The organism is Clostridioides sp. ZZV14-6387 (assembly GCF_020657835.1).
Lineage (GTDB): Bacteria > Bacillota > Clostridia > Peptostreptococcales > Peptostreptococcaceae > Clostridioides > Clostridioides difficile_A.
Genome location: NZ_JAGWCW010000005.1, coordinates 115344 through 173014 on the forward strand (window position 1 = coordinate 115344; position 57671 = coordinate 173014).

General features: G+C 27.9%; 60 protein-coding genes (1 of these 60 only partly in view). 37 read left to right on the plus strand and 23 right to left on the minus strand.

What is annotated here, in order from left to right; all coding sequences use genetic code 11:
• The 4 genes from KGF38_RS04795 to KGF38_RS04810 form a co-directional block, all read left to right on the plus strand.
• Positions 1-827, plus strand: partial view of a DNA alkylation repair protein gene (locus KGF38_RS04795; protein WP_074179108.1) — the 3' portion only. The gene continues 253 nt to the left of window position 1, outside the view; only the last 827 of its 1080 coding nucleotides appear in the window; the start codon falls outside the window, past its left edge; the stop codon is at positions 825-827.
• A 144-nt stretch (positions 828-971) separates the two neighbouring features.
• A complete protein-coding gene (locus KGF38_RS04800; protein WP_227832239.1) occupies positions 972-1862 on the plus strand; it encodes a radical SAM protein in 891 nt (296 codons plus the stop codon).
• Between the two features lie 70 nt (positions 1863-1932).
• Positions 1933-2376, plus strand: a complete 444-nt coding sequence (locus KGF38_RS04805; RefSeq protein ID WP_227832240.1) for a GNAT family N-acetyltransferase — start codon at positions 1933-1935, stop codon at positions 2374-2376.
• A 486-nt stretch (positions 2377-2862) separates the two neighbouring features.
• The gene (locus tag KGF38_RS04810; protein ID WP_227832241.1) at positions 2863-3480 is read left to right on the plus strand and encodes a class I SAM-dependent methyltransferase; all 618 of its coding nucleotides are present in this window, start codon (positions 2863-2865) and stop codon (positions 3478-3480) included.
• Between the two features lie 445 nt (positions 3481-3925).
• On the opposite strand, the gene hcp is transcribed toward KGF38_RS04810, so the two are convergent.
• The 3 genes from hcp to ric form a co-directional block, all read right to left on the minus strand.
• Complete coding sequence (gene hcp, locus KGF38_RS04815) at positions 3926-5557, minus strand: hydroxylamine reductase (protein WP_054269157.1); 1632 nt, start codon at positions 5555-5557, stop codon at positions 3926-3928.
• Positions 5558-5620: 63 nt separating this feature from the next.
• Positions 5621-5932, minus strand: coding sequence for a cupin domain-containing protein (locus tag KGF38_RS04820; RefSeq protein WP_054269158.1), 312 nt, complete (start codon positions 5930-5932; stop codon positions 5621-5623).
• 367 nt (positions 5933-6299) lie between these two features.
• A complete protein-coding gene (gene ric, locus KGF38_RS04825) occupies positions 6300-6995 on the minus strand; it encodes an iron-sulfur cluster repair di-iron protein (RefSeq protein WP_227832242.1) in 696 nt (231 codons plus the stop codon).
• Positions 6996-7253: 258 nt separating this feature from the next.
• Here ric and KGF38_RS04830 point away from each other — a divergent pair, with 258 nt between their 5' ends.
• The 3 genes from KGF38_RS04830 to KGF38_RS04840 are packed head-to-tail and all read left to right on the plus strand — an operon-like array spanning position 7254 to position 8644.
• Positions 7254-7448 carry a DUF1858 domain-containing protein gene (locus KGF38_RS04830; RefSeq protein ID WP_054269160.1) on the plus strand — a complete coding sequence of 65 codons (195 nt, stop codon included), beginning with the start codon at positions 7254-7256 and terminating at the stop codon, positions 7446-7448.
• Positions 7449-7460: 12 nt separating this feature from the next.
• Positions 7461-8084, plus strand: coding sequence for a hypothetical protein (locus tag KGF38_RS04835; protein ID WP_054269161.1), 624 nt, complete (start codon positions 7461-7463; stop codon positions 8082-8084).
• Between the two features lie 23 nt (positions 8085-8107).
• A complete protein-coding gene (locus tag KGF38_RS04840; protein ID WP_413926747.1) occupies positions 8108-8644 on the plus strand; it encodes a hemerythrin domain-containing protein in 537 nt (178 codons plus the stop codon).
• A gap of 152 nt (positions 8645-8796) precedes the next feature.
• Here the strand turns inward: KGF38_RS04840 and KGF38_RS04845 are convergent, their stop codons facing one another.
• Positions 8797-9492: a Crp/Fnr family transcriptional regulator gene (locus KGF38_RS04845; RefSeq protein ID WP_074179113.1), complete on the minus strand. Its 696-nt coding sequence runs from the start codon at positions 9490-9492 to the stop codon at positions 8797-8799.
• Between the two features lie 635 nt (positions 9493-10127).
• Here KGF38_RS04845 and KGF38_RS04850 point away from each other — a divergent pair.
• The 8 genes from KGF38_RS04850 to KGF38_RS04885 all read left to right on the plus strand — a co-directional run bounded on the left by KGF38_RS04850 (position 10128) and on the right by KGF38_RS04885 (position 14536).
• Positions 10128-10310: a hypothetical protein gene (locus KGF38_RS04850; protein ID WP_054269164.1), complete on the plus strand. Its 183-nt coding sequence runs from the start codon at positions 10128-10130 to the stop codon at positions 10308-10310.
• A gap of 128 nt (positions 10311-10438) precedes the next feature.
• Complete coding sequence (locus KGF38_RS04855; protein ID WP_227832243.1) at positions 10439-10927, plus strand: DUF3841 domain-containing protein; 489 nt, start codon at positions 10439-10441, stop codon at positions 10925-10927.
• Between the two features lie 99 nt (positions 10928-11026).
• Entirely contained in the window at positions 11027-11434 is a 408-nt protein-coding gene (locus tag KGF38_RS04860; RefSeq protein WP_074179115.1) for a hypothetical protein, read from the plus strand.
• Positions 11435-11653, plus strand: coding sequence for a helix-turn-helix transcriptional regulator (locus KGF38_RS04865; protein WP_074179116.1), 219 nt, complete (start codon positions 11435-11437; stop codon positions 11651-11653). It begins immediately after the preceding gene.
• Positions 11654-11885: 232 nt separating this feature from the next.
• Positions 11886-12191: a hypothetical protein gene (locus tag KGF38_RS04870; RefSeq protein ID WP_074179117.1), complete on the plus strand. Its 306-nt coding sequence runs from the start codon at positions 11886-11888 to the stop codon at positions 12189-12191.
• A 304-nt stretch (positions 12192-12495) separates the two neighbouring features.
• Entirely contained in the window at positions 12496-13179 is a 684-nt protein-coding gene (locus KGF38_RS04875) for a TetR/AcrR family transcriptional regulator (protein ID WP_227832244.1), read from the plus strand.
• Between the two features lie 123 nt (positions 13180-13302).
• Complete coding sequence (locus tag KGF38_RS04880) at positions 13303-13761, plus strand: hypothetical protein (protein ID WP_074179118.1); 459 nt, start codon at positions 13303-13305, stop codon at positions 13759-13761.
• A 487-nt stretch (positions 13762-14248) separates the two neighbouring features.
• On the plus strand, positions 14249-14536 hold the full coding sequence (locus tag KGF38_RS04885) for a hypothetical protein (RefSeq protein ID WP_413926748.1): 288 nt from the start codon (positions 14249-14251) through the stop codon (positions 14534-14536).
• A 201-nt stretch (positions 14537-14737) separates the two neighbouring features.
• Here KGF38_RS04885 and KGF38_RS04890 read toward each other — a convergent pair whose 3' ends face one another.
• Complete coding sequence (locus KGF38_RS04890; protein WP_074179119.1) at positions 14738-15718, minus strand: CPBP family intramembrane glutamic endopeptidase; 981 nt, start codon at positions 15716-15718, stop codon at positions 14738-14740.
• Positions 15719-15863: 145 nt separating this feature from the next.
• Positions 15864-16328: a GNAT family N-acetyltransferase gene (locus KGF38_RS04895; RefSeq protein ID WP_074179120.1), complete on the minus strand. Its 465-nt coding sequence runs from the start codon at positions 16326-16328 to the stop codon at positions 15864-15866.
• 499 nt (positions 16329-16827) lie between these two features.
• Between KGF38_RS04895 and KGF38_RS04900 the strand changes: the two genes are divergently transcribed.
• The 4 genes from KGF38_RS04900 to KGF38_RS04915 all read left to right on the plus strand — a co-directional run bounded on the left by KGF38_RS04900 (position 16828) and on the right by KGF38_RS04915 (position 22950).
• Positions 16828-17478 carry a GntR family transcriptional regulator gene (locus KGF38_RS04900; protein WP_054269171.1) on the plus strand — a complete coding sequence of 217 codons (651 nt, stop codon included), beginning with the start codon at positions 16828-16830 and terminating at the stop codon, positions 17476-17478.
• 136 nt (positions 17479-17614) lie between these two features.
• Positions 17615-19645: an alpha/beta hydrolase family protein gene (locus KGF38_RS04905; RefSeq protein ID WP_227832245.1), complete on the plus strand. Its 2031-nt coding sequence runs from the start codon at positions 17615-17617 to the stop codon at positions 19643-19645.
• A gap of 146 nt (positions 19646-19791) precedes the next feature.
• Entirely contained in the window at positions 19792-21747 is a 1956-nt protein-coding gene (locus tag KGF38_RS04910) for an alpha/beta hydrolase family protein (protein ID WP_074179122.1), read from the plus strand.
• A gap of 12 nt (positions 21748-21759) precedes the next feature.
• Complete coding sequence (locus KGF38_RS04915; protein WP_054275892.1) at positions 21760-22950, plus strand: hypothetical protein; 1191 nt, start codon at positions 21760-21762, stop codon at positions 22948-22950.
• Positions 22951-23077: 127 nt separating this feature from the next.
• Here KGF38_RS04915 and KGF38_RS04920 read toward each other — a convergent pair whose 3' ends face one another.
• Together KGF38_RS04920 and KGF38_RS04925 are read right to left on the minus strand one after the other, a co-directional pair.
• A complete protein-coding gene (locus KGF38_RS04920; protein WP_074179123.1) occupies positions 23078-23590 on the minus strand; it encodes an adenylate kinase in 513 nt (170 codons plus the stop codon).
• A 3-nt stretch (positions 23591-23593) separates the two neighbouring features.
• Complete coding sequence (locus KGF38_RS04925) at positions 23594-24190, minus strand: GNAT family N-acetyltransferase (protein ID WP_074179124.1); 597 nt, start codon at positions 24188-24190, stop codon at positions 23594-23596.
• A gap of 460 nt (positions 24191-24650) precedes the next feature.
• Here KGF38_RS04925 and KGF38_RS04930 point away from each other — a divergent pair, with 460 nt between their 5' ends.
• From KGF38_RS04930 to KGF38_RS04955, 6 genes are all read left to right on the plus strand, one after another.
• Positions 24651-25829 carry an iron-containing alcohol dehydrogenase gene (locus tag KGF38_RS04930; RefSeq protein ID WP_074179125.1) on the plus strand — a complete coding sequence of 393 codons (1179 nt, stop codon included), beginning with the start codon at positions 24651-24653 and terminating at the stop codon, positions 25827-25829.
• Between the two features lie 14 nt (positions 25830-25843).
• A complete protein-coding gene (locus tag KGF38_RS04935) occupies positions 25844-26563 on the plus strand; it encodes a flavodoxin (RefSeq protein WP_054269178.1) in 720 nt (239 codons plus the stop codon).
• A gap of 35 nt (positions 26564-26598) precedes the next feature.
• Positions 26599-27141 carry a flavodoxin family protein gene (locus KGF38_RS04940; RefSeq protein ID WP_074179126.1) on the plus strand — a complete coding sequence of 181 codons (543 nt, stop codon included), beginning with the start codon at positions 26599-26601 and terminating at the stop codon, positions 27139-27141.
• Between the two features lie 93 nt (positions 27142-27234).
• Positions 27235-27828, plus strand: coding sequence for a cyclophilin-like fold protein (locus tag KGF38_RS04945; protein ID WP_079770267.1), 594 nt, complete (start codon positions 27235-27237; stop codon positions 27826-27828).
• 29 nt (positions 27829-27857) lie between these two features.
• The gene (locus KGF38_RS04950; RefSeq protein WP_074179127.1) at positions 27858-28559 is read left to right on the plus strand and encodes a DUF4405 domain-containing protein; all 702 of its coding nucleotides are present in this window, start codon (positions 27858-27860) and stop codon (positions 28557-28559) included.
• Positions 28560-28974: 415 nt separating this feature from the next.
• A complete protein-coding gene (locus KGF38_RS04955) occupies positions 28975-29709 on the plus strand; it encodes an MBL fold metallo-hydrolase (RefSeq protein WP_074179128.1) in 735 nt (244 codons plus the stop codon).
• 275 nt (positions 29710-29984) lie between these two features.
• Here the strand turns inward: KGF38_RS04955 and KGF38_RS04960 are convergent, their stop codons facing one another.
• The 4 genes from KGF38_RS04960 to KGF38_RS04975 form a co-directional block, all read right to left on the minus strand.
• Positions 29985-30320, minus strand: coding sequence for an arsenic resistance protein (locus KGF38_RS04960; RefSeq protein WP_074179129.1), 336 nt, complete (start codon positions 30318-30320; stop codon positions 29985-29987).
• 369 nt (positions 30321-30689) lie between these two features.
• A complete protein-coding gene (locus KGF38_RS04965; RefSeq protein WP_054269183.1) occupies positions 30690-30983 on the minus strand; it encodes a YciI family protein in 294 nt (97 codons plus the stop codon).
• Between the two features lie 351 nt (positions 30984-31334).
• Positions 31335-32012 carry an isochorismatase family cysteine hydrolase gene (locus tag KGF38_RS04970; RefSeq protein WP_054275901.1) on the minus strand — a complete coding sequence of 226 codons (678 nt, stop codon included), beginning with the start codon at positions 32010-32012 and terminating at the stop codon, positions 31335-31337.
• Between the two features lie 72 nt (positions 32013-32084).
• Entirely contained in the window at positions 32085-32663 is a 579-nt protein-coding gene (locus KGF38_RS04975; protein WP_054269185.1) for a WHG domain-containing protein, read from the minus strand.
• Positions 32664-33004: 341 nt separating this feature from the next.
• On the opposite strand from KGF38_RS04975, the gene KGF38_RS04980 reads away from it, so the two are divergent.
• Both KGF38_RS04980 and KGF38_RS04985 read left to right on the plus strand, forming a co-directional pair.
• Positions 33005-33385: a BlaI/MecI/CopY family transcriptional regulator gene (locus KGF38_RS04980; RefSeq protein WP_227832246.1), complete on the plus strand. Its 381-nt coding sequence runs from the start codon at positions 33005-33007 to the stop codon at positions 33383-33385.
• 117 nt (positions 33386-33502) lie between these two features.
• A complete protein-coding gene (locus KGF38_RS04985) occupies positions 33503-35392 on the plus strand; it encodes a sigma-54-dependent Fis family transcriptional regulator (protein ID WP_227832247.1) in 1890 nt (629 codons plus the stop codon).
• A gap of 130 nt (positions 35393-35522) precedes the next feature.
• On the opposite strand, the gene KGF38_RS04990 is transcribed toward KGF38_RS04985, so the two are convergent.
• Genes KGF38_RS04990 through KGF38_RS05005 form a run of 4 tightly spaced genes read right to left on the minus strand, consistent with a single transcriptional unit; the run spans position 35523 to position 39841 of the window.
• On the minus strand, positions 35523-36221 hold the full coding sequence (locus KGF38_RS04990; RefSeq protein WP_054275904.1) for an RraA family protein: 699 nt from the start codon (positions 36219-36221) through the stop codon (positions 35523-35525).
• A gap of 33 nt (positions 36222-36254) precedes the next feature.
• Complete coding sequence (locus tag KGF38_RS04995) at positions 36255-37238, minus strand: hydroxyacid dehydrogenase (RefSeq protein ID WP_167640582.1); 984 nt, start codon at positions 37236-37238, stop codon at positions 36255-36257.
• 14 nt (positions 37239-37252) lie between these two features.
• Positions 37253-38392 (minus strand): amidohydrolase family protein, encoded by a 1140-nt coding sequence (locus KGF38_RS05000; RefSeq protein WP_054269190.1) that lies wholly within the window; start codon positions 38390-38392, stop codon positions 37253-37255.
• Positions 38393-38428: 36 nt separating this feature from the next.
• The gene (locus KGF38_RS05005) at positions 38429-39841 is read right to left on the minus strand and encodes a DASS family sodium-coupled anion symporter (protein WP_054269191.1); all 1413 of its coding nucleotides are present in this window, start codon (positions 39839-39841) and stop codon (positions 38429-38431) included.
• Positions 39842-40590: 749 nt separating this feature from the next.
• Here KGF38_RS05005 and KGF38_RS05010 point away from each other — a divergent pair.
• Positions 40591-40836, plus strand: a complete 246-nt coding sequence (locus KGF38_RS05010) for a helix-hairpin-helix domain-containing protein (protein ID WP_054269192.1) — start codon at positions 40591-40593, stop codon at positions 40834-40836.
• 169 nt (positions 40837-41005) lie between these two features.
• Here KGF38_RS05010 and KGF38_RS05015 read toward each other — a convergent pair whose 3' ends face one another.
• The 7 genes from KGF38_RS05015 to KGF38_RS05045 all read right to left on the minus strand — a co-directional run bounded on the left by KGF38_RS05015 (position 41006) and on the right by KGF38_RS05045 (position 46032).
• Positions 41006-41275, minus strand: coding sequence for a DUF3795 domain-containing protein (locus KGF38_RS05015; protein ID WP_074179136.1), 270 nt, complete (start codon positions 41273-41275; stop codon positions 41006-41008).
• 131 nt (positions 41276-41406) lie between these two features.
• Positions 41407-41919, minus strand: coding sequence for a GNAT family N-acetyltransferase (locus tag KGF38_RS05020; RefSeq protein WP_207644668.1), 513 nt, complete (start codon positions 41917-41919; stop codon positions 41407-41409).
• 396 nt (positions 41920-42315) lie between these two features.
• Entirely contained in the window at positions 42316-43023 is a 708-nt protein-coding gene (locus KGF38_RS05025; protein ID WP_074179137.1) for a hypothetical protein, read from the minus strand.
• Positions 43024-43101: 78 nt separating this feature from the next.
• Positions 43102-43278: a hypothetical protein gene (locus KGF38_RS05030; RefSeq protein WP_153885125.1), complete on the minus strand. Its 177-nt coding sequence runs from the start codon at positions 43276-43278 to the stop codon at positions 43102-43104.
• Positions 43279-43598: 320 nt separating this feature from the next.
• Positions 43599-44336 carry an ABC transporter permease gene (locus tag KGF38_RS05035; RefSeq protein ID WP_074179138.1) on the minus strand — a complete coding sequence of 246 codons (738 nt, stop codon included), beginning with the start codon at positions 44334-44336 and terminating at the stop codon, positions 43599-43601.
• Positions 44337-44347: 11 nt separating this feature from the next.
• Positions 44348-45109, minus strand: coding sequence for an ABC transporter permease (locus KGF38_RS05040; RefSeq protein ID WP_054275910.1), 762 nt, complete (start codon positions 45107-45109; stop codon positions 44348-44350).
• Positions 45109-46032, minus strand: coding sequence for an ABC transporter ATP-binding protein (locus KGF38_RS05045; protein WP_407811868.1), 924 nt, complete (start codon positions 46030-46032; stop codon positions 45109-45111). The genes KGF38_RS05040 and KGF38_RS05045 overlap by 1 nt, the downstream gene beginning before the upstream one ends.
• A 162-nt stretch (positions 46033-46194) precedes the next feature.
• On the opposite strand from KGF38_RS05045, the gene KGF38_RS05050 reads away from it, so the two are divergent.
• The 9 genes from KGF38_RS05050 (at position 46195) to helD (ending at position 57335) form a co-directional block, all read left to right on the plus strand.
• On the plus strand, positions 46195-46902 hold the full coding sequence (locus KGF38_RS05050) for a response regulator transcription factor (RefSeq protein WP_054275911.1): 708 nt from the start codon (positions 46195-46197) through the stop codon (positions 46900-46902).
• A gap of 42 nt (positions 46903-46944) precedes the next feature.
• Entirely contained in the window at positions 46945-48351 is a 1407-nt protein-coding gene (locus KGF38_RS05055; RefSeq protein ID WP_074179140.1) for a sensor histidine kinase, read from the plus strand.
• Positions 48352-49405: 1054 nt separating this feature from the next.
• Positions 49406-49795, plus strand: a complete 390-nt coding sequence (locus KGF38_RS05060; RefSeq protein ID WP_054269201.1) for a BlaI/MecI/CopY family transcriptional regulator — start codon at positions 49406-49408, stop codon at positions 49793-49795.
• Between the two features lie 351 nt (positions 49796-50146).
• Entirely contained in the window at positions 50147-50614 is a 468-nt protein-coding gene (locus KGF38_RS05065) for a VOC family protein (RefSeq protein WP_074179141.1), read from the plus strand.
• Between the two features lie 99 nt (positions 50615-50713).
• Positions 50714-51583 carry a Nif3-like dinuclear metal center hexameric protein gene (locus KGF38_RS05070; protein WP_227832248.1) on the plus strand — a complete coding sequence of 290 codons (870 nt, stop codon included), beginning with the start codon at positions 50714-50716 and terminating at the stop codon, positions 51581-51583.
• Positions 51584-52271: 688 nt separating this feature from the next.
• Positions 52272-52991 (plus strand): SAM-dependent methyltransferase, encoded by a 720-nt coding sequence (locus KGF38_RS05075; RefSeq protein WP_074179142.1) that lies wholly within the window; start codon positions 52272-52274, stop codon positions 52989-52991.
• 356 nt (positions 52992-53347) lie between these two features.
• Positions 53348-54085 carry a MarR family winged helix-turn-helix transcriptional regulator gene (locus KGF38_RS05080; RefSeq protein ID WP_074179143.1) on the plus strand — a complete coding sequence of 246 codons (738 nt, stop codon included), beginning with the start codon at positions 53348-53350 and terminating at the stop codon, positions 54083-54085.
• Between the two features lie 276 nt (positions 54086-54361).
• Positions 54362-54859, plus strand: coding sequence for a GNAT family N-acetyltransferase (locus tag KGF38_RS05085; protein ID WP_227832249.1), 498 nt, complete (start codon positions 54362-54364; stop codon positions 54857-54859).
• Positions 54860-55097: 238 nt separating this feature from the next.
• Positions 55098-57335, plus strand: a complete 2238-nt coding sequence (helD, locus tag KGF38_RS05090; RefSeq protein WP_227832250.1) for an RNA polymerase recycling motor HelD — start codon at positions 55098-55100, stop codon at positions 57333-57335.
• The last annotated feature ends 336 nt before the right edge of the window (positions 57336-57671 follow it).

Below are 57671 nucleotides of genomic sequence, written 5' to 3' on the forward strand. Positions count from 1 at the left end.
TCCTTCCAGATTTTGTTGAGGTTTATGGACAGAACGATGCAGATTGGGATTTATCTATAAGTGTGTTAGAACGAAATACTGAGTACTGGTCTTCGGAGTTTGCTGTAAGGGTATTTATCATCAAGGATGAAAAGCGTATGATGGAACAGATGTATAAATGGTCTAAACATGAAAATGAACATATTAGAAGACTCGCAAGTGAGGGTTGTCGTCCTCAATTGCCTTGGGCACAAGCAATAACGAGCTTTAAAAAAGACCCTACACCTATTCTACCTATCTTGGAACAGCTCAAGACTGATACATCACTATATGTACGAAAGAGTGTGGCTAATAATCTAAACGATATATCCAAAACACATCCAGATTTAGTTATCAATCTCGCACAGGATTGGTATGGAAAAAATGAACACACTAACTGGATTTTAAAACATGGTTGCAGAACTCTACTAAAAAAGGGGAATCGTGATGTATTAGCCCTTTTTGGGTACGATGATACTACTTCAATAGATGTTCAGGACTTTGCATTAGACACAACACCTATTTCTATTGGAGAAAATTTGATTTTTTCATTTACTATTTTAGCGAAAAAAGCTACGAAAACAAGACTTGAATATGGGATTGATTATGTGAAATCCAATGGAAAGAGGAACCGGAAGATATTTAAAATATCAGAAGTTTCATTAAAAGAAAATGAGAAGAAGTTGTACAAGAAAAAGCATTCATTTGCAGATGTAAGTGTAAGGAAACATTACCCAGGGGTACATTCGATTACACTTATTGTTAATGGTGTCGAACAAGGTAAACTGGATTTTGACCTAGGTGTATAATTTTATTTTAGTAAGACATAGCAGTCATTGCAAAAAATTAGCAGGAAATTATAAGTGTGTGTTTAATAACTTATAAAAAGATAATCTGAAAACTACTATGGTTTTTATATTAAAAAATTATATAAAGGAATCAGGTATAAGAGAATGATTGAGAGTATACCAGCAAAACAAATTTTACAGAAAGTTAAATTTGAAAATACAAGATGGTTTGGAATAGATTATAATATGAATCTCTATCGTGGTTGTCCTCATGGGTGTATATACTGTGATAGCCGTAGCACAATATACAACATAGAAAACTTTGACCAAGTTAGATATAAGGAAAATGTGATAGAAATTTTAAGTAAGGAATTGCGTTCAAAAAGAAAAAAAGGGGTGGTAGGTATTGGTGCCATGTCTGATACATATAATCCTTTTGAAAAGGAGCTTTGTATTACTAAGCAAGCATTGAATTTACTTTCAGAAAATCACTTTGGAGTGTCCATTGATACCAAAAGTAGCTTGGTAGTTAGAGATATACCAATTTTACAGAAAATCAAAACAAATAACTCTGCTATTGTAAAGCTAACTATAACCACTGCAAATGATGAATTATCAAAGAAAATAGAACCCAATGTAAATCCAAGTTCTGAGCGATTTGAAGCAGTAAAAGAACTTAATGATGCTGGAATTTTCTGTGGTATATTATTGACTCCTATGTTACCATTTTTGACTGATAATAAAGATGAAATACGAGCAATTGTAGAAAAAGCACATAAGGCTAATGCAAAATTTATTTATTGTATGTATGGAGTGACAATGCGTAGTGGTCAGAGAGAGTTTTTTTATAAGCATTTAAAAAATATATCTCCAGAACTAGTGCTTAAATATCAAAGGTTATATGGTTTAAACTATTTATGTAGTATTCCTAATAAAGATTATTGTGAGACGCTATTCAAAGAAGAATGTAGACGTTATGGTATTTTGACAGATATGAAAGATATTGTAAAAGCTTACAAGAGGTCGGAATCATATACTCAAATGAAATTTTTCTAAGATGAGTTCTAGGTATGATATTATAGAAGCATATTAAAATAAAATCTACATAAAACGAGGTGAAGAACTTATGATAGAAATAAAAACTATAAAAGAAAATAAAAAAAGTCAAATTGACCTTCTGTTGTTAGCTGACCCATATGAGGAAATGATTGATAAATATCTTGAAAAAGGTACTATGTATGCTTTGTATGATAATGAAGAGATTACTTGTATAGCAGTTGTAAATGAGGTTTCTAAAGAAATCTGTGAGCTAAAAAATATTGCCACATATGAGTGTTTTCAGAATAAGGGCTATGCATCAAAGATGATAAATCATATTTTAGATGTGTATAGTAAAAAATATTCATCAATAATCGTTGGTACAGCTGAAAGTGGGATACCATTTTATGAGAGATTTGGCTTTGTTTATTCACATAAAATCAAAAACTTTTTTGTAGATAATTATCCAGAGCCAATCTTTGAAGGGGAATTACAGTGTGTTGATATGTTGTATTTATCATATAGCTTTTAGATAAACAGTATTTTTAGATAGTTATAATGGTTTTATGATGTAAGTGTATTGGTTTTAATTTAGTTTAATTTAAGTATGTAGAAGGTTAGAGGCTATTTTGTAGATTTGTATATTAGTCTTGATTAGATAGTAAAAGAAGGCATTGTGATAGATGTGAGTATTTATCATGATACTTTCTTTTTTTGTGGAGATTTAAAGTTGTAGAGTGGAGATTTAAAGTTGTAGATAAGGTAAATAAATTTTCTAAAAAGGTCAAATTGACATTAAAAATATAAATATGTCATTTTAATATAAAACTAAAACAAAGTTAAAATAAGGCTAGAATAAAACAAAGATAAAACTAGAACAAGACCAAAACAAAACAAAGATAAAACTAAAATAAAACTAGCATTAAAACATATTGGAATTAAATTATGAATGAATATCATTCATTGACATGCAAAATACCTTGTGCTATACTATGGGCAAGAAGAAGGGGGATTGAATATGAAAGATATAAAATCAAAATCAAAACAGGCATTTAATAATCAAGCAAATACTTATGACCAAGATATAAAAGGACAACATGCTAGAAATCTCTATCCAGTATTAATTGAAGAACTTTCAAAAATTTCATATGACACTATTTTAGATTTAGGGTGTGGAACAGGAGCCGTATTACAAGCTATTTTAAATGAGGACTGTAAAAAGAAGGCATATGGAATTGATATTTCTGAAAACATGTTGAAAGTGGCAAGAGGTAAGTTAAAGGAAAGTGCTACTTTAGTTTTAGGAGATTCTGAGTATCTTCCTTTTGAAAATGATTTTTTTGATGTTGTGTACTGTAATGATTCTTTTCATCATTATCCTAGACCAGATAGAGTATTATCAGAACTAAGTAGAGTACTGAAATCAAAAGGGAATTTAATAATTTGTGATTGTTGGCAACCATTTTTGTTTAGAGATATAATGAATGTCTTTATGAAATACAGTAAAAATGGAGATGTAAAAATGTACTCAGAGAAAGAAATCTGTGGATTGTTATCTGTAGATTTTAATGATATTGTGTGGAAGAATGTAAATAATACTTCATATATTGTAACAGCTAAAAATAAAAAGCATTAATGTAATTAATATAGAGAGGGATAGATATTAGAAAAATATATAGATATATTGGTATATAGAGAAGGATAGATATTAGAAAAGTAGATATATAGATGAGTATACATATCAGAAAAATAGAAATAGGGATGAGGTAAATAGTAGAGAAATATATATAGATAGGTGTAGAGAAGTGGGAGATAGTAGAGATATAATAAATTAAATGAGTAATATTTTTTTAAATAGTAAATGAATGATATTCATTCATAAAAAGAAACTATACATATCTCTTTATTAAAATATATATTCTGCTAAGTAATTTATACATAGATTAATTTAACAAAATTCATAAGGAACATAATTAATTTAAATAATTTACAAATAGTAGATTATAATTGTTTATAAAATGAGCGAAGTATCTCAATTAAAATTGAATAGAAACTTCGCTCTTATATATGATTAATATAATTTATCTTTCCATAAATAATTTGATGTCATCATCAACTTGACCAATACCTGATATACCAAAATTATCAACTAAAATATTTGCAACATTAGGTGATAAAAATCCTGGTAATGTTGGTCCAAGATGGATGTTTTTAACTCCTAAGTAAAGTAGTGCAAGCAATACAATTACTGCTTTTTGTTCATACCAAGCAATATTAAATGCAATTGGAAGTTCATTAACATCTTCAAGTCCAAATATTTCTTTAAGTTTTAAAGCTATTACAACAAGAGAATATGAGTCATTACATTGACCTGCATCAAGTACTCTTGGTATACCACCAATATCTCCAAGATTAAGTTTATTGTAACGATATTTTGCACAACCTGCAGTAAGAATAACTGTATCTTTTGGAAGTTTTTCAGCAAATTCAGTATAATATTCACGAGACTTCATTCTACCATCGCATCCAGCCATAACAAAGAATTTTTTTATTGCACCTGATTTTACTGCATCAACAACTTTATCTGCCAATTCAAATACTTGATTATGTGCGAATCCACCAATAATATTACCAGTTTCAATTTCTACTGGTGGTTTGCATTTTTTTGCCATCTCAATTATTGATGAAAAATCTTTTTTACCATTTTTATCAGCTTTAATATGTGTACAACCAGGATATCCTGTTGCGCCTGATGTAAATATTCTTTCTTTTACTTCTTCACTTCTTGGTGGTACAATACAATTTGTAGTGAATAATATTGGACCATTGAATGTTTCAAATTCTGTAACTTGTTTCCACCAAGCTCCACCATAATTTCCTACAAAATTATCATATTTCTTAAATTTAGGATAATAGTGAGCTGGTAACATTTCACTATGAGTATATACATCAACACCTGTGCCTTTTGTTTGCTCTAATAATTGTTCTAGGTCTGTAAGGTCATGTCCTGATATTAATATTGCAGGATTGTTTCTTACTCCAATATCAACAGTTGTTATCTCTGGATTTCCATATCTTGAAGTATTAGCTTCGTCTAAAAGAGCCATCGCTTTTACCCCAAATTCACCTGTCTTAAGTGTTAATGCCACAAGAGCATCTGCTGTTAAGGAATCATCAATAGTGCCAGCAAGAGCTTCATATATAAATTCATATATACTAAAATCTTCTCTACCAATATTTAGAGCATGATGAGCATATGCAGCCATTCCCTTAATTCCATAAGTTATCAGCTCTCTAAGAGAACGAATATCTTCATTTTCAGTTGAAAGAATACCCACTTTTGATGCCTGTTCTAACATTGAAACCCTATCATTTATTTCAAAGTTTATTTTATTATCTAATATAATATCAGATACTTGTTTATTTAATTCAGTTCTTAAATCAATCATTTTGTAAATCTGTTTTTCAATTGCATTATCATCAAAATTAGCATTTGTGATAGTAATAAAAAGACTTTTTATTACTTGGTGGTTTATTTCATTTATAGAGTTTACGTCTATTTTTCCTTTAACTACTATTTCAGAGATGTTTTTTGTAACATAAACGAGTAAATCTTGCAATTTTGCAACTTCCTCACTTTTACCACATACACCTCTTATTTCACAACCTGTACCTTTAGCTGTTTCTTGACATTGATAACAAAACATACTCATATATTTTCCTCCTAATTATTTTATAATTGTTTTAAATTTCAAAAAAATAATGCACTATCATTACTACGATACTGGAACCTTTATAACAATTAATTCTAATACATCATCGTGTAAATTTTTCACATCTATTTTTGTATTAATTGGAATTTTTAAAAGAATACCAGCATTATATTGATGAATCTCTTGTTTTCCTAAACCTATAGAAAGTGTTCCTCTTACAACTGTAATATAAGTATTTGCATTAGATAGATATTTTGCCAACTTATCACCTTTATTAAGAACTATTTGAAGGTAACTAAAATCTTCATGAGAAATAACCTTTTTTACAACTCTTTCATTGTTAGGAACAGATAACTTAAATATTTGTTCAACCATAATGAGTACCTCCTAAAATAAGTTCATAATATCTTGCCAAAATAAGTTAATAATATCTTATTAAATTTGAAGTTGTAACTATAGTGTTATTATAATATGGATAACTATATTTAGTATGTTGCAATTGCAACAATAGGGAAATTTTCTTAAAATATCTTTTTAGATTTTGTATGACAATGATGAATTATTTATTTTATCACACTATTTTTATATAAAATCATTTATGGGTTTATTCTAATGATGTATTTAAGTATATAGTTAAATTTTTTATGTATATTGTTTATACTAAAAAGCTATATTACTATATATTTGATTCATATTACCTGACAATAATTTAGTATAATAAGTTATGTTTTTTAATTTATGTCTATATTAATTTAAATAATATACTATTCTCTTTATGAATATGGATGAATAAATCTTTTTCTAAATTATCCAATTTGTCATATACTAATTTGTAAGTAGTGCATCCCCAATTAGGGATATTATATCCATTGGTTTCCCTATATAGAGACTGTAATATTTCGCCTGCTACTGTGTGTTCATATTCGATTACACCTATCATTTTCATTATTTCATCCCTTAAGTACACTGAAGGTTCTTCTAAATATTCTTTAATCATGGGAAATAACTCTTCTTCTTCTTTTATTAAATGTCCTTCTAATTCAGCTTTAAGGTTACAAAATAATTTATAGACAGATTTTAATTCTGTACTACTGTGTTGATAATGTACACTAAAAACTTTAAGCAACAATTGGTCAATTTCATCAAGTTCTTTAAAGGTAAAATGGTGATGTTGTTTGATTATATTGTCAATTAATTTTAATGGATTTTCATTTTTCCAATCTATGTATGTCTCTTTTGAATTTAAAAATTCTTTGTATTTGTTATTCAAATTTTCTAGAAACTCAAAAACATTAATTCCTTTTTCTTTCAATACTTTTTCAAGATATTGGTCACCATGACAACAATAATCTATTTTTAGATTGTTGAATATCCTTGCAGATTCTGGATATTGTGTTACTATGTCACCTATTCTTTGTTCTTTAGTTAAAGTCTTCATGTAAGTCTTACCTCCTTTTTATTTATAGGAAACTTTGTGCATTATTTTTTAGTGGATATAAAGTGTTTATTGTTATAATCTATCATAGATACTGTAAATATTATGTAACCTGAATTACAAATTGAAGTTTTAGATACAAATAACTAATATAATGCTTTTCATAATAATTTAAATTTGTAACTTTGGATACCGAATGTAAAAAAAGATAATAATATAATAAATTTAGAAAATACAAATTATGTTTGGAGGTAAATAAAAATGAAAATTTCAAAACAAATGGTTATAGGAGAATTAATTAGAGAATATCCTAATAGCATAGATATTCTAGCAGGTTTCGGATTTGGGTGTGTAGGATGCCCTTCTGCACAAGCAGAAACAATAGAAGAGGCTTGTAAAGTACATGATATAGATGTAGATAAAGTTATTAAATCATTAAATGAAAATCTTATTTAAGGAGTTATAAATATGAGTGCTTTTTTAGGAAAAATTCATTTTTGGTTATACAATAAAATTCAATTGCATGAAAAACTCTTAAAAGAAATTCTAAGTCTAGCAGAAAAAAAGGGCTTTGATTGTAATTTGCTTGTAGAAGAGTCTTACTTGAAATTTGGACATCCTATAGTGGGTTCTCTAGAAAATGAAATAGATAATTCAAATATTCATGGATGGCTTCAAGAAAGGATAATAAGTGTTGAAAAACGTTTGGCATATATTATTACTAAATTATTACATCAAAATGTTATTAACATGGATGAGATATCAGAAATATTCTATAAAAATGCAGTAACTTTAGCTGAAGATGTTGATATAGAAGGATATTCACCACAAGAAATTTTCAAATTGATATTTGACTACATGCTTGAAGGTATGCCATGTGATAGAATAAATGAAGTGATTGAAAGTGATGATAATTTAGTCAAATGGAGAAGTTCGATTGACATTCATGAAGAATATTGGAAGGCTGTAGATGGTGATATAAACAACTTCCACCTTCTTAGAGATGCATGGATTAATGGGTTGTTAAGTAAAAAAGATGTAAATTATGTTTATGTTAGAAATAAAAATCTAAGTATAATAAAGAGGGTGTAAATACATTGGATGCAATCACATTAATGATTGAAGAACATAAAAACATAGAAAGAATGTTAAAAGTTATAAGACGCATATGTTTAAATATTTTAGATGGAAACAGTGTTGATTACAATGATTTCTACAAAATTATTGATTTTGTAAAACATTATGCAGATAAACACCATCATGAAAAGGAAGAAAAATTTTTGTTTACAAGAATGGTTGATGAAATTGGTGGTCCAGCTGAAAAACTAGTTAAATTTGGTATGCTTGTTGAACATGACCTTGGAAGATTATATATAAAAGAACTTGATGAATCACTTAAAAAATTTTTAGATGGAAATAAGGATGCAAGGCTCGATATATTAGCTAATTCTATGTCATATGCAAATTTATTATCAAGACACATAGATAGAGAAAATAATGTTGCATATTCATTTGCAAGAAGGGAACTTTGTGAAGAAACTTTATGCAAAATCAACTCTGAATGTGAAACTTTTGAAAAGGATATGGAAAATGTTGGACTTCAAAATAAATATATTCAGATGTTAGAATTACTTGAACATAAATATATGTAAACTTACAAGAAAGAGGCTATCTCAAAATAGAGATAAGCCTCTTTTTCATTGAACAAAACTAAAACAAGTTTATTATCAAATATAATTAAAATTATCCAATTAATAAGACTTGTATATCTGAAATATTATCCAATTAAATGATTTTATATTTATTAGAAAAGGATATCTTTTTTTAAAGCTTCCATATTTTTTATTTTAAACGTTGATAGATGGAAATCAATTGTTCCTTCATCTCTCATTCGGCATATTTCTCTTGATAGAGAAGGTCTAGATATATTTAAAAAATCAGCAAGTTCGTTACGATTTAATGCTAAGTCTATGTTATTGTTTTTTTTGTAACTATATTGCTCTAGTATGTATGTTGCAATTTTACTACGCACACTCTTTATTGACAAATATTCAATTCTTTTATTCAGTACAAGTGTCTTGTTTGATAGTATTTTTATAAAATTTTCTAACATTTTTGTGTGACAAGAACATGATTTTGTACATCTAGGTATTACATTAAAACCTTCAAAAAATAAAATTGTACAATTTTTTTGTGATTTGACAGTGACAGGCCATAAATCAAGAGCAGAAAATATAAATGTTCCTCCAAATATGTCACCCGATTTGATTATAGATATGATTGCACTGTTTCCCTCAATACTTTCCTTTAGAACAATTACTTCACCTTCTACAACCAAGCCAATTTTACTAATTTTATCTCCAAGGTTTATAATATGTTCATCTTTTTTGTATTTATGAATACTTGGATTTAAACATTTTAAAACATTCACAATATCAACTTCATTCATATCTTTAAATAATTCCGCTTTTTTAATTAAATCAATATACAAGTTAATCATATTGTTATTTTCTCCTTTGTATCTGTGGTTACGCAATCGCTATAATAAATATAGTATAATTGATAAAGAATAACAAGTAGTTTATAAAAATTATTTTTTGTAGAAATAATATATTTTAAATAAATATACAATACTTTAAAATATAAAATAAAGTAAATATTTATTTAATAATGTAATTTAATAAATATTAAGTATAATTATATTGATTATTTTGTATTTAACAATAAATTTTAAATTAATCAATAGAGAGAGATTTTATATGATACATATATTTGTATTATAAGTAATTATAAAAATTAAGTTGAAGATAAAGTTAAAAGATGAAAAGATTATTTAAAAACACTTGAATTAACAGAAAAATGATAATGTTTAATTTATTGTGGCAAATAGAGGTGTCACAGGAACTAACAATTGTCAGAAACAAAAAAACTGGTTAAAAGAGCATTAAACAATTTTATAAAAAGATTAATAATTAACACATAATATACATAACTATTTACAATAATAATTAAACTTTTTTATATTTATTAATGTAATTGACTTTTAATGAATGTTAAATACCTAAAGTTGTTAGTTAATTGTATATTAGATATTTTATATCTACTTAATATTTTTTATTTATGGGGGGCTAAATTATGTTTAAAGACATGATGGACGAATGTGTTCATACAATGACAGCCTATATTTTTAGTTTGGAAGAATATGATTTATTTATAGAAACTCAAGTTGAGGATTTTATTACAAAGTATGGAGAGGATGTTGTTGAGTCTTGTATGCATAATATAATGATTTTGCTATGTAAAATTAATTTAAATTAAACAAGTTATGTATATTTTGTAGACTTTTTTATAATATACCTATTAATCAATATTTAGATATATTTATATTTTTTAAAAATATGTATAATCAAATAGTATAAAGATATTGAAAAGGAGTTGTATTATATATGAAGTTTTATACTATACAGACTTTAAAATTTTGGAATAATAATAAGAATAATAAATATCTATTAAATAATTATTCTCTTATAGTAGAAGGTTTTGATATTCCATATAGATGGATGTATGCTCAAATGATAAATAGAATACCTAGATTTGATGATAGTATGATATGGGTTTGGTTGAATAGACCTGATTTAAGATGTAGTGGATACTTAGAAAAAGGTACAAAAGGTGTCTTACTTGAAATAGAAATAAGCAGAGATAATGTACTGTTATCGGATTTTGACCTATGGCATTTACCTTTGATGGATATTGCTGTAGAGATTTATGAAGATGAACAGATTGAAAAAGAGATAAGTTGGCAAAGAATATTTGACTTAGAATTATGTTCAAAATTCAATGAAGTGAATATAGAAGACTTGATTCTTCAAGGAGTAACATCCAAAGTTTCTCTATCCAAGGTCAAATTAATAAAAGAATTTGTTGCAAAATGATATTTATATTGATATTTCCATTGAAATTTATTCCAAAAAGTTATATATTTATAACAAGAGGTGTTATAAATACATAACTTTTTTAAGGGGTGATTTTATATGTCTAAACAACAAATTGGTATTAAATCAACACTTATTTCAGAAACAATAGCAGTTGCCTATTGTCTTGGAGCAACGTTGGGAAACAAGTATTTTTTTAAAGGAAGTAATATTGAGTATATTCCTATAATTATTTGGGTAGTAGCTATAGTATGTCAATGGATTTATGACCAAAAGAATGATGATTTGGTCGATGAAGCATCTAAATACATACTATCAAGAGTTAATGGGATTGCGATAAAAGTATTGTTTTATTCTATGGTTATAATCTCTGTATGCCTTGCAACACTGGATATAAATGTATCGAATTTAAATTTAGGGATGTTTTTATTAGTCATTTTGTTTATTCAATCTTTGTTGAAGTTATTTTTATTTATATATTTTGATAGAAGGGGGATATACAATTAGGTGTCAGTATCACTAAAGACAAAAATTAAATACTATAGAGAAAAGCACCTTATGACACAAGGAGAACTTGCAAAGTCAGTAGGGGTAAGACGTGAGACTATCGTACATTTAGAAAATGGTCGATATAATCCTTCTTTAAAATTAGCGATGGATATTGCTAAGATATTTAATACAACTGTAGAAGATTTATTTGAATTTGTTGAAGAAGATAGCATTTAAATTTCAGAGTGTACTTATATATTAGAAGATGAACGGTTTTATAAAGTTGAAAATATGTATTAAGATTCGCATAAAAATAAGTGCATTTTTATCATAAAAAAATTAAGTTAAATAAATATAAAATTAATATCAGATATACTTCCAAAATTATCTAATCGTAGATATAATGTAATTATAAAAATAATGAATATTTTTATAGTAGTAGTTAATTTTCTAATAAGGAGGGTGCAAAATGCCTAGTATGATTATGGAAGTTGTAGGAGTATTATTTATAGCTATTGGATTAATTTTGACATTCATTGAGATAAAAGGAGGTTTTCCTTCTTTTTATGGATTTGGTCAAAATGCTGTAAGAAAAAATGCTGTAGGTATTATAGCAGCAGGAGTGGCTTTAATTTTCTTCAGAAATGGCATAGAGAGTGTAGATTCTATAGCTACTTTCGGCATGTTTTTAGCTATAGAACTTGTTGTAATAGTTGCATATTTCTTAATAAGAAGAAAATTTGTTAAAGAAGACAAACATTTAAGAGTTAATTAACTAAATTATCTACTATAAAAATTGGAAGATTAAAAACAAGTAAGGTTTTGTTTTTAGTTATTTAAAATCCAAATTCGATTATTTTTAGAGAAACTATGTTCTGTATAAAGCTGGAATGTAGTTTCTTTTTTATATGTAATATAATTTTTAGAAATAAAAGTCATAATATATTATGTAAGGTAAACAGACTAAATAATATACAAATTCCTATGTCTAGCATTCTTAGAATCTTGACAAGAAAGTTAAGATACGAGATAATGAATTCATTCACTTGATATAAGATTAATTTAAAGGGAGTATTAGTATGGCTAAAACAAAAAAAATGGTAGACGGCAATATAAATCATGAAGAAATAAATAGTAAACAACGTACACGAATATCAAAAGAACCTCAAGAGAGAAAACAAGAAATAATTGAGACTGCTTTAGAATTATTTTCTGAAAAGGGGTTTGAGAATACAACTATTCAAGATATAGCAGAAAAAATGAATGTTTCACAAGGGCTCTGTTATCGCTATTTTAAGTCTAAAACAGAAATCTTTACTGCTACTTCAGAATTTTATGCTATGAAAGCTGTAGAGCAAATACAAATTCCCATATCAGAAGATTTACCTGCAATCGACAAGTTGAATACTATTATAAAGCGTATGTTTGAATACGAAATGAGGCATCATGAATTTGAAGCAAGATATAATGAAAATTCTGAGATAAGAGCAAGTAGACTAGACAATGTTGCTAAGCAACTAGTTGATGTTATGATTCCAATTGTAGAGCAAGGTGTAAGAGAAAATGTATTTCATTGTACAAATGTGACTCTTGATACTAAGTTTTTAGTGTTTGGTATTATTCATACTTTTCATGAAGAGATGCCAAACGAAAATATTAAAGAATATATAGTATCTTTCCTTGATTTTATGAAAGATGCGTTTATTTGTACTTTAAAAATTGAAGATACAGATAAAATTGGTGACGGATGGCTTAATTTATAGACCATTATATTTTAGTTGCAAGTTATTATTAAGTAGTGTAAATACTGATAAAGTATTTGCTTGGGAGTATATTTTAAAATAAAAAAAGACTTTAATTTATTCTAATGGAGGGATGGGTATAATATGAAATTACATAAAAAGATACAACTTTTATTTCTAATGCTTTTATTTACTATAATGTTAACTTCTTGTTCTGGCTCTGCAATGTCATATACATTTGAGGTTGAAACTGGTGATAAGATAAAGGTAAAATTAGACACTTCAGATGGCTATTCATTGACACAGAAAGATGGAAAGTTTACTGTAAAAAAGGATGATGAGGAAGTATTACAAGGGATATTTACCACAAAAGAAGGTTATGAAAAGTATCAAAGTATAAAGACCGCTAAAGGAGTAAAAGTTCTTGAAGATAAAGAGAAAGATGAAAATAAGTATTTCTTTTACGAATTTGAAGGTAAAGCTGGTACAGAAAATAACTTTGTTCTTTGGGTTAAGGACTCAAGTACAGGTGTAGTGATAGGTAGCTTGTCTGGAGAAGAAGAGGCAAAGTCTGCATTTGAAAGATTGTCAATTACATTATAATGAGAGTTATAATTAAATATTAATCATCAAAATCTAAAATTCTGATTTTTAAAGCAGTTAATCTTATAAGATTAATTGCTTTTTTTAGTTTAGAATCAAATACTCATATTGTATCTATTTAAGATATTTAATAAATAAAAAAGCGATGTAAAATATCTTTTTCGAATGAATTTATTCATTCGATTGTTGACAAATTAGAAAAATTGATTTATTATTGAAATACATTAATGAATGAATTCATTTATTAAATAAAAAATGACTGATTAGTTGCTTAATGAAAAAGTTATTTCTCGCATAAAATGGCTAGTTAGTCGTTTAATGAAAATAAAATTATTCATTTTTAATAAGAGACTAATAAACTTAATCTCTGAAAATAGAATAATCAAAAAATATGTGTAAAGAAAGGTAGCAGTGTAGGTATATTTTTAAACATACTATTGTTTATGGTTAAATTACTGTGTAAATATTAAAATAATTGGGTGATAACATGAACAATACATTTTTAGATAAATTACTTGAGATAAAAGAACTTAAAAACTCACTTTATAGTGTATTAAAACATCATTTCCTTTATCAATCCAATAAAATAGAGGGTAGTACTTTTGCTACTGAAGAATTAGCACTTTTGCTTGATAAGAATGTCGTTACAGGAAGACATACCTTAGATGACGTACAAGAAACTGTTAATTCTAGCTATGTATTTGATGCAATAATTGATTCATTGAAAGAAAAGATAATACATAGTTTCTTAAGCAATTTAACATTAGGTTCTTAGACATTCTTATCATTAAATATGCCCCCTCTTAGTAGACATTAAAATATATAAAACTGTCTAAAGCTAAGAGGGTTTTTCTATATTCAAAACTAAGGTATCATCAGAGCAAAAATTTAAAGCAATAGAATCATATTCAAAAGATGAGAATACAATAATAAAAATAATGGAAGAATTAAATATCGGAAAAAGTATATGTATAAGTTAGTTAGAATTTTCATCAGGATTATTCGCTTTGTACTCTTTAGTAAATAAGAATGGTAAAAACAATATAGCATCAATTGCAATACTCCATAATAGTGATTCTAATGTAAATATAGATTCGTTACCTCCTTTAAGTATAATATAAACATTGTTATTTACTAAGTGGATTAATATTGGTGCCCAAAGGTTTTTGGTCTTCATATAAGTATATCCTAAAAATATCCCTATAAAGGTACAATATGATATATGGGAAATAACACAATAAAATGGAGTTTCGGGACTGTACAAAGTAATACAAAGAGGTAAATGCCAAATTCCCCATATAAAACCTAAAATTATTACACCAAATTTTTTTCCATAAATCTTTTGTAGTCTAGGTTGAAGAAAGTATCTCCATCCAAATTCTTCTCCAAAAAATAAATTAAAACCAAAACATAAATTTATAATTACATTTAGAAATGCTATAACAAATTTATTTATAATATTAATTGATAAATTTTCATTATTAATAATAATTGTAATTATAATTATTATCAAGAATATTAATATCACACTTAAAACCTTTTTAAAATTTTTACCTAAAGATAAATTTAAAACTTCAAATTGAAATTCATTGTAAAGAACAACAACTAGAAGATAAAAAGATGTTAATGTATCTATTGTTGCAGAAATAATACTGTTATCAATTAAAAATGTTTCAGTTATAGATATTACTATTCTCACAATTGTAACTATAGCAAAAAACTTTAAAAATTTATCCACTGTTGAATTAAACTTGTAACTAGAAACTCTTTTTAGGACAACAATAGCAGAAAATGCAGGAATATACATAAATAATAATGAAAAGTTTGATATAAATTCGCTGTTATTTGGTTTTGATACTGATAAAAATAAAAATATAGATATAAAAGCAATTAGTAAAAAGTTTATTAATAAAAAATAATTTATCTCTTTTTTTATTAATTTAATATCATTTGACATATTAATTCTCCTTATCTTAGACTTTAAAACTATATATACATAGTAGCAGATTTCACCTAGAAATAAAAATATATAATGAACTTAAAAGAATTTGTTAGATATTCAGTATCTTAGAGTTGTAAAAATAGGTCACTTAATTTTGAAACTATTTATACCTCATAACAAAAAATTCTCCATCCCCCAAATACGTTTTTTGTATCTTAGTCTCAACTATTTTAAATCCTTGGGACTCATAACATTTTACAGCTCTCTTATTCCAGGTTCTTACTTCTAATACAACAGGTTTAGTACTATATTTATTTCTACATTCTTCTAAGCTTAAACTAATTATTTCTTTACCAATTCCCATTCCACAATAATCTGGTTTTATACCAATACCAAAGAATACAGAGCTTCCTTTATCTAATAAGTTTATAAAACCTATCAATTCTTTATTGTCATCTATAAAACTTATAAAATTTTTTCTCTTATCTTCTTTTGCTAGTGATAAATTATTCTTTTTAATCTCATTCCATGAAGGCAGATTGTATATTGAATATTCCCCCTCATATTTCCAATTAGTAATTTCTATAACATGTTCTTCTGTAAATATAACTTTATTTAGTTTCATATATTCTCCTAATTTCAAATCAAATTTTAATATTTATGTATCTATTTTTCTTCTGTATGCATACTTAAAGTAGAGTATAATCATAATGTATAAGTTTTTATTATAAAAAATTTTCATTAGAAAATCAAATAAAAGTATTAAAATTAGCAAAGACTTATTTAATAAAATAAAAGTATCTTGGGCGAGTACCAAAATACATATCAATCAAATATAAAACTCATAAATATAAAACTTATGCAGTATAAAATTTAAAATATATTAATGATAATATAAACATATTAAAAATCTAAATTAAAAATAGAAAAATAAAAAATTTTAAATTTAAAATTTTTTATTTTTTATTTATTGCGGAAAGAATAAAAAGATGCTATACTTTTTGTAACATATTATTCCAATTATTAAGACATAATAAGCTTTTATAGTCTAATTTGTCTAATACTATTTTAGAAATTATGTTTTTATTATAATATGGCAAAAGAATAGAAATAAGGTGATAGTAGTGAAAGTAAAATCAAATTTAGATGAAATTTTATATCATAAGATTATTGAAAGTCTTATTCGTGGTGAATACTCTGTAGGTCAAAAAATCTTACTAAATGACCTTTGTGAAAAATTTGAAGTAAGCAGAACACCAGTAGTACAAGCAGTGAAAATGTTAAATAAAGATGGTGTGCTTACTATTATGACAAATGGAAAAGTGTATGTACCAGAGTATGAATACGATATGGTAAAGCAAGTTTGTGAAACAAGAACACTGATTGAAACATATGCCTTAGAAAAAATGATGCAAGAGGAAGAAGAAGTATTTCAACAAAAGCTAGAAGTGATAAAAAGATATTCGGCTAAATGTGAAGAGTTCTATAAACAAGAAAAATCTGTAGAACTTGCATTGACAGATTTAAAATTACATAAGGCTATTGTTGAAGGTGCTAATAATGAGATTTTAAATGATGTATATGTTGGTATACAAGGAAGATTTGTAGTAGTTAATTATCTGATACGACCATTAAAAAATCGTAATTATGAGGGAACAGTGCAAGACCATTTTGAAATATTGAAGTTTATTGAAAGCAGAGATACAAAAAAAGCAGTGGAGAAATTAAGAAGTCATATTCAAGGAACTATTAAACGCTTTTGTGAAGATGAATAATGTACTTAGAGATTTCTATATATTACAGGAAGCCATAAGGCTTCCTAAAAAAATAGCCTTTATAAAATTTTTTATTTTAAATTTAAAATTTTTTATTTTAAATTTAAAATAAAAAATGAAAGAGGTGGTAGAGAGTTTGAATAAAATTATTACAGAAAGGATAGAAAAGACTATGAAGAAGCTATTTACAAATGAAACATTTTTGGAATATCAATTTGTGAGTGATTGCCAGTTATCGCCAGATGGAGGATATACAGCATTCGTTGTAAAAAAAGCAGATATCAAAGAGAATAATTACACAAGCCAAATCTATGTATTAGACAATAAGAGTGGTGAACTAAAACAATTAACATCTATAAACTCTGTAGGAGCATATGCTTGGGAAGATGAAAATACTATTTTATTTCCTGCTTTGAGAAATGAAAAAGTAAAAGAAGCTATCAAAAATGGTAAGCAATGTATGAGTTATTATGCTTTATCTTTACATGGTGGAGAAGCAAAGGAACTTTTTACCTTACCCATTAAAAGTGGTAAATTAAACCCTATAGGAAAAGGTTTGTACGCAGTTATTGACTCTTATGATAATGATAGACCTGTTGTAGAAGGATTGTCAGAAGAAGAGAAGCAGAAAAAAATAAATGCTTATAACAATAGACACTATGAGCACTTCAAAGAAATTCCTTATGCTGTTAATGGTGAAGGATATATTAGTAGAAAAAGAAAGCGTCTATACATATATGACAGTAACACTAAAGATTTGAAACCAATCACAGCACCTATGTTTAATGTTGTAGGTATAAAAATAAATGATGGCAAAATCTTATATGTGGGTCAAGAATTTGAAGATGTAAAAGGTTTAAAGAATGGTGTTTATGTATTTGATACAAATACTGATGAGAATGTTTGTATCTTAGAAAAAGATAAGTATATTGTAAAAGGTTTTGAATTATACAAAAATCAAGCAGTACTAAATTTGACTGATGCTTTATCTTATGGAAATGGAGAAAATGGAGATTTTTATACAGTAGATATTGATACAAAAGAAATGAAGTTACTTTCAAAACATCAGCATCATTGTATTGGAAACACAGTAACATCTGATGTTAAAATGGGTGCTGGTCAGACAAGCAAGGTAGATGGTGAATATATTTATTATACTTCTACAGTAAATATGGATTGCATTATTGAAAGAATACATATTCCAACAGGAAAACAGGAAAGAGTTACACAAACAGGTTCAGTTGAATTTATAGACGTAAAAGATGGAAACATTGTATGTATAGGTTGTTCAGAAAACAGTTTACCTGAAGTTTATACAGTAGAAAATGGAGCATTGTGTAAGAAAACACATTTAAATGACCATATTTTAGAGGAATATAAAATTTCTGTACCAGAATATATCGAATCAAAAGGAAGTTCTAACTGGGCGATACAAGGATATGTATATAAACCAGTAGATTATGAAGTAGGGAAAAAATATCCAGCTATATTGGCGATTCATGGTGGGCCAAGATTAACATATGGACCATATTTTATGCATGAGATGCAAGTATTTGCAAGTCAAGGTTACTTTGTTTTCTTCTGTAACCCAAGGGGGTCTGAAGGTAGAGGCAATGATTTTGCAGATATTAGAAAACAATTTGGGGATATTGATTATATAGATTTTATGGAATTTACAGATACAGTGCTTGAAAAATACACAGATATTGATGAAACAAAATTAGCTGTGGAAGGTGGAAGCTATGGTGGATTTATGACAAATTGGATAATTGGTCATACAAACCGCTTTGCTGCTGCTTGTGCTCAGCGTTCTATTGCAAACTGGAGTGGTATGGAAGGTACAACAGACATTGGTTACTATTTCTGCAAAGGACAAACAGGTGCTTCTCATATGGAAGACCACGAATTGCAATGGAAACAATCTCCTCTCGCTTATGCTGATAAGTGTGTTACACCAACTTTATTTTTACATGGTGAAAAAGATTATAGATGTTATATGCAAGAAGCATTCCAAATGTTTTCTGCACTAAAAATTCATGGATGTCCTACAAAACTTTGTCTCTTTGAAGGAGAAAATCACGAGTTATCTCGTTCAGGTAGACCAAAACAAAAGCTACAAAGACTAGTTGAAATGATGGATTGGTTTTCAATGTACATAAAAGAATAAAAGTAATATGCATTAATGAAAGACAAAAATGAGTATTAAGGAAAAACAATAATATAAATTAAAAAGTGCTTCTAGATAAAGAGAATAGCAAAGAAAAAAAGAAAATGATACAGAAAGAAAGACAATAAAGAAAGGAGAATAGAAAAATGGAAAAACTAAAGATTGAAAGTTCAGATATTTTTGAATATATATTCCCACATGATATTTCTTGTTCACCTGATGGAAGTCATATTGCTTATATTATATCAAATATCAATGAGGAAAAAGATTGCTATGAACATGACCTATATGCTATGGATGTTAAAACAGAAAAACAAATACATATGACACAAACAAAAGATGTAACATCATTTAGCTGGATTTCTGATACAGAGCTTCTTTTTACATCTAAAAGAGATAAAGCAAAAGCAGGTACAACAGATTTTTATACTATTTCTATAAAAGGGGGAGAAGCAAAGAAAGCATTTTCTATTCCAAAAACTTGTAGCATACCCATATCACTTGGAAATAAATTATGGTTATTTACAACAAAAAATCCAACAGATATAAAAAAAGCAGAACTAGACAGAGCAGTAGAAGGAGTAGATTACTGGACATTTACAGATAAACCTTTTATAAGAGATGGGGAAAACTTCTCTCAAAGAAGACGTTTAACATTAGAATTGTATCAAGAAGGAAAAAAAGAAACAAAAGCTATTACACCAAAGTATTGTGAGGTAGCAGGTGTAGATGTTTCTCCTGATAAAAAAAGAATTTTATATTCAGGTCAGATTTATGAAGATTGTGCAACACCTTTCTCTGGTCTTTGGGAGTACCATGTAGATAGTGGTGAAACAAGAGAACTCATACCACAAGGAAAATATCAAATCAGCTTAGTTAAATATATTGGTGAAGATAGAGTAATGTTACAAGCATCTATATTAGACCGTTCTATTACACAAAATCATGATATTTTCATGCTTGACTTGAATACTGGCGAAATAAATATGATTGCCAGCCCAGATGGGATGTATGCTACATTACTGGATGTAGATGCAGTATATGGTGGTGGACGTAGTAATAAAGTCGTAGGAGATAAGTTTATTGGAGCAAGAATTTGCAGAACTATGACAGAGTTTGATGAGTTTGATACAAAAACAGGTAATATACGTATCATCACAAAAGTGGATGCTTTTACATCTTTTGATATTTATGACAACACTATGTACACAATCATGCTGAAAGATTATGAGTTGGCAGAAATATATAGCATTGATATGGCTACTGGTGCAATGAAAAAAATGACTTCTTTTTCTAAGCCATATTTGGATAGTCATAAGGTTTCACTACCTGAGAAATTAACATTTGTAGCAAAAAATAAAGAAGAAGTTGATGGTTTTGTTATACCACCAATAGATGCAAAAGAAGGTGAAAAATATCCTGCTGTATTGTTCATTCATGGTGGACCTAAGTGGGCATATGGTTACATGTTTACACACTTAAAGCAGTGTGTAGCTGCAAAAGGAATGTATGTTATTTATTGTAATCCTCATGGTGGTGACGGTTATGGTGAAGAGTTTTTGGAAATGGTAGAAAGATGGGGATATGTTGATTATGACCATCTTATGGAATTTGTAGATACTTGTATTGAGAGATACCCTGGGATTGATGCAGACCGTTTAGGTGTTGCAGGTGGAAGTTATGGTGGTTATATGACAAACTGGATAATTGGTCATACAGACCGTTTCAAGGCAGTTGCTTCTCAAAGAGGTATTAGTAACTTGATTACAGCTTCCCTAATTATCGACTTTGGGGATAGAATTATGAAGCAAACTTGTGGAGATAAGACACCTTGGAATCATGAAGAAGTTCTTTGGAACCATTCACCTATTAAGTATGTAAAAAATGTAAAGACACCAACTTTATTCTTACATAGTGATAGGGATTATAGATGTTTTATGGGAGATACCTTCCAGATGTTTACAGCATTAAAACAGATTGGTGTAGATACGGAAATGTATTTATTCCACGGGGATACACATGGATTGTCTAGAAACGGAAGACCATCTAATAGAGTTGTACGTGCCAATGCCATTGTAGATTGGTTTGAAAGATATTTATAAGGGGGTTATTCTATGAGTGATATGTTATTATGGTTTAGTGTTGTATTAATCTTATTTGCTATTGGGGATTTGATTGCAAGTAAAACAAAAGCAAAAGTTTCAGCTGTATTTGTGACATTACTTTTATTTTTGATTCTGTTTGTTACAAAGGTAATACCAGGGGATATTATTGAAAGAGCAGGTATGACAGCAGCTGCAAGTTGGAGTGTTCCAATGATTATGTTTAGTATGGGAACAATGTTGAATGTTAGACAGTTTATAGATGAATGGAGAACTGTGTTGACAGCATGGCTTGGGATTGTGGCAGTTATAGTTTGTGTTTCACTTTGTATTCCTTTGTTTGGAAAAGCAACAGTGTTGACAAGTATACCAGTTATAAATGGGGCATTACCTGCCACTACTATCATGACACAAGCAGCATTAGAAAAAGGATTGACACTTGCAGCAGCTACAGCAACAGTTGTATTTGCAATCCAGAAGTTTGTTGGGACACCAATTGCCTCTAGAGCTGCACTACAAGAAGCAAATCGTCTTTTAGTAGAGTATCATGAAGCAAAGGCAAAGGGGATTGATTTAGCCAATGTCGATAATGATAAGAAAGAAGCAGAAAGTACAGGGGAAAAAGTAAAGCAAGTATTCTGTGAGAAGTATGATAAATATTATTCTACAAATGTTTGTATATTTTTCATAGCTATATTTTCTTATTTGGGATATGAGCTTTCAGAGCTTATCCATGTGAATTATTCTATTGTATGTCTTATAGTTGGTGTTCTTGTAACTCGTATTGGTATTGTACCAAAAGATATTTTAGAAAAAGGGAAAATTAAAGGTTTTATCAATATGGTTGTATTTGCAGCTGTTATTCCTTCTTTAGCAAAAGTTTCTTTGGGAGATTTAATTAGTCTGTTTGTACCAATTGTAGGTATGTTCGCAGTTTCTATTATTGGTATATTCCTTGTGATGAAGGTACTTCCAGGTTGGAAAATTATTGGTTCTAAGCCTCTTGCTTTTGGAGTAGGGTTCTGTCAAATGTTGGGATTTCCAACTACATATTTGATTTCAAATGAAGTGTGTAATGCTATTGGAGAAACGGAAGAAGAAAAAGCATATTTGATGTCTAAAATAATGCCTAAATTAGTAGTTGGTGGTATGGCTTGTATGATTTCGATTGTAGTAGCTGGTATTATGGTACCTATGTTGTAGAGGGGTTTGTAATAATGTAATAATAAGAATATCTCTTTTTAAGGTTTTGTGGTATAACATCTACTTTATGTTATACCGCTTTTCCTTTTTCATCTCGTTATATTTTAAAATTAACAAAAATATAATCTTAAAAACTAATATCTACAGTATATTCATCTTCTATTAAGATATAATTACAGTCATACTTTTTACACATTTGTAGATTTTTAGTATTTTCTTCAATAGTGGATTCCATTGTGCAGAATGAATCATCCAATCGACTTTCAATAGCATTTGCATATTTTTTAATATCTGAAAAATACCTTTCTATATAATCTTTAGTCATAACAAGGCAATAATACTGAATTTCTTTTATATATTTACTATCAAAATCTTTTTGCCAATCAAATGGAATATAGCATCCCTCAACTACAAGGTTCTGATTATTTTCAATAGCTGTTTTTATAATTTCTTTAACGATAGACCATAGATAGGGTACAAGTTCTTCATCATCTTCTGGTGTTAACTTAGTGTTTCCACTTCGTATAAGTCCCATTTTTAACAGGTCAATAGATAAATATGTATATTTGTATTTTTCTAATATTTTCTGTGCAAATAAAGTTTTTCCAGTATGAGAAGCACCTGCAATTAAAATAATCATAATTTAAACACCTCTTTCAATAAAGTGAACTGTTGAATTATCCCAGTATTTTTTATATACTCTATCATTCCTACCATCAAGATTTAGTTGATACATTCTAAATGTAACTAATATATCTTTTGGTTGCCATTGTTCTTCATAAGAATATTGATAGCTCATACCTAATTGTTTCATTACATTACCACTACGTGGATTTTTAATATCATGTGTGGCAGTAATATAAGGTATACTATCTCTTTTTAACTGTTCGACAACTGCTTTACTTGCTTCAGTCACAATACCTTTGTGCCAAAATTCTTTACACAGTCCATAACCAAAATCGTGATTATCATCCATACTTACATTGACATAACCTATTGGGATATTGTCGTTTTTTAAGCAAATGGCATAGTTATATCCATGAGAGTTTTTATATGCTTCTACATACTTTTTTTCAAAAAACACCTTTGTTTCTTCCAGTGATTCAAGGGGAAACCATGGCAAATAAGTATTTACATCTTTATCACTGTAAATTGTGAACAAAGCTCCTATGTCATTCTCAGTAAACCTTCTTAATATGAGTCTTTCTGTTTTTAGTTCAGGAGTATTTTTAAATATCATATTCCTTATTCTCCTTTCAAAGTCAAAATTTATCAGCTAACTTCTTGTAATAGATTATACTATGGTTTCATATTCTAGTCATTTTTTCTACTTTGATTAGGTTACTTTTATGTCATGATTCATCAAAAGTGAAAGGGTTGTAAAGTGAGTGATAATTAAATAGAAATAAAAACTATGCTTATAAAGCATAACAACAGATTTAATATAGGTATTTGATATTTAAATAGTCAGATTCTATAATGTAGTTTAAAGGGATGATACTATAATTGATAAACAAAATCAATATAGTTTTATTATCTAAAATTTAAAGTGAGTACATCATATTATCAAATTATGTGTATATGCTCCTTAAATTATAGGTATGTGTTTCTTAGTAAAATTAATAAAAATCAAAAACTTTGTTACTTGATTTTTAACACCGAAAATAAAAATTAAAATACAAAAAGGAAAGGTGAATAAAATGAATACTAACTTTAATTTTTTTATACCAACACGTGTAAAGTTTGGATGTGGGCAACTAAATCAACTCCATAGTGAGGGGTTACCAGGGAAAAAAGCATTGCTTGTCATATCAAATGGAAAATCTACGCATACTAGTGGAGCTCTTAATCGAACACAAGAACAGCTTAAAATTGCTGGAGTAGAATTTGTAATGTTTGACAAAGTACAGGCAAATCCCATTAAATCTACTATCATGGAGGGGGCTAAAGTAGCACGTGACAATAAATGTGATTTTATAGTTGCTCTAGGTGGTGGTAGTGTAATGGATGCCTCAAAAGCAATGGCTGCAATGGCCACAAATGATGGAGATATATGGGATTATATGTTTGGTGGCACAGGTGGAGAAAAAATGATTGCAAAAAATCCTCTTCCAATTGTATGTATTACTACTACTGCTGGAACTGGTTCAGAAGTTGACCAATGGGGCGTTATTACCAATGATAAAACAAATGAGAAGATGGGATTTGGTGGAGATGATAGACTTTTTCCTGTATTAGCGATTGTAGACCCTGAGCTTATGGTAACTGTGCCTTCAGAGTACACTGCATACCAAGGTTTTGATGCTCTATTTCATTCAACAGAAGTATATATTAGTAAATTTGCAAATCCTATGAGTGATATGATTGCTTTAACTGCTATCGAAAATATTGCAAATTATCTTGTTCGTGCAGTGAAAAATGGAAAAGATATGAAAGCAAGAGAACATGTTGCTTTTGCTAATACATTATCTGGTCAAGCAATGGTAATCACTAGCACTACAGCCAAACATTCAATGGAACATGCTATGAGTGCATATCATCAGAATCTTCCTCATGGAGCAGGTCTAATTATGATATCAAAAGCATTTTATGAATTTTTTATTGACAAACATGCTTGTGATGAAAGATTTATACGAATGGCGCAGGCTATGGGTATGGAGAATGCCTCAAAGCCAGAAGATTTCATCACAGCACTAGTAAACTTACAAAAAGCATGTGGAGTTGATAGCTTGAAGATGAGTGACTATGGGATTGTTTACGAAGAACTTGATGTATTAGCAAAAAATGCTCGTGATACTATGGGTGGTCTATTCCTTGCAAACCCTTGTGAAATGAGTCATGAAGAATGTGTTGAAGTTTTTGAAAAAGCATACCATTAAGGAGTGATATACAAATGATAAATTATTACAAAAAGCTAATAGGTGTGGTTCTTTGTTCTACATTGATATTTTTTCTTGTTGCATGTGAAAAACAACAAGAATCAGAATCTACTCAAAGTAAAACACCTGAAACGAGTGAATCGTTAAAATCTGATAATGAAACAATTAAAATAGAAGATGCACGTATCTTAGTTGCTTATTTTTCTCGTATTGGTAATTCAGATACTCCAAATGAAACAGAAGCTGTATCCTCTGCAAGTGTAAATATTAGAAACAATGTAATTGAAGGAAATACTGAAATTGTTGCAAAGATGATTCAAAGTAAAACTGGTGGTGATATATCTCTTATAGAAATGGAAAATAAATATCCATCTGATTATAGTGTTATTGAAAATCAAGGTCGTGATGAACGAAATGATAACATTCGTCCAGTACTTTTAAATAATAGAAGTGATATAGACTCTTATGACATAATTTTCCTTGGATATCCTAATTGGTGGGGTGACATGCCAATGGCAGTGTACAGTTTTTTAGAAGAATATGATTTCTCAAATAAAATTATCATACCATTTTGTACTAGTGGTGGTAGTGGATTTTCAAACAGTATTGAGAATATTAGAAAAGAACAGCCTCAAGCGACAATTAAAGATGGTCTAGCTATTAGTCAAACACTTCCAGATGGTACAGAAGATGAGATAAACACATGGTTGTCTAATCTTGGATTAACAAAATAAATATATAATAATTAATCGAAAAGGGGAATAAAAGTATGGGAAAAAATGTTTGTATAATATCTACTAGTCCACGAAAAAATGGAAATTCTGAAGAACTAGCAGATGAATTTGCAAGAGGGGTAAGAGAGCAAGGTAATGAAGTGGAAAAGATTACTCTGTATGATAAAAATATTAATTTTTGTATTGGCTGTCTTGCTTGCCAAACAACGTGTCAATGTGTACTAAAAGATGATGCAAATGACATCATTAAAAAAATGTGTAATTCTGATGTACTTGTATTTGCTAGTCCAATATATTTTTATGAAATGACTGGACAAATGAAAACACTTTTGGATAGAACGAATCCAATTTTTCCAGCGGAGTATACTTTTAGTGATATTTATTTACTTGCAACAGCAGCAGATGTTAATGAAAGTGCCATGGATGGTGCACTTAAAGGGTTGCAGGGATGGATTGACTGTTTTGAAAAAGCAAGATTGGCTGGTGTAGTAAGAAGAACTGGGTTAGACCAAATTGGTGCAATTAAAAATGATACAGATATACTGAAACAAGCTTACGAAATGGGAAAATCTATTTAAGAAAACTAACATATAAGAAAATAAATTGTTGAAAAACATGAAACTCATTGATTAGCAAATAAGATTTACTTATCGATAAAAGGAGAATTTTGTATGCGTAAAATAAGAAAATGGATTATATTTTTGGCTATATTAACTAGTAGCTTTGTTTTATCAGCATGTAACAATACATCATCAGCTAAGACAAAGGCAGATGATTTAAATGTATCTCAAGTCCCAAATAATCAAAGTATAAATGCAACTGATAAAATAAATACCACTAATAAAATAAATACTACTAATAAAGTAAATTCTAATGACAAAGTAAATAGCCATGACAAAATAAATGAACATGAAATCCGTATTAAGTTAACATTTGATGATAAAGAAGCAATTGCTGTGCTTGAAAATAATCCAACCACACAAAGTTTGATTATTCAGCTTCCAATAACAGTTTCCTTTGACGACTTTGCAGGTGCAGAAAAAATTGCCTATACTCCAACAGAACTTTCTCAAAAAGAATCACCTAGTGGCTATAACCCAGATATTGGAGATATTACATGTTATGGTCCTTGGGGTAATCTAGCAATATATTACAAAGACCAACCTTATGCCAATGGATTGATTCCTATGGGGTATTTTGAATCTGGTTTAGAAGAGTTGAGTAATATGGAGAAGGGAGTTAGAGTTACTATAGAAAAAATGTAAAGTTATATACTTTAAAGGAGTGCTTAAATATGTCCCCAAAAAGAACCTTACAAATCCTTTTTGATGTTGGAATGATTGGAATGTTACCAATTATAATGGCATATGAACTGGTTGGAGAATCTACACACGAATGGCTAGGATTAACGATATTTATTATATTCATTCTACATAATATTTTAAATTATAGGTGGTATAAAAATATACTAAAAGGTCGGTATTCATGTACTAGAATTATCCTACTCATAGTAAATATTCTATTACTTGTTTGTATGGTATGTTTAATGCTCAGTGGAATAATTCTCTCAAATCATGTTTTTGTTTTTCTGCCAATACATAATGGTATATCATTAGCCAGAATAGTACATTTACTTGCTTCTTATTGGGGGTTTGTGCTGATGTCAATACATCTCGGTCTTCACTGGAGAATCATGATAAATACTGTAAATAGTATGTTTTATATTAAAAATTCAAAAATTAGAGTTTGTATTTTAAGAAGCATTTCTACTGTGGTAGTTGTTTATGGTATTTATGCATTTGTACAGCAAAACATTATAGATTATATGTTTCTTGTTAATCAATTTGTATTCTTTGATAAAGAACGCTCAATAATTTTGTTTTTTATTGATTATTTGTCAATTATGGGGATGATTGTGTGTATTGTGAGTTGTATTTCAAATTATTTTCAAAAATTTGCCTTGTTAAAACAGAAATCTAAAGCATTACATAACTGAATCAATATGCATATAAATTAAAAAAACATTAGTCACATGGCTAATGTTTTTTATTAATTAAATTTTATTAATTAAATAATATTCTGTTCTTTATAAATAATCATCTATAATGTAGTGTAATCTTTTTTCATATTATTTTAATATGCTTTTAGTTTTAATAATATCAATACTAGAGTAAATCAAAGGATAATAAGAAAAAATAAAAGTAGTTGTAAAGCTTGTAATTACTTGCTTCTATACTAATTACTATACCACAAAATAACAAAAAAATCAAGTCGAGTAATCCCTCAACTTAAGTGATATACTAGGTATTAACAATTTTTTATTAATAAAATATAACTAGAGGCTAATCTATGTTTTTTCAATTTCTTTAATTAAATTGACCTCTAATTAAGTAATTATAAGGAGAAATATTATGAACTTAACAAAAGGATTAGATGTTTTAAAAGTTTCATCACATGTATTGGGAGAAAATAAAGTTATGTATATTCCTGTAATCTATACAGAAGATGAGGCAACTCTTGTTGATACTGGTCTTCCAGGTCAAGGAGAGTTGATAATTGAGGCTCTTAACAAAAGTAATACAAGCTTCGATAAATTAAAAAATATAATAATCACTCATCATGATATAGACCATATAGGAAACATAAATTACTTAAGAGAAAAGTCTGAAAATAATATCAAAGTATACGCATACAAAAGTGAAATTAGCTATATAACAGGGGAAGAGACTCCTTATAAACTTTATATGCTAGAACAAATGGTGAATAATATTGATGATAAGATGCTTAGTATGTTAAATGTTATGGGACTTGGATTTAAATCATCATACACTAAAGTAGATGTATCTTTGGATGACCATGAAGTTTTAAATTTAGGCGAGGAAGTAGAAGTCATACATACAGGTGGTCACACTAGAGGTCATATATGCCTTTATTTAAAGAAATCTAAAGTACTTATTGCTGGTGATTTGTTACAGATAAAGGATGGGGAACTCGAGCAAGTTGATGTGATGCATAGCAACAAACAAGAGTTGGAAGATGCTATCAAAAACATAAGTAATTATGATATAGAGGAAGTAGTTTTTAGTCATGGCGGATTGTTTCAAAACAATATAACTGAGGCATTAAAAAATATAGTTATTGAATAGTATTATTATCAAATAGTATTATGTGATTTAAAATAATCTACAATAATTTCTTAAATTACTTAAAATAATGCCTGAATGTGAAGCAGGAAAATTAAAGATAAGTAATAAAAAAATCCTTAGAATCTATTTATTTAAATTCTAAGGATTTTTTTAAGTTCTAAAGATGTTATTAAGTTCTAAAGATGTTATTAAGTTGTAAGGATATTAATTTTGATATTAAATCTTTAAGTTCTAAGGATATTAAATTTATTACAAACATATCTCTAAAGTCGAAGTTAGTTGCTAATCACATTGTTCATACCTTTTATTTTTAATAAAATTCTAGTAACTAAAAATAATATAGGTAACTCTATCAAAGGACCGATTATAAGTGCTAATGATATTAAAGGTTTATCTGGAAAAGTAGCTACTGCAATAGCTAATGCTATTGGAGGGTTTCTAGCAAGTGTAGTTAAATTTAGGGATACACTATCCTCATAACTTAGATTAATTGCTTTACTTATAACTCTAACAAAAATAAAGTTTATAATAAAAAATATTAATATTGGTACTAGTAAAATAAATAAGATTTGATAATTTTCTAGTAGTATTTTTCCTTGAGATGCGAACATTGCAACTATAGCTATGTTTAAAAAATATCCTTGGAAATCACATGCCTTTGAAGTTATTCTGAATATATTTGTATGAATTCTATTTGACCCATTAAGATACCTAGAAGTACCATTCCTAAAATAATAAAACTCTGAAACTTATTTACTTCTTCCATGTAGACTTCCTTTATTCGAAAATTAATTTTAATTGAAAATTCATATCAATTATTAAATTATAACACGATAATTGATTTTTAAAAACTCATTTAAAAAATAATTACGTATTGTGGATTTTGCACAAAATAAATGCCCATATAATCATTCATTAGAATTATAAGGGCATTTTAGTAGTTAATTTTAATATTAAATTAATGTACTCATTTATGTAATCTATAAATCTTTTAACTTTTCAACTATTAATTTATTATTAATCTTTGATGGTTCAAACTCAATAATCTCGTAATCACCAAGTTTGTTAATATAAAAAGGGTCTTCTTGGATAATTTTATTAACTTCTTCTTTATCAGCATTGCATAAAATTATTCCACCTATTCTAGGATTTTTTCTTCCAGAGCATATGAATTTATTATTTGCATAATATTTATTTAAAAATTCTATATGTGCATCTAGTTTTTCTTCAATTTTATTTAGTTCAACTGTATATGTTATATTTACTATTACCATATGTACATCTCCTTAGATAAAGTATATTTAATACATTTAAACTATCACTTCTAAGTTACAAAGTCAAATATAAAGCTAATGTAATACGATTGTATGATGTTAAATTTTATTAAAAAATAAAACAAAGTATAATGTGATAAAAAAGGTAATCATTCAAGAAGTATTGGTCAAAGCCATTGGATGTTTAGGTGTAACACATTTTGCAACTAAGGTAGGTAAGCTTTGGGAAATGTGATATAATACTATATTAGTATTTTGAGTTAACAAATTAGTTTAATTATGATTTTATAGAATTAATGACAATTAGTTTAGTTCACTAATTGCCATTAATTAAAACTTACTATTTCTGGGCTAATAAATTGAAACACCCTTTGTTGATAATTTTTTTAAAGCCTTTTCTGTAGAATTTACACTTTTACCAAGAACACCATTCTTTATGATATTAACATGGTACCCTCTGTTTATTGCTCCTAATGCTGTCTTATAAACACAAGCTGAAGAGTCTAATCCAACAATTGAGATTGTATCAACTTTATTTTCTTTTAGAGATTCACTAAAACTTTTGGATGTAAAGGAATCTTGCTGATGTTTAACAAACACTTCATTATTTTCGACCTTTAAATCACTACAAATGGAAGCTCCCTTTGACCCTTGAAAAAGGCAACCACCCATTGAAATAAGGCAAAATAGAAAATCAAAGTGATGAAATTCTTGACAGATATATACTATTTTTTGTCCTTGTTCTTTAGCTTCAATGATAATTCTATTTACACTACTTACAAATTCCTCTTTTTGAGGATAAATTCCATCTTTTCCACACATAGCTTCTTGCATATCAATAACCAACAAAATCTTTTGAGGTTCTTGAAAATCTTGTATTTTTTCTCCTTTTGTAGGGCGTATAAATACAATCATTCTAATAATCAAAATTATAAGAAGAAAGTATGATATGGCAGTGGGCGTAAAAGAACACAATGCAGCAAATATGATAATACTACATAGTTGTACAAAAGTATAGAAACCTTTCATAAATAAGTCTCCTTTTAGTTTATATTTTTAATATTTGGATAATATTACTTTTATTTTTAATGATATGTGCTCTTACTTTTTGTACTTTGTAATAAAAGCATTGAAAGCAGTAATAAGTAGTTGTTTTTCTTCTTCAACTGTAAGAATTAGACTTCCTTTGTAGACTAAACAAGCAATACCATGAGTATAAATCCATATATTATAAAATAATTCTTTTGCCTGTTCAAAACTAAGCGAACCTTCACTAGCAGCACTATTCACCACAAAATCAAGTTGTTTAGATGCTTGTTCATTTAAATTATAATTTATAGTACTATGTTGCATAATAGCTTCAAACAAATTTGGGTATTCTTTGGCAAAGTTAATATATCCAAGTCCATAAGTTAAAAAAGCAGAATCATCTAAAGAGTAATCACCGATATATTGAGAAGGATAATCACTGATATATTGAGTATGAAATGTATGGATTTTTTCCTCTACAGAAACACGCAAATCTTCAACTGTCTGGAATTCTCGAAAAATTGGGGCAACTGATGTACCTAGTACTAGTGCAACTTTCTGAGCAGTGATTACAGTAACACCTTCATTTTTGGCTACTTCAAATCCTGCATTTATGATTGCATCTCTATCTGTTTTTATTTTAGGTGGCATAAGCTCAACTCCTTAAAATAGTAATTGTTATCTAACAAGTACTATTTTATACTCTAAAAAAAACACTGTCAAGTAAACATAGTAAAAGATATAATTTATTCTAAATTGTATCTTTGATTTAGATATTAAATATAGCATTACAAGTATTTTAGATAATAGTTTATATACTACAATTTGAAAGTTTTATAATACTTAAGTTGAAAAATATAATAATTGTGAACTTTGTTACCTTATAAATATTTTTTTATTATTTTTACGATATATAATAATTATTGTAATTGATTTTGTGAAATTATTACTGTAATATCTAATTATATAGATAAGGAAGTGGAGTGATAACTATGTGTTTAAAAAAATTATCAAAATTAGAGTTAGTTATTATGAAATTTATTTGGAATTTAGATATAAAAACAAATTCATATGAGGTTATTGATTATATGCAAGAAGAGCATAATTTACCAGAGAAAGTAGCTTTAAAAACTCTATCAAAATTATCAAAGAAAAAATTCTTATACGTACAAGAAACGAGTAAATGTACATACTATACCGTTGCAATCAAAGAAAATTCGTACTTTGAATTTATATCAAGAAATGTACAAAGCCTTTTGAAGAATATTTTTATAAATAATTTATTAGTGTCATTTCATGAAGAGGAGTTAACAGCAGAGAAGATAGACTCATTGGAAAATTGGGTGATAAACTGGGAAGAAGTTTGTATATAATCTAAAAAGAGTTTTATAATGGTTTATTTACAGTTATAAAGCTCTTTTTAACTGTGTAAATTTAATATAAAATAAGAAACCAGTTATATAGGAATCAATAAAAGGAGGTTTTGTAATATGAAAAATGAGATAGTAGTTATTGCTCCTTCTAATCTATTTTCAGATACTGTATATGAAGTGCTTGAAGAATTACATATAAAAATTCCATCATATATTGCTACAGGTAAAGAAACCATAGAATTAGCAGATAATCTAATTAACTCAGGCACTAAAGTAATAATTACTCGTGGTCAAAATGTTGATTTATTGCGTAAACATGTTTCAATACCCATAGTAGACATTGGATACAAATACGAAGACATATTTTATTCATATAAAAAAGCACTTAAGTATTCCTCAAAAATAGGATTTATAGGTCTAGAATCATCATATAAGACAGCTAAACGATTCAGAGAAATCTCAAATTTTGATTTAGAAATACCTAAATTAAATTCTCTTTATGAGTTTGAACATACAATAAAAGAATTAATTGATGATGGTATTGAAATTTTCATAGGTGGTAAAACAACAAAAGAAATCACTTCTAAATATAATAAACCTTGTATAGAAACTGAAGTAGAAAAATCTTCTATTCATGCATCTATCAATGAAGCAATTCATCTATATAACATAGGAATTGAAAAGAGAATAAATAACTCTATTACAGAGGAAATTTTAGAATGTACTCATAGTGGGATAATCGCCATTGATAAAAATCACTCACAACTTTTTATAAATAATCAAGCAAAAAGATTACTATTTAACCAAGTTGATAAATTTATAAAAGATTATTTAACCTCTAGTGATATTTTAGATTCACTTAAAAATGGACACTCTCTATGCAATAACATAATTAATTTTAAAGGTTCTTCTCTTACATTTGACTGTTTTCCTATCATAATTGATAATTTACATTTTGGATGTGTTGCAATTATACAAGACATAGAAAATATTCAATCTACAGAAAAAGAAATAAGAGAAAGTCTGATTTCAAAATCTCATTGTGCAAAGAGTTCTTTTAATGATATATTAGGTTCGAGTGATGCATTAATGCACTCAGTAAACATGGCAAAGAAATTTGCTAAATCTGATTCCACAATTATAATTACTGGAGAATCTGGTACTGGTAAAGAAATATTTGCTCAAAGTATCCATAATTACAGTAATAGATTTGATGGACCTTTTGTGGCTATAAACTGTGCAGCGATACCTGAGAACATACTTGAAAGTGAACTGTTTGGGTATGTAAAAGGTGCTTTTACAGGTGCAAGAAACGAAGGCAAAGCAGGTGTATTTGAATTAGCACATAATGGAACTATATTTTTAGATGAAATAGGAGAGATTTCTAAAGATGTACAAGTCAAACTGCTTAGAGTATTGCAGGAGAGAGAAGTTACTAGAATAGGTGATACTAAAGTTGTACCTATTAATGTAAGGGTTATAACAGCTACTAATAAAAATTTAGTAGAGCAGATTGACAACAATAACTTTAGAGAAGATTTATTTTACAGGCTTTGTGTGTTGAAATTGGATTTGCCTCCTCTTAGAGAGAGAAAAGAAGATATAGAGCAACTGACATATGCTATTATATCTCAATATAATAAACCAGTTTCAATATCTGATTCTGCACTTAAACTATTAAGTAGATATGATTTTCCTGGTAATATAAGACAGTTAAAAAATATAGTGGAGAGATTGGTCGTTATGTGTGATGATAATTTTATAGATGAATACTTGGTTTCTGACATATTAATTTCTGAACCACATTTTAGAAAGGATACAAATTCAGCACCACCAACCGATTATTCTCCTACTTTGGTGGATAATAAGATTGTAAATTATGAAAAAAAATTAATTCTTGAAACATTAGAGAAAAATAATGGAGTAAAATCTGCCACTGCAAGTCAACTAGGGATTAGTACTACTACTCTTTGGCGTAAACTTAAAAAATATGAGCTTTCTAATTAAATAAAATAATAATTAAGTAAAATGTTCATTAAATAAAATAAAAATACGATTAACTAAATTGATAGTTAATCGTATTTTAAAATTTATATGTATAAATATTTTATAGATATAGAGTAGAGGTCATTTATTATTATGCTCTGTAAACATCATCTATAATTTCTACACCTTTTTTTTCTAACGTTTCTTTTACCCAGTCTCTATTTGCAGTTCCTTCAGAAGCATTTAGCACCTTAGCATGGTCTTGTTGAGCATTTGCTTCTGCTTTCTCAATAAGGTCTACTGCATCATTTTTAGGAATTACGATTACACCATCTTGGTCTCCTAGTATTATATCACCTGGATTAACAGCAATCCCACCTATAGATATAGGAACATTTACCTCACCAGGACCTTCTTTATATGGACCACCTGGAGTAGTTCCTGTAGCATATATTGGACAATTAGACTTTGATATAACATCAATATCTCTTATTGGACCATCTATTACTATTCCAGCTACTTTTTTGAAATCTGCAAGATATTTGTACATTATTTCTCCCATAATAGCTTGTGTTCTATCTCCATTATTAGATAGTATTATTATATCTCCCTCTTGAGCTATATTAAGAGCTTGATGAAGCATTAAATTATCTCCTGGTCTTGATTTTACTGTTAATGCAACTCCACACATTTTGTTTTGTGGTGAAGACATTAACTTTATTTCTGAACTTAATGCACTTGACCTATACATACAATCTCCCACATTTGCTGCTGGTAATACACTGAATCTTTTTACAAGTTCTTTATCTGGTAAGTCTCTTTTTAAATATACTCTATTTCCTATTGTCATTTTAAATTCCTCCTAATAAGTGTTTATTGTTTACTAATCATTGTATATAGTTGCATTATCCCAATCTATTGATTTTACTGGCCATGTAGGATTTTTACCTTCAAATACTTCATTAACTCCAATTGCAGAGTGTAAAGAGGCTCTATTAGTAGCTTCTTTAGTTGCTGCTCCTATATGAGGAGATACCACAACATTATCTAAATACAATATAGGATTTTTTGAATCAACTGGTTCTTGTTGTAATACATCTAAACCAGCGCCTGCTATAATATTATCTCTACATGCTTCATATAAGGCTTGTTCATCTACAACACTTCCTCTTGCTGAATTTATAAAAAACGCTGTTTCTTTCATCATATTAAACTGTTCTTTTCCTATAAAATTTTTAGTAATAGAAGTTGTTGGACAGTGAACAGAAACAAAATCACTTTCTTTATATATCTTGTCTATATCCCTAGTTACTTCTATGCCTTTTGGGAAATCTTTAGATGATTTATATGGGTCATATGCAACCACTTTCATATTAAATCCATCCATACACATCTTAGCAACTCTTGAACCTATGTTTCCACATCCAATAATTCCTACAGTTTTTCCATCAAGCTCACATTTAGGAGTTCTTAATTTAGCTTTATAATAGTCATCTATAAAGCTTTTTCTTACTTTTGTATAATTTCTAGAGCAATATAACATATACATTAGTGTTACTTCTGCAACAGAAGTACTATTTGCTACTGGACAATACAATACTTGAACACCAAATTCTTTTGCAGCTTCCAAGTCTACAGTATCAAATCCTGCACCATGACGTACTATTACTTTTAAGTTATCAGCAGCTTCAAATACCTCTCTTGTTATTTTAGATAACCTAACTATAATTGCATCAATACCTTTTATATCATTTATTATATCTTTAGTATCCATACCTGAACCAGTTATTAGTTCATGTCCTCTACTTTCTAAGTAATCTCTTCCTTCTTGCATTATTTCTTGCGGTAATAATATTTTCCAACCCATTTTCTTCCTCCTAATTAATTTTCATATATGTAATCTGGGGCACAATATACTATAAATCCATCTTTTATGGTCATTTCTGTTTTTAATAATTTATCTGCCTCGAATTTACTACCTTTCCAATCTGTATAAATTTGTTTAATATTCATGATGTCAAATATTGCTACATCTGCATTTGCACCTTCTGATAAGCATCCTATCTGATTTTCCATTTTCATAAGTTTAGCTGGATTCTGTGTTGTCATTTTTACAACATCATATAGACTTATTCCCATACATATGTATCTAGACATAAGGTTTGGCAGAGAGAATATAGGTCTTCTAAACATGCTTGCCAATACCAAATCTGTGCTACAAATATCAGCTATAAACCCTTGTTCCTTTGCTTTTAACATGACTTCAAAATCCCCATGTTTTCGACCTTCTCCTGTATCAAATATGATTCCTCTTTCCCTTGCTTTCTTCACACATTCATATAAATTTCCACTTGAGTCGAGGATAGTATTTTGAACGCCTTGATATACATGTTCAAATATATCTCCTGGTCTTAATATGTTTAATACTTCTTCTGTAGGAACTGGTAAATTTGTACAATGAACTTCAACAGGACATCCTATTTTTTCAGCTATTTTAATAGTTTCTTTTAATGGTTCTATTCCTAGACCTTCTACTAAATTTTCACTTAATCTTATTTTTAGACCTAATATATTATCTTTATTTTCATTGTATATTCGTTCTATTTTTTCATGATTAAAATATTTTGGGTCAATACATTCATGGTAGCTAGTAGTTACCAAACCTGCTGAGCAAACTTGCAAGAAACTTTTTATATTAACTTTACTTCTAGCCACAATTGAAGATTTAAATAGTTGGTAATTTGCTACTCCTGCTGAACAATCAATTGCACTAGTAACACCTGTTGGAAGATATGTACTATCTGGATATATGCCAATTTCAGTTCCATCTGCAAACATATGAGCATGTGCATCAATCAACCCAGGAAAAACAAATTTACCTCTTGCATCTATTGTGTGTTTTGCTTTATCACCATGTTTATATTCAGTTACTTTTCCATTGTATATAGCAATTGTTTTATTTCCATTTACATTGTTTTTAGGGTCTATTACATGACCATTTACAATAAGTAAATCTAGCATAATTATTCATCTCCAATATATAAATTTAATGTGTACTTACCATAATCCAATTATTTTCCAGTAAGGTAAACCTATTACTAAGAATATTGCTAATGCAACCATTACCATGATAGTACCTACTTTCCAGAAGTCTTTTTGAGATACATATCCTGATGCAAAGGCTATAAGACCAGCTCCATTTCCATAATGAGTCAATAAAGCTCCATAACTTGCAAAGAATGCTAATAATAATGTAACTATCATTGGGTTTGCTTTAGTAGATAAAACTATTGCAAATAGTACAGGATAAAAAGATGCTACAAAAGCACTATTTGATACAAAGAAGTATCTAACTGCTAAACTTACTAATAATAGAACTATTGTAACTAATAATCCATTTATATCTGATAGATTAAGTACAGTACCCAATTTATCAGCTAACCAATTGTAAAACCCTGCATCAGCTAATGAACCGGCAATACCATAAAATGCACCATACCATATAAATACATTCCATGCTCCTTTAGCACCAATAACATCATCCCAATCTAAAATACCTGCTATAAGGACTAATGCTAAGAATACAAATCCTACTACCTGCATATTTAAGTTTATAAAAGGTATTTTTTCACCAAACATCCATCCAAGAATTGCAAGAATAAAGAATACAACTAGTATCTTTTCTTGTTTTGTAATAGTACCTAATGATTCCAAATCTTTTCTTATCTGTGGTTTAATATCTGTTAAATGAGTTAAACCTGGTTTGTATATCTTATATACTATAAGTGGTGCTACTAGTAAGAATAAACCTGCTGGTACGACTGATGCCATAAACCAAGTTCCCCAAGTTAAGTTAACACCTAACATACTTGATGCCAAAGAAACTGTTATCGCATTGGTTGCCATACCTGTCAAAAATAATGCTGCTGTCCCTTGAGATACTACATATGTTAATACTGTTAAATATGCACCTAATTTTTTAGGCTCATCATCAGGTTTAGAACCTGCACCTTCTGCTATATTTCTAAATATAGGGTATATAATAGTTGTTCTAGATGAATTTGAACCTGTAGCAGGGCTAAGTATTAAATCACTTATCATCATTAGGTATCCAAGCCCTAAGGTAGAATCTCCTGCTCTTAGTAAAAGGTTATATGCCATACGTTTTCCTAATCCTGTCTTTACAAAAGCTGTACAAACAATAGTTACAACAACTAAAAACCAAGTCATCTTATCTGAATATCCATGAAGTAGTATTGACTCGTCCATAAACATAAGTGCTACACCTACAATGATTAAAGTGATGATTGGTTCTTTAAATGGTTTAATAACAAGACCTGCTAGTAAACCTAGATATAAAGCAACAATATCCCAAGTTTCTTTTTTTAATCCTTGTGGTGCAGGTAAGCTCCATACGATTATTGGTATAGCTGCAACAAGTAAGAATTTCATCAACTGTTTTTTATTCATTTTTTTCTCCTTATTTTATTTTAGATTTATACTAAGTTATAAAAGCACAAAATATGCCAACTTTTCAGATTAATACTATTTTTTTATTTTTTTGTGTAATTTATTACGATTTAATTGAGAATCGAATCGATTCAATAAGAATTTATAAAAACCTTTTCTTAGATAGTATCAGTAGTAGTGCTTTATTTTACGATGTTGCATTTCAAAATGAAATACAATAGTTCTAAAATGAAATGTAATATTTCAATTATTAATAAAGCGATACAAAGTATATCTTTAAACAAAGACATAAATAATATGTGACAATTAAAGAAAACATTAAATCTAAATTTTATTATATATATAATTGTATAAATAGTTACATGTATCACTATATAAGTTAGAAAAAGAATATCTATATACTATCTTTAGAAATAAATAAGAAAATGTAGTTTGGATAAATAGGGAAGAGGACTTTAGAAATGTGGTTTTAAAGATTATAAGGTGCATAAGTCGTTGAAAGAAGGCTGATAAATAATAATACTGAGATATATTTATTAAGGGAAATCATTAATATGATACAATAAATATAATATGATAAAGTAGAAAAAATTTAAAATATATGGGTAAATCTTATGAAGATTTTATGGAATCAAAATGTTACATAATAGGATGCTCTGGAAGATATTTTCTTAAAAAAAAGAATAGTGAAAAACTTTTAGAGACTGAAAATTTTATATGAAGAGTAAACTTCAGAAAGATGGTGTATTATGGGTGAGTTACAAAAAATTCCAGGGGTAGGGAAAGCAACAGAAAAATCTTTAATAATGTTAGGGTATACAACAATCGAATCACTTAAAGATGCAAATCCAACAGAAATGTATGAAAAAGAATGCTTAATGTGTGGACAACATATAGATAGATGTCAGTTATATGTATATAGATGTGCAGTATATTTTGCATCAACTGAAAATCCAGAATCAGAAAAATTAAAGTGGTGGTATTGGAAAGATTAAAAAAACTTTTAAAAATTTAAAAATCAATAAAAGAGTTAAAAATCCGTTTTAAATATTGATAAGAGCGAATATTTAACTCTTTCTTAGTTGTAAATTTTATGTAAATCTATCAATCTAAATATCTATCCATCTAGTTAAATATACTATTCAACAAAATAGATTGAGATAATTAATTAGAAACTGCTTCTTCAAGCCATTTTCTGCACTGTTCAATATTTATCATAGGGTCGAAACCTTGGTCTTTACCCTTATTTAAAAGCATATCACAAGGGAAAGTGTTACATTCACCACAATGATTAAGCTTCTTATCTTCACAACAAGTTTTAACCTTACATTCTCCACCCCAAAATGGCTTTTCCATATTTGGACAGCCAGTGCAATTTACTTGCTCTTTTCTTGTACAACTGTTACAACAGACACCACATCTTGATTCAAACATATTCAAACATCCTTTCTAGTACTGGTATTATAAAATAAATTTAGATGACTCTGTAGCTTCAAATAATTGATTTTGAGTCATCTAAATATCACACATAAAGTTATTGTCTCTGAGATACTAAATTATAAAGACTATTCAAAAAATTCTTTTGCATATTCTACAACACCAGAGACTCCTTTAAACCCACCTTCTAATAATTCTATAGCCATGAAGTTTTCATCTGGTACTTCAAATGGAGCCATTATATTAAATTTACTTGCTACCTGATAGCCAAATTTAGGATAATACTTGTCATGACCTAAGACAACACAACCTCTATATCCTTTTTCCTTTGCTATTTTATGTCCTTCTTCAATTAGCTTTGTACCGATTTTTTTACCTTGCATACTAGGAGAAACCGATATAGGTGCTAATGTTAAAAGTACATCATTTCCAACTTTTATTTCTGTAAATAAGATATGACCAACTATAGCTCCATCATACTCAGCTACTATTGAAAGTTCTGGAACAAAGTTATCGCTATTTCTTAAACGATTAACAAGATTATGCTCATCATGGTCAGAAACTTCTTCATTTTCAAAGGCAGACTTAATAACATCATACACTTTACTTTTATCACTTTCTTTTTCCTGTCTAATTATCATTTTAATTACACCTCTCAAGGTCAAATATTTATTTACTATATTCAATAAATTTTTAGCTATATTTAATTAACTTTCATTATATAATATAATAGTTAGTTTCACACTAAATCTTTAGTATATTATTAAATAAATTTAAATAATAATATTATTATGTACATTTATACCTTTAAGTATATCAAGCATATAGTTTTTAAATAACATACATATTATTCTTAAATATCAAGCATATAGTTTTTAAATAACATATGTATTATTCTTAAATAAAAAGCACACAACTTTTAAATAACATACATATAACTATTAGATAAAAAACATATAGCCTTTAACTGATAGGTACATAATTATTAAATAAAAAACACATAACATCTAAATAAGTAGTAGAGTAGTAGGTATAGATTATTTTTTATAATAAAAGACATTACACCAAGAATAATTATATCCTCTAATTTCTAACCATTCAGGGAATGAAATATTTTTATTAGTTTCATCATATTGAAACCATAAGTTATACAACTCTTGATAATAAGTCTTTTCCTTTAAGTATTCACTATATGAATCTAAGTTTTCTTCATACTTTGTAAGTAACTTGTCCATCTCATCTAAATCATACTTAATATTTGCTTTAGTACTTAAAATAACGCTTTCTTGTATATGATGAGAAGCAAACCATAGTTCATCTATATACTTATTTAATAATAATTCTACGGATTTAATATCTTTACTATCTAACTTTAAAGCATCTTTTAACATGTTTTCAGAAGAGTAGTATATATATTCTTTACTATTCAAAGAAATAGGAATATCTAACTGGTATCCCCATCTAAGAAAAGGCATCTCCTCATTTAAAATAGCCTCTTTGACTATTGGAAAAATCAACTTAACAACTAGAGGTTGCTGGAATGTTTTTATATTATTATTATCAAAACGTTCTTTGCAAATATATGTAATAAAGTGTTTCTGTTTAATTTCAGGTAATGTCAATATGTATTCAATCATAAGGTCTAGCTTTTTGTTTGCTAACTTCTTAAGGCCACTATTTCTTGTGTTTGCATATTCATTCCAAAGTGTTGTTATTTGCTTATCTTCATAATCTATAGTATTCATTAATTGCCTCCAAACAATATTAAAACTCTTTGCGAGTTATATAATTATGTCTAAATTATAATTATGTAAATAAGCCTATTACCATGTATCGGGAATCAGATTCCAGATTACAATTATAGTAATAAGTATTATTGATAAGGTAACTGATGATGTAACTAATATTGGCTTATTTTTTTTTATAATACCCACAAATATACCTACTGTTAACAGTAGTACTAATAAAAGGATTACTAAATTAAATCCAAATGCAAACATATTTATATGCCCTCCTCATAAAAATATATATAGGCTTCTCCTGTATTTTACCATATTACATGATGAAAGTCATTTTCTAACACTAAATATTTTAAGGTGACATACAAATAATCACGATAAAAAATAAGATTATATAACCTTAAGATAATAATTACTTTACAAAAATAAATATACAATATATAAATAAATATAATATATAATAAGTAACCCATCTAATTATAATTCAAATATAATTAGGTAAAATAAATATTTGAATTTTAATAGATGGTTTTTATTATAAATCCTTATTATTAATATATTTGATTCTAATATATTGACCATTAAGAAATGACATCATTTTTCTTAAAATTTCTATTGGCAATTTCAGAAAATACTAGAGTAGTAATGAATGCAACACATATTGAAACCATAGTATCATTAATACTTAAAGCAGATTGCTTTATAATTCCCATTGCACTTCCTAGCATAGAGTAAGGGAAAAAGATACCAATAGAAGGCTTAGCTATCAGTAACCCCATACCAAATAAAGAAAGACAAAGGCTAATTCCAATAGGAGTTGCAAAACTTCTAATCTTAATAGACATATATAGCTGTATAGAAGCTATTGAAATAGAAATAATCCAACCTTTAACAATCCAACCAGTAAGTTCTTTAGGGATACTATCAGGAAAAGCAAACATATTTCCTGCAACTATATAAAAGATAACAAAAACAATTTGTGTAATAGCCGTAAGTACTGAAATTACTGCAAGCTTAGATAAAAATATATTTTTTAGATTGATTGGTAATGTCATTATATTGTTCCAGTTATGATTCATATGTTCAAGCCTACAAATATATGCACAAAAGATTGCTATTAAGATAGGAAAGAAAAATTCCCCATAAAAAAGACTAACTTGAGTCCATAAGCTATACCATTGTTTTGTAAGAATACCTTGATTTAGATAAAAATTACCACAACCAATTAAGACACTTATAAGTGGTAAAGCTATCAATACATACCATATAAAAGAATTTTTTAACTTTAGGATTTCTCCCAAGACTGCTTTCCTTAACATTTAAACCCCTCCTATAATTCTTTTTTTAATAGATGATTTCTTCCAATATAATAAATTAACATTCCAATTAAGAAGATTATAATAGTAATTAAAAGATTCATATCAATTCTGTAGACGGATGGTCCACTGGCATTATCATATGCATAGTTTAAAGGTGACAATTCCAAGTAATAAGACCATATAAATAATCTACGAATACCTTGATAAAATAGTCCTGATGTTAAACCTATAAAACTACCTACCATACCAAATGTAATTGCAATCATTTGATTTGGAATTACAGTTGCAATCCACAGGTGTAGTGCGATTATAGCAGTACTTACAAGTATTGTTCCAAATGTATATTTTAGAAGTAAAATTAAAGAGAAGGGTTCAATCATATCTCTAAAACATCCAAATAGTATAATAGATAACAATTGCATTAACACAGATACAGATATTAATATAGTAGTGCATAAGAATTTAGAGAAATAGATACTATTTAAAGGAGCTACAGAAGATTTTAGAAGTTTCCACGTATCTCCTTTATGCTCTATATCACTTATGCGTGATGTAATTATTGATATTAAAATAGGAAAGAATAAGCCATTTAGAGTTACAAAATTCATGATAATATATGAATATTCAAATCCACTTAACATATCTGGATTACGTGTAATGGTTCTATTTGAGTTCATAATACACCACAATATTTCAACAACTACAAATAAAAATGTCATAAGAAAAAGTTTCTTTCTTCTAAGTTTGTAAAACTCTAGACCAAGATATTTCATTATAAAGTCACCGCCTTACCAGTAAGTTCTAGGAATATATCTTCTAAGCTCTTTTTATGTTCTTCTATTCTGAACACATCAATATTTGAATTGACAAGTATGTTATTTACTTTAGCTACATCTGAGTCGTTTAAATTTTCAATAGTCAAGTATCCGTTTTGTATAAGTGACATATATCCTTTATTGTTCAATAATTTCTGTGAAGATATAAGGTTTTGTGTTTTGATAGCGATATGACTTTGACCTCTATCATGAAGTTCTTTTATGCTATCTTGAAAAACAAGTTCACCATGATTTATTATTCCTATTGATGTAGCAATTTGGTCAATTTCACTCAAAAGATGGCTAGAGATTAGAACTGTCATACCATATTTTTCTGGAAGTGACTTTATTAATTCTCTAATCTCTTCAATTCCTGCTGGGTCAAGCCCATTTGTAGGTTCATCAAGTATTAATAATTTAGGAAACTTCATTATAGCCATAGCAATACCAAGACGTTGTTTCATACCTAAAGAGTACTGACTAACTTTTTTGTCCTTTTGATTTTCTAGTCTTACTATTTTCAGTGCTTCATTTACATTTTTTTTAGGCAAGTCCAAGAGTTTTTGCATGATAGTCATGTTTTCAAGACCTGTTAAATGTCCATAGTATGATGGAGATTCTATCAATGAGCCAATGTCTTTCAAAATCGATATTCTGTTTTTTTCATTTAACTCCTTATTTAAAATATTAATGTTTCCTTGTGTAGGCTTTGCAAGTCCAAGTAACATTTTAAGTGTGGTAGATTTACCTGCTCCATTAGGGCCTAGAAAGCCATATACAGCACCTTTTGGAACTCTTAGGTCTATATCCCTTACCCTAAATATTTTGTTGTATTCCTTTGAAAGTCTGTGTGTCTTAATTATCATTTCCATATATTTCATCCCCTTTTTTAATCTGTGTTTATTGTTTTTTTTAGCTTGTATTAGTATAATAACTTGACTACATTTCAGATAGCTGACGTTTACCTTACAATAACCTTAAATAGTTCATTGAGGGAAAGTCATGAAAAAAGGGATGTGATATACTAAAAAAGGGTGATGATTATGGAATCAATAAAAGATAAAAAAATACTTGTGGTGGATGACCATAAAGAATTATTAAAAATGATAGATGAAATCCTAAGAAAAGAGGGGTTTAATAGAATATTTTTAGCATCAAGTTATGAGGAGGCTGTTAGAGTATTTAAAAATATAAAGCCCGACTGTGCGATTTTAGATGTTGTATTACCAGATGGAGATGGTTTTTCTATTATGAGAAAAATCAGAGAGACATCTAAGATACCCGTTATTTTTCTTTCTGCAAGAGGTGAAGACGAGGATAGATTGATTGGTTTAGGTCTAGGGGCTGATGATTATATAGTAAAGCCATTTTTACCAAAGGAACTTACATTAAGACTCATAGGTATATTAAATCGTGTATATGTTCCTATAGAAGAAGAGGAGTTGCCAGTATTTAGATTGGGAGATTCTGTTGTTGTGAATTTAAATAGTGCATGTGTTGAAAAAGATGGACAAGAGATTTCTTTAACAGCTAAAGAGCATTCATTGCTTTTAAAGTTGTATGAAAATAAAGGTAGAATTGTTACCAGTGACTCACTGTGTCAAGCTATTTGGGGAGATGATATGTATGGATATGAAAATACTCTTATGGTTCATATCAGAAGAGTTAGAGAAAAGATAGAAAATACTCCATCTTCTCCTAAACATCTTCTTACAGTAAGAGGTCTTGGATACAAGTTGATGATTAATTAATTTTAGATAAGAATGAAGGAAGTCAAGAGGAGTGATTTAATTTTGGATAGTATAAAGTATATATTAAGGAGATTTATAGGTTCAAGTATCTTGATTTCATTACTTTTTATTATATTAAATATATTAGGTTTATTTGCATTTTCATATGTGACATTTGTATCTAAATATTCTGGTGATTTGAATGCAAGTGAGAGTAAGGAAATAAGAGCAACTTTGATGATGCTTGAGGATAAAGTAATCTTAAAAGATGGAAAGTTTACTCTAGATGATTCTAGTAAGGAAGTTTTACATAGTAATAAAGTCTGGGCAATGCTAATTGATAACAATGGAGATAGGGTATGGGGCTTTGATTTGCCAAAAGAAATCCCAAGCCATTATACTTTGACGGATGTAGCTAAGTTTTCAAGATTCTTTTTAAAAGATTATCCTGTGTATGTATGGGAACATCCAAGTGGAACCTTAGTAACAGGGTATCCAAAGGATAAGTATACTAAATTTAACCTTACCTATACTATTGATGAAATAAGTCAATTTCCTATGCTAATAATAGGTATGCTTTTATTTAATGCAATAATTACATTTTTACTAGCTTCATTTATAGGATTTAAAATGGTCAAATCTATAAAGCCAATTATTACTGGTATAAAGCTTATGTCAAAGGGAGAGCCAGTAGTTCTCCAAGAAAAAGGAATACTGAGTGATATCTCAAAATCTATTAATACTGTATCTAAAGAGTTGCAAATGAAGAATGAAAGACTTAGAAAAAAAGAAGAAGCTAGGACTAACTGGATTGCAGGAATATCCCATGATATAAGAACACCACTTTCAATGATAATTGGATACTCTGGAGAACTTGAAGAAAGTAGTAGCCTTTCTCAAAGAGAACAGGAGCAAGCATCTATCATATGTAATCAAGGCATTAAGATTAGAGAATTGGTAAATGACCTTAATTTGGTGTCTAAACTTGAATATAATATGCAACCATTAGATTGTAACAAGATTAGAGTTTCTGTGTTTTTGAGAGAGCTCGTTTCTGAATTTATAAATAATAATTTGGATAATGATTTTTATATAGAGCTTGATATATTGAATGAAGATATTACTATCAATGCAGATAAAAAATTGTTAAAGAGAGCTATTAGTAATTTAATACAAAATAGTATAACTCATAACCAGCAAGGATGTAATATAAAGGTGATTTCTAAATCGGATTTGGATTTTTGCTATATAATTGTTGAAGATGATGGAAAAGGAATGAGTCAAGAGAAGATTAATTATTTATTAAAAGCTCAAAATGGATTAAGTGAAGCATATGCTAAAGGTCAAAATCATGGTCTAGGTCTTTTGATTGTTGCAGGCATTATCAATGCACATGATGGTAAGCTAGATATCACAAGTATTGATTGTCAAGGAATAAAAACAATCTTAAAATTACCTTTGATTAAGTAAAATTTTATAAAATAATAATAGATAAGAATGAAAAATGAAAATATTTTGAAAATAAGTTTATTCTTTATTGACAAAGAAACTCTATTAGAGTAGAATAATGATAAATTCTTTTCTTGTCAAGTTTTATTAAATAAAGAGTAACTTTTGTTTTATGCGCTTAAAGCTTAGTTACTTATGGTATCAAAATTTTCATAGAAATAATATTTTGGGATTATTGTAAGGTTGTTAAACTCTTTATATAATTCCTTTTTTTTATATTTTTTACCATTTTTTACCTAATATTTAATATTATTATTGACAAAAAAATTCTACTAAAATAGAATTAGAGTATAGTGTTTTTTAATTTTAAGAAAAACATAATGAGATGCTGAAGAAGGTTTTAATTATAGGATGTTTTGTGTAATTGTCATAGTCTTTATACAATTATTTTGAATCTATTATAACATACTTATTTATTTAAAAAAAGAGAAGTATTTTTAATTGTCATAATTTGTGTCCTAAAGTTCTACTAAAGTAGAGTTTTTTGTGTTATTTCCATATATATTTTACATAAATGTATATATATGTTGAAATATATTAATTATTTATAACATAATTAATGTAATGATTTGAAAAAGTTAAGATACAAATAAAAAAACTGCTAAAGTAATCAAATACAATTATATAAAATTTTTTAATTGAAACTGAAATTATAGTCTTAAGATTAGAAGAGACATTATTTTTTGAAGGTTTAAAAGTTAAGAAGCCAAAGACTAAAGGAAATGAGATTTGCTGAAATACAAATATTTAAAACTAAAAAATACAAAAGAAAGGAGAGCTACTGGACAAGTATCCAAAAATAGATAGCTGAGTACAAAATATTTCATAAAATTAAGCAATATAACACAAAAGAAATTTGACACTATTTATATATATTTACTGTGTACAAATAGCTAAATTTAAGATTTAAAAATATCTTATAAATCAAGTTTATATAAATCAGTATAAGATTTTTTAATAGAAAAAATTTATTACGGAGATTGCTTGTCTGTATTCTGAGTAGCAAAGGTTTATTATGCCTATAAAAAAGTTGCCACAATCAGAATTAAAGATAATGAAATTTATATGGAAACTAGATTCCAAAGTAACATCAAAAGATATTGTTTTAGGGATGGAGCAAAAATATCAGTGGAAGCAAACAACGACTTTGACTCTTTTATCTAGATTGGTAGTAAAAGGATTTCTAAATTCTCAAAAGGTAGATAAATATACACATTATGAAGTTTTAATTAAAGAAAAAGAATATATAAATGTTGAAACAAGAGAGTTCTTTAAAAATGTTCATGATTCCTCTATGAAAAGCTTATTGTTATCATTACATGATAATGTTAATTTGAGTAAAGATGAGCTATTATTTATTGAAGAATGGATAAAGAGTCTACAAAAAAATGAAAAAAAAGTATAGATTAACATATTTCTTTAGATTATCAATCTGAGACATATGGTGTATTTATATAATCTATGTGACTACTTAAGTAATATAGATAAAATCTATAATAAGATTACAATATAAATCCAAATCAGATTAAATATAAGCGTAAACTAATAATTGATATTCTGATAATTTAAAAAAGCTACCTCTACTTAAACTAGATAAGTGTAATTGAGGTAGCTTTTTAAATACAAAATACTAATTTTTAGAATGTATTATATAAGTTTTACAAATATGACATGCAGTTTTCGTATTTAAACTGATATAATAAATAATAAAAATATTGATAAAATAAAAGCGTACTAAAAATCAGGAGGAGAACTTATGAAATATCAAGTTTCATTATTAGCAGTAAATGATGTAGAAGTGTCAAAAAAGTTTTATAAAGAGCTATTTGAACAAGAAGTTGAATTAGATTTAGGTAAAAATGTAACATTTAGTGGAGGGTTTGCTATACAAGAAGATTTTGCATGGCTTACAGGGATTAATCCAGATACAATTGTACGAAAATCAAATAATATGGAGCTTTATTTTGAAGTTGATGATTTTGATAAGTTTATTGAAAAATTAAATTCTTATAAAGATATAGAGTTTGTTCATCAGCCATTAAAACATGAGTGGCAACAGAGAGTAGTCCGTATTTATGACCCTGATAAGCATATTATTGAGATAGGAGAGTCTATGGAAGTCATAGCTAGAAGGTATTTATCTGAAGGCTATTCTGTAGAAGAAACTTCTAAGATAATTCAACATCCAATTGAATTTGTAAAGCAGTGTGAAAGTACTAAATAATATTTTTTATGTTTTATTTTATTAAATTTTAAGTAAGATGATAATGTAATTGTATAAATTTATGTTCAATACGTATCAGTCAAATATTATTGAAAAGGAGTGATTATTATTAAAGCAGTTGAACTTTATAATAAATTAGCATTGGAGTTTGATATTAAAAATATTGATGACGATTGGAGTTTTATGAATTTTGACAATGATTTTATTACTCCAGAATTTAAAACAAAATACATAGGCTTGGTACTAGACAATGCCAAAGAAATCAATAAAGTATATACAACTACTTTTCCTGATAAATACATAATTAAGCAGATTATAGATAAAGATGAAAAAGATGTCTTGATTTTTTCACATCATGCAATGGAGTATATAGCATCAGATGAAGGTTTCCCATTTCACGACATACCATTATCTTATATGGAAGAAATGAAAAATCGTAGAATATCTTTTTATGTGTTACATTCTCCATTAGACAATTATAGTGAATATTCAACTTCTGTCAGTTTTGCAAAGGCTCTAGGTTTAGAAATCGTCGAACCATTTTGTAAGTATGATGATAAAATCAAGGTAGGAGTTATATGTAAGACATCCTTAAAATCAATTGAAGAGACTAAAGAGCTAGTTAAAAAAACTGTTGGTCATGATGTGAAATTGTATGATTATGGAGAATCGGAACTAAAAGATGGTCTAGTTGCTATTGCAGCAGGAGGAGGAAGCTATCCATTTGTAGCAAGTGAAGTTGCTGAACTTGGTATAAATTTATATATAACTGGATTTACTAAACCTTTAAAGCATTTTGAACCAGCATTAGAGTTCCATAGAATAGCAAAGGATAATTTAATTAATGTTATAGGTGCTACTCATTACTCTACAGAAAAATTTGCCTGTATGTCTATGGTTAATTATTTTAAAAAACTAGGGATAGAAGCAGAATTCTTGGAAGGAAAAAATTATTTAGAAGATTTATAGGATATAAGTTATAGAATATATAGAAGCTTGATAGTATATATGTAGAATTAATAATGTATGATGTATATAAAGTTAATAGTATATAAAACAATAAAAGCAAGCAGTTGGTAAAAGTTTATGTTTACTGACTGCTTATTTTTATGCTCTTTTAGGTAGATATTTCGTAATAATACTTGGCAATATTACAGTTGATTATAGTCTTATGAATTTAGAAACAAACTTACAATTACTATTTATAATGTTTATTTTTCGATATTTTTTCTGATATTATTTACAATTAATTAGATTTTATAAATATTTATTTCGGATTATTATAAATATTTATTTTGAAAAAATAGAATTATTATATTTATGAGAATAAATGGTATAATAAAAGGTAAAGTGTCAAATATACACTAAATTAAATAAGTTAATTAGTATATAGATTAAAGTAGAAGTAATTAAAACTTATTAAGTATCAAAACATGACTGCTTATCAAAGTAGTTATTTAAAAAGACATAAAAAAATAGTTGTTTAGACAAAGTGGTTATTTTAAAAAAGTAGTTATCTAAAAAAAAGAGGATGATTATTCATTAAAGTAACTATCCCAAAATGGACAAAAAGATGACTTATTATTACTCATCTAAAAAATAGAAAATCAGATATGAAATTTAATAAATAATAATTGATAGGGAAGGGAAAGATAGCATGATATTTACAAAAAGTAATAAATACGATAAGAAATTTCTCATGGAAAATATGATGGGACCTAATTGTATAAAGATATTGGAAGAATTGACAAGTAAGATAAAACTAGAAAAAGGAATGCGTATTTTAGACTTAGGATGTGGGAGAGGGATATCTTCTATATTTTTAGCAAATGAATTTGATGCTACTGTATTTGCAACTGATTTATGGATAGAGCCAACTGAGAACTATGAAAGATTTAAGCAATTTAAATTAGACGATAAAATATTTCCTATACAAGCTGAAGCACATGAATTACCTTATGCAGAAGGTTTTTTTGATGCGGTGATAAGTGTACACTCTTATCACTATTTTGGTAATAAAGAAGGATTTTTAGAAAACCATATATCACCTCTTGTAAAAGATGGAGGAGTAATTGCTATGGCAATGCCTGGATTAAAAAAAGATTTTGTTAATTGTATACCAGATGAACTTATTCCATTTTGGCAAGATAATATGAATTTCCATTCAATTGAATGGTGGAATGAGCTTTGGTCAGAATCTGAGTCTGTAACTGTAGAAAAATGTGAAGCTTTAAGTTGTCATGATGAAGCTTGGAATGATTGGTTAAACTGTGATAATTCTTATGCTAAGAATGATAAAAAAATGCTGGAAGTAGAGGCAGGTAAGTATTTTAATACAATTTCCTTGATAGCGAGAGTTGATAATAGTAAAAGTTAGATGAAAAATTTAAATCTAAAGTAGTTTTTTAAATTGTTTATGCCCAATTAGATTATTTATGTCAATTGGGTATTTTTATTTAAAAAATATGACGGTATGATACAAAAAGCACAAGTATAGGATATAAACTTTGAATAGGATATAATATAGTTAAATGAAGATATGTCAGTTGTAGGAAATTTATAATTTATTATAAACTAACATTGACAAATTAAAGGCTTACTTTTATACTCGATACAAGTAAAGTAGCTTTAAAATTATAGATTTAAAATAAACAACATATGAAATTATAAAATAAATAACATAATAAATAAGAATATGTAATTATAAAATAAATTAATTTAGGAGGAACAATAATGAGTGAAACAAAAGAAGAAAATTTACTAGAACAATTTTTTAAAGTGCAATCATTGCTACATAAATTTCACCTTCAAAATCATAAATCACATGGATTTTTTAGAGCGACGCATAGAGGACAAGGTAGAGTATTATCCATGTTAAAAATAAAGCCAGAAATAACTCAAAAAGAACTGTCATACTTACTTGATATGAGACCTCAATCTTTAGGTGAGTTGCTTTCGAAATTAGAAAATCAACAATTTATCACTCGTACACACTCAGAAAAAGACCGTAGAGTAATGGTAGTAAAATTGACATCAAAAGGAATGGATGAAATTAATAAGAATGAGCAGAGAGAAGACCCAACTAATCAAATATTTAATGTATTGGAACCAGAAGAAAAGAGTACTTTAAGTTATATTCTTACAAAGATTACTAATGAACTAGAAAGAACTATAAAAAGTGAGGATGGTAATAACTTTGATGAGGCACATATGCAACCACCACCAAGACCACATCATGGACAGTATTTAGGTGGATTTGCTGGTAGAGATGCAATTCAAAACTTATTTAATTCACATGAAGGATATCCAGATTTTCAAAATAGAGAAGATTTGTTTGAACAAATGGTAAAACAACACCCAGAACTTATAGAGCAATTGATGAAACAGCATCCAGAGTTCTTTACGGAAAAAGAACTTGATAGAAAAAATAGCTCTAAGAATGAAAGCGAACAGGATATTGATGAAGATTAAAAATTTTATAGTATTATTTGATAATTTTTTCTATATATTTTATTATACTTTAAATTAAACTGTGAGATGTTTAAGTATGTAGTCAAAGGGCTAGTACATCTATATTACTTTAACTATCAAAGAACTTATTTTAATAGATACACATAAATAGAAATATACAAAGCTATTTTAATCTAATATATTATCATATATAGTAATTTATATATCACTATAAATTAGAATAAGAAAAAATTATTTAACTATAATAATAAATTAAAAAGGGGAAATGTTGAGTTGATGGAAGGAATAAAATTTATAAAGTCAGAAGAAAAGTATATTTGGTCATATTGGCAAACTTTTGGTAAAATTGCAAAAGAGAGGAAATATCTAGCTATGGACGAAGCATTTCCTTTTGAAGAAACAGTTGAATTTATAAAGAATGTTATAACTAAAAATTTTCCACAACTATTTATAATTGAGGTAAAATCAGATACATGTATTGGTTGGTGTGATGTTTTGCCTAAAACCAAAACTGTTGGTTACTTAGGTATGGGTATTCTTAAAGAGTATAGAGAAAAAGGTATTGGGAGTAGCCTTCTAAAACAAATTATTGATTTATCAAAAGAATATGGATATAAAAAAATTGAGCTAGATGTGTTAAAAAGTAATAGTAGAGCTATTCATGTTTATAAATCTTTAGGGTTTGTTGAGGTAAATACAATAGCTAGTGGATTTACATGGAATGATAGACCTGTAAAAGAAGAAGTTATACAAATGGAGCTTGTATTAATGTAAAACTTATTGAGAATTAATAGGATGGTGATAAAAAATACTATCCTATTTTATTGTTTAAAAATAGTGGTTTTGCAGTTAAGTAAGTTGTTTTTAGATGCTTTTAGAGAAATTTTTATTTTCTTTCCCACTATAATTATATCATAAATAAAATTTTTTTTTAAGACTGTGAATATATCCTCATTTCTATATAATTGATATAGTGGATTAAATGTTAATTTCAATTGAGGAGGATTATAATATGAATCTAAATGATTTTGAGTCAAATCTTGAAAATCAATGGTTACAAAAAACTCTTAAAGAGGCTAATAGACAACTTGAGGAAAAGCGTAATGAAGAAGATAAGCTAAAAAAAGATGCTATAGAAACTCAAAGGGAACTATGGAATGACTTAGGTTCTATTTCTGCGGAAAATGGATTAGAACAACTTTCAGAATTTATGTCATTTATGGATGTTATGAAACATCAAAAAAGGAGCCATGAATTTACTAAGAAACTCAAAGATAAGTATGAAAGAATGATTGAATCTCCTTATTTTGGAAGAATTGACTTTACAGAAGTTTGTGAAACTGAGTCTCAAAAGTGTTATATTGGATTGTCAAATCTTATTAATGATGATTATGATTTTCTTGTATATGATTGGAGAGCTCCTATTTCAAGTATGTTTTATGATTATGAAATTGGACAAGCAAGCTATGAGTGTCCAGAGGGGATAATCTCTGGAAAAATTACTAAAAAAAGACAGTATAAGATAAAAGATGGCAAAATTGAGTATATGTTTGATAGTAATCTAAATATAGATGATGATGTCTTGCAAGAGCTTTTAGGTAAAAACTCTGATGAGAAAATGAAAACTATAGTTACTTCCATTCAAAGAGAGCAAAATCAAGTGATTCGTAATGAGAAATATAAGAACTTAATTGTACAAGGTGCCGCAGGAAGCGGAAAGACATCTATAGCACTTCATAGAATAGCATATTTATTGTATAAACATAAAGATAAAATAACTTCTGAAAATATAATGATATTTTCTCCAAATAACATATTTAATGATTATATATCAAACGTACTGCCACAGCTTGGCGAAGATAACATTTGTCAGACAACATTTAAAGACTATATGCATAAAGAACTGGGTGATGAATTTAAAAAAGAAAGCCCAGCTGAAATGATGGAGTATATTCTTAATAACAATGGGAAAATCACATATAAGGACAGGATAGAAAATATAGAGTTTAAAACTTCTTTAGAGTTCACAAATATATTAAAAGAGTATCTAAATTATTTAGAAACAGATGATAGATGTTTTGAAGATATTATTGTAAGAGGCGAGTTAATAATTTCATCTAAGGAGTTACAAACACTGTTTTCTAATGACTATTCAAATTTACCAATTAAGAAAAGATTAGAGAAAATAAAAGCAAGAATAATATTTTTAATTGAGCCATATGAAAAAGCTTGGATTGATGAAATATTTAAAGAGCTTCAAGCATCTGGCGATTATATAGAAAAAGAAGAAATGATAGAGAAAAGTACTTTTATTGTAAAAAAACATCTGAAAGAAGTTTATTCTAAAATTTCAAGAATGACAGAGTTAGATTTGATAGACACTTATAAAAACTTATTTAAGAATTTAGATATGTTTTTAGAAAAGGCGAATGTTGAGTATGATAAGAATATTATAGATAATATAAAAACTTATACAATGGATAATTTGAGTGTAAAGAGTCTTTATTATGAAGACCAAGTGATACTTCTATATCTAAAGGGAGCTCTTGGAGGTATTCCAAATACATCACAGATTAAATATGTAATCATAGATGAGGCACAGGACTATACTCCTTTACAATATGAAATATTTTATAAACTTTTTAAATCTGCCAATATGACTATATTAGGAGATATTAATCAATCAATTAACCCATTTATGAATGTTGGAGACTATAATAATATTCCTAATGTATTGAAGAATGATACTTGTATAATAAATCTAAGTAAAACATATCGTTCTACAATGGAAATTACTAGATTCTCAAGAAAACTTCTTACAAAAGCGATAGATGATGAGTATGTTGAGAGACATGGTGATGAGCCTAGGGTTACTGGTTTTAAAGAAAAAGATTATATGAATGAAAAGCTTATTGAAGACATAAAAGCTTATAAACATAAAAATTATAAGTCTATTGGTATTATAACAAAGACAGCCCATGAAGCTAAGGAAGTGTATGAGTTTTTAAAGGAAAATCATATTAATGTAGAGGCTATAACAAAAGATGATGATGAGTATGTGAATGGTGTATTAGTAATACCTTCATACTTATCTAAGGGACTTGAATTTGATATAGTTGTAATATACGATGCAAGTGAGGAAAGGTACAATAGTGAAGATGAAAGATTGCTTCTTTACACTTGTTGTACAAGAGCTCTTCATGTGCTAAATATATACTATTTGGGTGAAATAACTCCTTTATTAAAATAACAGGTTTTTAATTATAGTTTGATTTTTATTTTAAGAATATCAGATACTTATAATCTATCTTATTTATCTGTTTTTTATGAATTTATTATATATTTGTAATTAAAATTTATAAAATAAGTTATTATAAAGTTAAGTATTTTAAAATCTAAACTGGGTAGCCTGTTGTATATTTGCAAGTAAAATTCATATATAAAATTATAATGAAGTTAAAGTTTTTAAAATCTAAACTGGGTAGTTTATTGTGCCTTTACAAATAGAACTGATACAACAATTTATAATAAAGTCAAAGCCCTTAAAATTCCATATGAATGGACTTTTTAAGGGCTTTTTAATATT

Excerpts from the sequence above, each read along its gene's own strand:
- KGF38_RS04800 (WP_227832239.1), top strand. The coding sequence starts at position 972 with ATGATTGAGAGTATACCAGCAAAACAAATTTTACAGAAAGTTAAATTT.
- KGF38_RS04805 (WP_227832240.1), top strand. The coding sequence starts at position 1,933 with ATGATAGAAATAAAAACTATAAAAGAAAATAAAAAAAGTCAAATTGAC.
- KGF38_RS04810 (WP_227832241.1), top strand. The coding sequence starts at position 2,863 with ATGAAAGATATAAAATCAAAATCAAAACAGGCATTTAATAATCAAGCA.
- hcp (WP_054269157.1), bottom strand. The coding sequence starts at position 5,557 with ATGAGTATGTTTTGTTATCAATGTCAAGAAACAGCTAAAGGTACAGGT.
- KGF38_RS04820 (WP_054269158.1), bottom strand. The coding sequence starts at position 5,932 with ATGGTTGAACAAATATTTAAGTTATCTGTTCCTAACAATGAAAGAGTT.
- ric (WP_227832242.1), bottom strand. The coding sequence starts at position 6,995 with ATGAAGACTTTAACTAAAGAACAAAGAATAGGTGACATAGTAACACAA.
- KGF38_RS04830 (WP_054269160.1), top strand. The coding sequence starts at position 7,254 with ATGAAAATTTCAAAACAAATGGTTATAGGAGAATTAATTAGAGAATAT.
- KGF38_RS04835 (WP_054269161.1), top strand. The coding sequence starts at position 7,461 with ATGAGTGCTTTTTTAGGAAAAATTCATTTTTGGTTATACAATAAAATT.
- KGF38_RS04840 (WP_413926747.1), top strand. The coding sequence starts at position 8,108 with ATGATTGAAGAACATAAAAACATAGAAAGAATGTTAAAAGTTATAAGA.
- KGF38_RS04845 (WP_074179113.1), bottom strand. The coding sequence starts at position 9,492 with ATGATTAACTTGTATATTGATTTAATTAAAAAAGCGGAATTATTTAAA.
- KGF38_RS04850 (WP_054269164.1), top strand. The coding sequence starts at position 10,128 with ATGTTTAAAGACATGATGGACGAATGTGTTCATACAATGACAGCCTAT.
- KGF38_RS04855 (WP_227832243.1), top strand. The coding sequence starts at position 10,439 with ATGAAGTTTTATACTATACAGACTTTAAAATTTTGGAATAATAATAAG.
- KGF38_RS04860 (WP_074179115.1), top strand. The coding sequence starts at position 11,027 with ATGTCTAAACAACAAATTGGTATTAAATCAACACTTATTTCAGAAACA.
- KGF38_RS04870 (WP_074179117.1), top strand. The coding sequence starts at position 11,886 with ATGCCTAGTATGATTATGGAAGTTGTAGGAGTATTATTTATAGCTATT.
- KGF38_RS04875 (WP_227832244.1), top strand. The coding sequence starts at position 12,496 with ATGGCTAAAACAAAAAAAATGGTAGACGGCAATATAAATCATGAAGAA.
- KGF38_RS04880 (WP_074179118.1), top strand. The coding sequence starts at position 13,303 with ATGAAATTACATAAAAAGATACAACTTTTATTTCTAATGCTTTTATTT.
- KGF38_RS04885 (WP_413926748.1), top strand. The coding sequence starts at position 14,249 with ATGAACAATACATTTTTAGATAAATTACTTGAGATAAAAGAACTTAAA.
- KGF38_RS04890 (WP_074179119.1), bottom strand. The coding sequence starts at position 15,718 with ATGTCAAATGATATTAAATTAATAAAAAAAGAGATAAATTATTTTTTA.
- KGF38_RS04895 (WP_074179120.1), bottom strand. The coding sequence starts at position 16,328 with ATGAAACTAAATAAAGTTATATTTACAGAAGAACATGTTATAGAAATT.
- KGF38_RS04910 (WP_074179122.1), top strand. The coding sequence starts at position 19,792 with ATGGAAAAACTAAAGATTGAAAGTTCAGATATTTTTGAATATATATTC.
- KGF38_RS04915 (WP_054275892.1), top strand. The coding sequence starts at position 21,760 with ATGAGTGATATGTTATTATGGTTTAGTGTTGTATTAATCTTATTTGCT.
- KGF38_RS04920 (WP_074179123.1), bottom strand. The coding sequence starts at position 23,590 with ATGATTATTTTAATTGCAGGTGCTTCTCATACTGGAAAAACTTTATTT.
- KGF38_RS04925 (WP_074179124.1), bottom strand. The coding sequence starts at position 24,190 with ATGATATTTAAAAATACTCCTGAACTAAAAACAGAAAGACTCATATTA.
- KGF38_RS04930 (WP_074179125.1), top strand. The coding sequence starts at position 24,651 with ATGAATACTAACTTTAATTTTTTTATACCAACACGTGTAAAGTTTGGA.
- KGF38_RS04935 (WP_054269178.1), top strand. The coding sequence starts at position 25,844 with ATGATAAATTATTACAAAAAGCTAATAGGTGTGGTTCTTTGTTCTACA.
- KGF38_RS04940 (WP_074179126.1), top strand. The coding sequence starts at position 26,599 with ATGGGAAAAAATGTTTGTATAATATCTACTAGTCCACGAAAAAATGGA.
- KGF38_RS04945 (WP_079770267.1), top strand. The coding sequence starts at position 27,235 with ATGCGTAAAATAAGAAAATGGATTATATTTTTGGCTATATTAACTAGT.
- KGF38_RS04950 (WP_074179127.1), top strand. The coding sequence starts at position 27,858 with ATGTCCCCAAAAAGAACCTTACAAATCCTTTTTGATGTTGGAATGATT.
- KGF38_RS04955 (WP_074179128.1), top strand. The coding sequence starts at position 28,975 with ATGAACTTAACAAAAGGATTAGATGTTTTAAAAGTTTCATCACATGTA.
- KGF38_RS04960 (WP_074179129.1), bottom strand. The coding sequence starts at position 30,320 with ATGTTCGCATCTCAAGGAAAAATACTACTAGAAAATTATCAAATCTTA.
- KGF38_RS04965 (WP_054269183.1), bottom strand. The coding sequence starts at position 30,983 with ATGGTAATAGTAAATATAACATATACAGTTGAACTAAATAAAATTGAA.
- KGF38_RS04970 (WP_054275901.1), bottom strand. The coding sequence starts at position 32,012 with ATGAAAGGTTTCTATACTTTTGTACAACTATGTAGTATTATCATATTT.
- KGF38_RS04975 (WP_054269185.1), bottom strand. The coding sequence starts at position 32,663 with ATGCCACCTAAAATAAAAACAGATAGAGATGCAATCATAAATGCAGGA.
- KGF38_RS04980 (WP_227832246.1), top strand. The coding sequence starts at position 33,005 with ATGTGTTTAAAAAAATTATCAAAATTAGAGTTAGTTATTATGAAATTT.
- KGF38_RS04985 (WP_227832247.1), top strand. The coding sequence starts at position 33,503 with ATGAAAAATGAGATAGTAGTTATTGCTCCTTCTAATCTATTTTCAGAT.
- KGF38_RS04990 (WP_054275904.1), bottom strand. The coding sequence starts at position 36,221 with ATGACAATAGGAAATAGAGTATATTTAAAAAGAGACTTACCAGATAAA.
- KGF38_RS04995 (WP_167640582.1), bottom strand. The coding sequence starts at position 37,238 with ATGGGTTGGAAAATATTATTACCGCAAGAAATAATGCAAGAAGGAAGA.
- KGF38_RS05000 (WP_054269190.1), bottom strand. The coding sequence starts at position 38,392 with ATGCTAGATTTACTTATTGTAAATGGTCATGTAATAGACCCTAAAAAC.
- KGF38_RS05005 (WP_054269191.1), bottom strand. The coding sequence starts at position 39,841 with ATGAATAAAAAACAGTTGATGAAATTCTTACTTGTTGCAGCTATACCA.
- KGF38_RS05010 (WP_054269192.1), top strand. The coding sequence starts at position 40,591 with ATGGGTGAGTTACAAAAAATTCCAGGGGTAGGGAAAGCAACAGAAAAA.
- KGF38_RS05015 (WP_074179136.1), bottom strand. The coding sequence starts at position 41,275 with ATGTTTGAATCAAGATGTGGTGTCTGTTGTAACAGTTGTACAAGAAAA.
- KGF38_RS05020 (WP_207644668.1), bottom strand. The coding sequence starts at position 41,919 with ATGATAATTAGACAGGAAAAAGAAAGTGATAAAAGTAAAGTGTATGAT.
- KGF38_RS05025 (WP_074179137.1), bottom strand. The coding sequence starts at position 43,023 with ATGAATACTATAGATTATGAAGATAAGCAAATAACAACACTTTGGAAT.
- KGF38_RS05030 (WP_153885125.1), bottom strand. The coding sequence starts at position 43,278 with ATGTTTGCATTTGGATTTAATTTAGTAATCCTTTTATTAGTACTACTG.
- KGF38_RS05035 (WP_074179138.1), bottom strand. The coding sequence starts at position 44,336 with ATGTTAAGGAAAGCAGTCTTGGGAGAAATCCTAAAGTTAAAAAATTCT.
- KGF38_RS05040 (WP_054275910.1), bottom strand. The coding sequence starts at position 45,109 with ATGAAATATCTTGGTCTAGAGTTTTACAAACTTAGAAGAAAGAAACTT.
- KGF38_RS05045 (WP_407811868.1), bottom strand. The coding sequence starts at position 46,032 with ATGAAATATATGGAAATGATAATTAAGACACACAGACTTTCAAAGGAA.
- KGF38_RS05050 (WP_054275911.1), top strand. The coding sequence starts at position 46,195 with ATGGAATCAATAAAAGATAAAAAAATACTTGTGGTGGATGACCATAAA.
- KGF38_RS05060 (WP_054269201.1), top strand. The coding sequence starts at position 49,406 with ATGCCTATAAAAAAGTTGCCACAATCAGAATTAAAGATAATGAAATTT.
- KGF38_RS05065 (WP_074179141.1), top strand. The coding sequence starts at position 50,147 with ATGAAATATCAAGTTTCATTATTAGCAGTAAATGATGTAGAAGTGTCA.
- KGF38_RS05075 (WP_074179142.1), top strand. The coding sequence starts at position 52,272 with ATGATATTTACAAAAAGTAATAAATACGATAAGAAATTTCTCATGGAA.
- KGF38_RS05080 (WP_074179143.1), top strand. The coding sequence starts at position 53,348 with ATGAGTGAAACAAAAGAAGAAAATTTACTAGAACAATTTTTTAAAGTG.
- KGF38_RS05085 (WP_227832249.1), top strand. The coding sequence starts at position 54,362 with ATGGAAGGAATAAAATTTATAAAGTCAGAAGAAAAGTATATTTGGTCA.
- helD (WP_227832250.1), top strand. The coding sequence starts at position 55,098 with ATGAATCTAAATGATTTTGAGTCAAATCTTGAAAATCAATGGTTACAA.